At 70.2% G+C, this 56,387-nt stretch carries 49 protein-coding genes and 2 pseudogenes (1 of these 51 running past the window's edge); 19 read left to right on the forward strand and 32 right to left on the reverse strand.

Translation table 11 applies throughout. The annotated features are described in order from the left end of the window. Positions 1-1,010: maltotransferase domain-containing protein (locus tag ACIREE_RS03100; protein WP_404145359.1), on the reverse strand; the 1,010-nt coding region annotated here is incomplete at its 3' end. Between the two features lie 36 nt (positions 1,011-1,046). Then, positions 1,047-1,265 (reverse strand): DUF5133 domain-containing protein, encoded by a 219-nt coding sequence (locus tag ACIREE_RS03105; RefSeq protein ID WP_404145363.1) that lies wholly within the window; start codon positions 1,263-1,265, stop codon positions 1,047-1,049. A gap of 288 nt (positions 1,266-1,553) precedes the next feature. On the opposite strand from ACIREE_RS03105, the gene ACIREE_RS03110 reads away from it, so the two are divergent. The 3 genes from ACIREE_RS03110 (at position 1,554) to ACIREE_RS03120 (ending at position 6,623) form a co-directional block, all read left to right on the forward strand. Next, positions 1,554-2,057, forward strand: coding sequence for a pep a2 (locus ACIREE_RS03110; protein WP_404145366.1), 504 nt, complete (start codon positions 1,554-1,556; stop codon positions 2,055-2,057). Continuing rightward, the gene (gene glgX, locus ACIREE_RS03115; protein WP_404145369.1) at positions 2,054-4,150 is read left to right on the forward strand and encodes a glycogen debranching protein GlgX; all 2,097 of its coding nucleotides are present in this window, start codon (positions 2,054-2,056) and stop codon (positions 4,148-4,150) included. Before ACIREE_RS03110 ends, glgX begins: the two co-directional genes overlap by 4 nt. A 112-nt stretch (positions 4,151-4,262) precedes the next feature. Then, positions 4,263-6,623 carry a GH92 family glycosyl hydrolase gene (locus ACIREE_RS03120; RefSeq protein ID WP_404145372.1) on the forward strand — a complete coding sequence of 787 codons (2,361 nt, stop codon included), beginning with the start codon at positions 4,263-4,265 and terminating at the stop codon, positions 6,621-6,623. Positions 6,624-6,667: 44 nt separating this feature from the next. Here the strand turns inward: ACIREE_RS03120 and ACIREE_RS03125 are convergent, their stop codons facing one another. Further along, entirely contained in the window at positions 6,668-7,870 is a 1,203-nt protein-coding gene (locus tag ACIREE_RS03125) for a cytochrome P450 (RefSeq protein WP_404145375.1), read from the reverse strand. A gap of 62 nt (positions 7,871-7,932) precedes the next feature. Continuing rightward, positions 7,933-8,772 carry a patatin-like phospholipase family protein gene (locus tag ACIREE_RS03130; RefSeq protein ID WP_404145377.1) on the reverse strand — a complete coding sequence of 280 codons (840 nt, stop codon included), beginning with the start codon at positions 8,770-8,772 and terminating at the stop codon, positions 7,933-7,935. A 115-nt stretch (positions 8,773-8,887) separates the two neighbouring features. Between ACIREE_RS03130 and ACIREE_RS03135 the strand changes: the two genes are divergently transcribed. The 3 genes from ACIREE_RS03135 (at position 8,888) to ACIREE_RS03145 (ending at position 13,119) form a co-directional block, all read left to right on the forward strand. Next, positions 8,888-9,574, forward strand: coding sequence for a TetR/AcrR family transcriptional regulator (locus ACIREE_RS03135; protein WP_404145380.1), 687 nt, complete (start codon positions 8,888-8,890; stop codon positions 9,572-9,574). Positions 9,575-9,725: 151 nt separating this feature from the next. Next, complete coding sequence (locus tag ACIREE_RS03140) at positions 9,726-10,490, forward strand: hypothetical protein (RefSeq protein WP_404145383.1); 765 nt, start codon at positions 9,726-9,728, stop codon at positions 10,488-10,490. Positions 10,491-10,770: 280 nt separating this feature from the next. Continuing rightward, on the forward strand, positions 10,771-13,119 hold the full coding sequence (locus tag ACIREE_RS03145; protein WP_404145389.1) for an AbfB domain-containing protein: 2,349 nt from the start codon (positions 10,771-10,773) through the stop codon (positions 13,117-13,119). A gap of 29 nt (positions 13,120-13,148) precedes the next feature. Here the strand turns inward: ACIREE_RS03145 and ACIREE_RS03150 are convergent, their stop codons facing one another. The 5 genes from ACIREE_RS03150 to ACIREE_RS03170 all read right to left on the reverse strand — a co-directional run bounded on the left by ACIREE_RS03150 (position 13,149) and on the right by ACIREE_RS03170 (position 19,252). Then, complete coding sequence (locus ACIREE_RS03150; RefSeq protein WP_404145392.1) at positions 13,149-14,300, reverse strand: ROK family transcriptional regulator; 1,152 nt, start codon at positions 14,298-14,300, stop codon at positions 13,149-13,151. 105 nt (positions 14,301-14,405) lie between these two features. Further along, a complete protein-coding gene (locus ACIREE_RS03155) occupies positions 14,406-15,905 on the reverse strand; it encodes a glycoside hydrolase family 36 protein (protein WP_404145395.1) in 1,500 nt (499 codons plus the stop codon). A gap of 68 nt (positions 15,906-15,973) precedes the next feature. Further along, entirely contained in the window at positions 15,974-17,323 is a 1,350-nt protein-coding gene (locus tag ACIREE_RS03160) for an ABC transporter substrate-binding protein (protein WP_404145398.1), read from the reverse strand. Between the two features lie 74 nt (positions 17,324-17,397). Further along, complete coding sequence (locus ACIREE_RS03165; RefSeq protein WP_404145401.1) at positions 17,398-18,288, reverse strand: carbohydrate ABC transporter permease; 891 nt, start codon at positions 18,286-18,288, stop codon at positions 17,398-17,400. A gap of 13 nt (positions 18,289-18,301) precedes the next feature. Then, positions 18,302-19,252 carry a carbohydrate ABC transporter permease gene (locus ACIREE_RS03170; RefSeq protein WP_404145404.1) on the reverse strand — a complete coding sequence of 317 codons (951 nt, stop codon included), beginning with the start codon at positions 19,250-19,252 and terminating at the stop codon, positions 18,302-18,304. Positions 19,253-19,440: 188 nt separating this feature from the next. On the opposite strand from ACIREE_RS03170, the gene ACIREE_RS03175 reads away from it, so the two are divergent. The 4 genes from ACIREE_RS03175 (at position 19,441) to ACIREE_RS03190 (ending at position 24,577) form a co-directional block, all read left to right on the forward strand. Continuing rightward, entirely contained in the window at positions 19,441-21,453 is a 2,013-nt protein-coding gene (locus ACIREE_RS03175) for a DUF4832 domain-containing protein (RefSeq protein ID WP_404145407.1), read from the forward strand. 151 nt (positions 21,454-21,604) lie between these two features. Next, complete coding sequence (locus tag ACIREE_RS03180) at positions 21,605-23,095, forward strand: SDR family oxidoreductase (protein ID WP_404146775.1); 1,491 nt, start codon at positions 21,605-21,607, stop codon at positions 23,093-23,095. A gap of 148 nt (positions 23,096-23,243) precedes the next feature. Then, complete coding sequence (locus ACIREE_RS03185) at positions 23,244-23,828, forward strand: sigma-70 family RNA polymerase sigma factor (RefSeq protein ID WP_404146778.1); 585 nt, start codon at positions 23,244-23,246, stop codon at positions 23,826-23,828. Then, positions 23,825-24,577 carry an anti-sigma factor domain-containing protein gene (locus tag ACIREE_RS03190; RefSeq protein WP_404145410.1) on the forward strand — a complete coding sequence of 251 codons (753 nt, stop codon included), beginning with the start codon at positions 23,825-23,827 and terminating at the stop codon, positions 24,575-24,577. Before ACIREE_RS03185 ends, ACIREE_RS03190 begins: the two co-directional genes overlap by 4 nt. Positions 24,578-24,608: 31 nt before the next feature. Here the strand turns inward: ACIREE_RS03190 and ACIREE_RS03195 are convergent, their stop codons facing one another. From ACIREE_RS03195 to ACIREE_RS03215, 5 genes are read right to left on the reverse strand one after another with little or no spacing between them, the layout of a single operon-like run. Then, positions 24,609-25,421, reverse strand: coding sequence for a DUF1295 domain-containing protein (locus tag ACIREE_RS03195; RefSeq protein ID WP_404145413.1), 813 nt, complete (start codon positions 25,419-25,421; stop codon positions 24,609-24,611). Continuing rightward, positions 25,418-26,686: a class I SAM-dependent methyltransferase gene (locus ACIREE_RS03200; RefSeq protein ID WP_404145416.1), complete on the reverse strand. Its 1,269-nt coding sequence runs from the start codon at positions 26,684-26,686 to the stop codon at positions 25,418-25,420. The genes ACIREE_RS03195 and ACIREE_RS03200 overlap by 4 nt, the downstream gene beginning before the upstream one ends. Beyond that, on the reverse strand, positions 26,683-27,951 hold the full coding sequence (locus ACIREE_RS03205; protein ID WP_404145419.1) for a class I SAM-dependent methyltransferase: 1,269 nt from the start codon (positions 27,949-27,951) through the stop codon (positions 26,683-26,685). The genes ACIREE_RS03200 and ACIREE_RS03205 overlap by 4 nt, the downstream gene beginning before the upstream one ends. Next, positions 27,948-28,679: a DUF1365 domain-containing protein gene (locus tag ACIREE_RS03210; RefSeq protein ID WP_404146781.1), complete on the reverse strand. Its 732-nt coding sequence runs from the start codon at positions 28,677-28,679 to the stop codon at positions 27,948-27,950. The genes ACIREE_RS03205 and ACIREE_RS03210 overlap by 4 nt, the downstream gene beginning before the upstream one ends. Next, the gene (locus ACIREE_RS03215) at positions 28,679-29,971 is read right to left on the reverse strand and encodes an NAD(P)/FAD-dependent oxidoreductase (RefSeq protein WP_404145422.1); all 1,293 of its coding nucleotides are present in this window, start codon (positions 29,969-29,971) and stop codon (positions 28,679-28,681) included. Before ACIREE_RS03215 ends, ACIREE_RS03210 begins: the two co-directional genes overlap by 1 nt. A gap of 168 nt (positions 29,972-30,139) precedes the next feature. Here ACIREE_RS03215 and ACIREE_RS03220 point away from each other — a divergent pair, with 168 nt between their 5' ends. Both ACIREE_RS03220 and ACIREE_RS03225 read left to right on the forward strand, forming a co-directional pair. Beyond that, the gene (locus ACIREE_RS03220; RefSeq protein ID WP_404145425.1) at positions 30,140-31,735 is read left to right on the forward strand and encodes a molybdopterin-dependent oxidoreductase; all 1,596 of its coding nucleotides are present in this window, start codon (positions 30,140-30,142) and stop codon (positions 31,733-31,735) included. Positions 31,736-31,862: 127 nt separating this feature from the next. Beyond that, positions 31,863-32,513, forward strand: coding sequence for a fasciclin domain-containing protein (locus tag ACIREE_RS03225; protein ID WP_404145428.1), 651 nt, complete (start codon positions 31,863-31,865; stop codon positions 32,511-32,513). A gap of 97 nt (positions 32,514-32,610) precedes the next feature. Here the strand turns inward: ACIREE_RS03225 and ACIREE_RS03230 are convergent, their stop codons facing one another. From ACIREE_RS03230 to ACIREE_RS03240, 3 genes and pseudogenes are all read right to left on the reverse strand, one after another. Next, positions 32,611-32,823, reverse strand: coding sequence for a hypothetical protein (locus ACIREE_RS03230; RefSeq protein WP_404145431.1), 213 nt, complete (start codon positions 32,821-32,823; stop codon positions 32,611-32,613). Between the two features lie 192 nt (positions 32,824-33,015). Further along, positions 33,016-33,963 (reverse strand): annotated as a pseudogene (locus tag ACIREE_RS03235) (DsbA family protein). Positions 33,964-33,989: 26 nt separating this feature from the next. Continuing rightward, positions 33,990-34,180, reverse strand: a pseudogene (locus ACIREE_RS03240) (transcriptional regulator); the annotation flags it as partial. A gap of 135 nt (positions 34,181-34,315) precedes the next feature. On the opposite strand from ACIREE_RS03240, the gene ACIREE_RS03245 reads away from it, so the two are divergent. From ACIREE_RS03245 to ACIREE_RS03255, 3 genes are all read left to right on the forward strand, one after another. Next, positions 34,316-34,822, forward strand: coding sequence for a cupin domain-containing protein (locus ACIREE_RS03245; RefSeq protein WP_404145434.1), 507 nt, complete (start codon positions 34,316-34,318; stop codon positions 34,820-34,822). A gap of 162 nt (positions 34,823-34,984) precedes the next feature. After that, positions 34,985-35,701: an MIP family channel protein gene (locus tag ACIREE_RS03250; RefSeq protein WP_404145438.1), complete on the forward strand. Its 717-nt coding sequence runs from the start codon at positions 34,985-34,987 to the stop codon at positions 35,699-35,701. A gap of 285 nt (positions 35,702-35,986) precedes the next feature. Continuing rightward, the gene (locus ACIREE_RS03255; protein WP_404146783.1) at positions 35,987-37,297 is read left to right on the forward strand and encodes a glycoside hydrolase family 18 protein; all 1,311 of its coding nucleotides are present in this window, start codon (positions 35,987-35,989) and stop codon (positions 37,295-37,297) included. A gap of 11 nt (positions 37,298-37,308) precedes the next feature. Here the strand turns inward: ACIREE_RS03255 and ACIREE_RS03260 are convergent, their stop codons facing one another. Further along, positions 37,309-37,746, reverse strand: a complete 438-nt coding sequence (locus ACIREE_RS03260; RefSeq protein ID WP_404145441.1) for a BON domain-containing protein — start codon at positions 37,744-37,746, stop codon at positions 37,309-37,311. Positions 37,747-38,051: 305 nt separating this feature from the next. Between ACIREE_RS03260 and ACIREE_RS03265 the strand changes: the two genes are divergently transcribed. Next, positions 38,052-38,255 carry a cold-shock protein gene (locus ACIREE_RS03265; RefSeq protein ID WP_363193868.1) on the forward strand — a complete coding sequence of 68 codons (204 nt, stop codon included), beginning with the start codon at positions 38,052-38,054 and terminating at the stop codon, positions 38,253-38,255. Between the two features lie 82 nt (positions 38,256-38,337). Here ACIREE_RS03265 and ACIREE_RS03270 read toward each other — a convergent pair whose 3' ends face one another. The 9 genes from ACIREE_RS03270 to ACIREE_RS03310 all read right to left on the reverse strand — a co-directional run bounded on the left by ACIREE_RS03270 (position 38,338) and on the right by ACIREE_RS03310 (position 47,253). Beyond that, positions 38,338-38,895: a hypothetical protein gene (locus tag ACIREE_RS03270; RefSeq protein WP_404145445.1), complete on the reverse strand. Its 558-nt coding sequence runs from the start codon at positions 38,893-38,895 to the stop codon at positions 38,338-38,340. A gap of 14 nt (positions 38,896-38,909) precedes the next feature. Then, positions 38,910-39,344: a hypothetical protein gene (locus ACIREE_RS03275; protein WP_404145447.1), complete on the reverse strand. Its 435-nt coding sequence runs from the start codon at positions 39,342-39,344 to the stop codon at positions 38,910-38,912. Positions 39,345-39,358: 14 nt separating this feature from the next. Next, complete coding sequence (locus ACIREE_RS03280; RefSeq protein WP_404145449.1) at positions 39,359-40,201, reverse strand: hypothetical protein; 843 nt, start codon at positions 40,199-40,201, stop codon at positions 39,359-39,361. A 54-nt stretch (positions 40,202-40,255) separates the two neighbouring features. Next, on the reverse strand, positions 40,256-40,690 hold the full coding sequence (locus tag ACIREE_RS03285; RefSeq protein ID WP_404145451.1) for a hypothetical protein: 435 nt from the start codon (positions 40,688-40,690) through the stop codon (positions 40,256-40,258). Positions 40,691-40,755: 65 nt separating this feature from the next. Continuing rightward, on the reverse strand, positions 40,756-42,306 hold the full coding sequence (locus ACIREE_RS03290) for a hypothetical protein (RefSeq protein ID WP_404145454.1): 1,551 nt from the start codon (positions 42,304-42,306) through the stop codon (positions 40,756-40,758). Next, a complete protein-coding gene (locus ACIREE_RS03295; protein WP_404145457.1) occupies positions 42,303-43,751 on the reverse strand; it encodes a pyridoxal phosphate-dependent decarboxylase family protein in 1,449 nt (482 codons plus the stop codon). The genes ACIREE_RS03290 and ACIREE_RS03295 overlap by 4 nt, the downstream gene beginning before the upstream one ends. Before the next feature lie 543 nt (positions 43,752-44,294). Continuing rightward, entirely contained in the window at positions 44,295-44,915 is a 621-nt protein-coding gene (locus ACIREE_RS03300) for a cysteine hydrolase family protein (RefSeq protein ID WP_404145459.1), read from the reverse strand. A 103-nt stretch (positions 44,916-45,018) separates the two neighbouring features. After that, positions 45,019-45,756 (reverse strand): gamma-glutamyl-gamma-aminobutyrate hydrolase family protein, encoded by a 738-nt coding sequence (locus ACIREE_RS03305; RefSeq protein ID WP_404145461.1) that lies wholly within the window; start codon positions 45,754-45,756, stop codon positions 45,019-45,021. 36 nt (positions 45,757-45,792) lie between these two features. Continuing rightward, positions 45,793-47,253, reverse strand: coding sequence for an APC family permease (locus ACIREE_RS03310; protein ID WP_404145464.1), 1,461 nt, complete (start codon positions 47,251-47,253; stop codon positions 45,793-45,795). Between the two features lie 232 nt (positions 47,254-47,485). Between ACIREE_RS03310 and ACIREE_RS03315 the strand changes: the two genes are divergently transcribed. From ACIREE_RS03315 to ACIREE_RS03325, 3 genes are all read left to right on the forward strand, one after another. Beyond that, positions 47,486-48,865, forward strand: a complete 1,380-nt coding sequence (locus ACIREE_RS03315) for a glutamine synthetase family protein (RefSeq protein WP_404145467.1) — start codon at positions 47,486-47,488, stop codon at positions 48,863-48,865. Positions 48,866-48,898: 33 nt separating this feature from the next. Beyond that, complete coding sequence (locus ACIREE_RS03320; RefSeq protein ID WP_404145469.1) at positions 48,899-50,173, forward strand: cytochrome P450; 1,275 nt, start codon at positions 48,899-48,901, stop codon at positions 50,171-50,173. A gap of 98 nt (positions 50,174-50,271) precedes the next feature. Beyond that, positions 50,272-50,844: a MarR family winged helix-turn-helix transcriptional regulator gene (locus tag ACIREE_RS03325; protein WP_404145472.1), complete on the forward strand. Its 573-nt coding sequence runs from the start codon at positions 50,272-50,274 to the stop codon at positions 50,842-50,844. 40 nt (positions 50,845-50,884) lie between these two features. Here the strand turns inward: ACIREE_RS03325 and ACIREE_RS03330 are convergent, their stop codons facing one another. The 5 genes in view from ACIREE_RS03330 to ACIREE_RS03350 are tightly spaced (at most 56 nt apart) and all read right to left on the reverse strand, a layout consistent with a single transcriptional unit that may run on beyond the window. Then, entirely contained in the window at positions 50,885-51,610 is a 726-nt protein-coding gene (locus tag ACIREE_RS03330; protein WP_404145474.1) for a gamma-glutamyl-gamma-aminobutyrate hydrolase family protein, read from the reverse strand. Next, positions 51,607-53,109, reverse strand: a complete 1,503-nt coding sequence (locus ACIREE_RS03335) for an aldehyde dehydrogenase (RefSeq protein WP_404145477.1) — start codon at positions 53,107-53,109, stop codon at positions 51,607-51,609. Before ACIREE_RS03335 ends, ACIREE_RS03330 begins: the two co-directional genes overlap by 4 nt. A gap of 56 nt (positions 53,110-53,165) precedes the next feature. Beyond that, positions 53,166-54,011, reverse strand: coding sequence for a fumarylacetoacetate hydrolase family protein (locus ACIREE_RS03340; protein ID WP_404145479.1), 846 nt, complete (start codon positions 54,009-54,011; stop codon positions 53,166-53,168). Between the two features lie 12 nt (positions 54,012-54,023). Continuing rightward, complete coding sequence (locus ACIREE_RS03345) at positions 54,024-54,959, reverse strand: 3,4-dihydroxyphenylacetate 2,3-dioxygenase (RefSeq protein ID WP_404145482.1); 936 nt, start codon at positions 54,957-54,959, stop codon at positions 54,024-54,026. After that, positions 54,952-56,387: the 3' portion of an aldehyde dehydrogenase gene (locus tag ACIREE_RS03350; protein ID WP_404145485.1), read on the reverse strand. 28 nt of this gene lie beyond the right edge of the window; only the last 1,436 of its 1,464 coding nucleotides appear in the window; its start codon lies off the right edge, out of view; its stop codon occupies positions 54,952-54,954. The genes ACIREE_RS03345 and ACIREE_RS03350 overlap by 8 nt, the downstream gene beginning before the upstream one ends.

Here is a 56,387-nt window from a genome sequence, read left to right on the forward strand (position 1 = left end):
GGACGGTGCTGGAACCACTCCGGATGCTTCTCCACCCACGGATGATCCGGCGAACACTGCAACGCGAAGTCCAGCGCCACCTCCAGACCCTCCGCCCGGGCCCGCGCCACGAACGCGTCGAAGTCCTCCAGCGTGCCCAGATCCGGATGGACCGCCTCGTGCCCGCCCTCCGCCGAACCGATCGCCCAGGGCACCCCCACATCATCCGGAGTCGGCGACAGACTGTTGTCCGGGCCCTTGCGGTACGTCGTCCCGATCGGATGGATGGGCGGCAGATACACCACGTCGAAGCCCATCGCGGCAATCGCCGGCAACCGCCGGGCCGCGGTCGCGAACGTACCGCTCACCGGCGCCGCACCCGCCTCGACCACCGCACCCTCCGACCGCGGAAAGAACTCGTACCACGCCCCGTACAACGCCCGCTCCCGCTCCACAAGCAGCGGCAGGGAACCGCTCTCGGTCAGCCGGTCGAGCAGGGGGTGAGCCTCCAGCACCTCACGGACCTCCGCAGACGTTGCCGCCGCCAGCCGCTCCATGTCACCGCGCGCACCGTCCGTCAGGACGCGGATGGCTTCGAACAGCGTGCGCCTTGCCGCCTCGTCGGTCACCCGTCCCAGAGCCCGCTCCAGGTGTACGGCGCCTTCTTCGAGGGTGATGTCACTGTCCACGCCCGCCGGCACCTTGATCGCGGCGTCCCGCCGCCAGGCGGCCACCGTGTCGCACCACGCCTGCACGCAGTAGCTCCAGCGGCCGGGGGCAGCCGGGGTCACGACGGCGCTCCACCGGTCGCTTCCCGGGGTCTGTTCGCGCATCGCGACGCACTGGACCGTACGGCCGTCGGGGTCACGCAGCACGGCGTGCGGCCGCACGATGCCGGATCCCTCGACGAACACCAGGGCTGTGACCGGGAAAGCCTCACCGACCACGGCTTTCGCCATGCCGCGGCCACCGTGGACGCGGGGACGTACGTCCTCGATCTGTACAGGGACCGGCTGCGCCGTACCTGTCATCACTCTCACCTCCAGTGCTGTGCGCGGCAGTTGGGGTCACACGGTCGGCTTCGCCGCCGTGCGCGTCCGGCGCTCGGCCGTGCTGGCCGCCTCGCGTCCGCAGCGCTCGCCCGTCGCGGCGCACAGCGCCTCGACGGTCCGCTCGAAGCGCGCGCGTACCCGCGCATCCGCGGGAGAGGCGAGGAAGCGGCGCTGCCACCACCGGTAGCGCGTCAGCGTCCGGCCGATCTCCTCGCCGACCTGGCTTGCGTCCATGGCCTCCGTCGACCTCCTGGGTCCCGTGTTCTCCGCTTTCACGGCTCGCCCTCTGTGCACGGGGTGAGAGCGCGCCGTCACACTCGGCTGCCGTCCCACCATGGTGCGGGGTGATCGGCGATCCGGCCTGTTGAGCCGAGCGTCACCGCCCGATCACTCTCGTGTTGCACGAATGGAGTACGGGGCAGAGGCTGGTCAATGACTCTCGGGTGGCCCCTGCTCACGTTCCGTTCGCCTCGACAGATCGATGCGACGGCGGCGCGAGACTCGCGGTGAGGAGCACGAACCATGAACCGGACAGCGTCCCGCTACTACCACGTCGAGGTGGAGTCCTCGCTGGAGCGCGTCGGACCGATGCAGCGCATCGTCGCCGCGCACCTGCGGTACTGGGGGCTGGTGAAGCTGGTGCCGTCGGCGACGCAGGGCGTCGGACTCCTGCTGGAAGCAGCGGTCGCGGCCGGTCCGTTCGAGCGCGTGGAGATCGAGACCTGGTGGACCGGTCAGCACCTGATCACCGCGGTGTCGCACCCCGACGCCTCCGAAGGCGGTCAACTCAAGGGCACGCACTCGCACTTCGAGCAGATCGCGACGTTGAGCGACGGCTGGGGCAGCTGCACCACGAACAACCGGAAGATCGTCTGGTTCGCCCTGCGCAAGTCCGACAACGACCGCGAGGTGCTCGCCACCAAGCAGCCGGAGCCGTGGTCCAGCGAGTCGCTGAGCGTGCCGCAGACTCCGGCCACGCACGGGAGCGCCGCTCGCGAGCCCGCGATCGCCGGGCCCGCGTCGTGACGGCACGTCCGACGGACGACGGGAGCGGGGGCGTCCAGGCCGGACGCCCCTACCCCCTCGGCGCCACCTACGACGGGCACGGCACGAACTTCGCGCTCTTCAGTGGCGTGGCCGATCAGGTCGACCTGATCCTGGTGGAGCCCGACGGAACCGAACGGGTGGTGACGCTGCCCGAGGTGGACGGCTGCGTGTGGCACGGCTACCTCGCGGACGTCGGGCCGCGTCAGCGGTACGGCTACCGCGTCCACGGCCCCTGGGAGCCGACATCCGGGCACCGCTGCGACGCCTCGGCGTTCCTCCTGGACCCCTATGCCCTCGCGGTCTGCGAACAGCGCCTGCCGGGGCAGGACTCGGGGCACGGCCTGTGCGGAGTCGTCGTCGACCCCGCCTTCGACTGGGGCACGGACACGCCGCCCGCGTACTCCTACACCGACTCGGTCATCTACGAGGCGCATGTACGGGGGCTCTCCCGCACCCATCCGGACGTACCCGAGGAACTGCGCGGCACGTACGCCGGCCTGGCCAGTCCGCCCGTGATCGAGCACCTCAAGTCCCTGAACGTGACCGCGGTCGAGCTCATGCCCGTCCACCAGTTCATCCAGGACGGGTTCCTCCTCGACCAGGGGCTCTCCAACTACTGGGGCTACAACACGATCGGTTTCTTCGCGCCCCATCACGCCTACGCCGCGAACGGAGCGCTCGGCGAACAGGTCACCGAGTTCAAGAACATGGTCAAGGACCTGCACGCCGCGGGCCTCGAAGTGATCCTCGACGTGGTCTACAACCACACGGCCGAAGGCAACGAGAAGGGGCCGACGATCTCCTTCCGCGGGATCGACAACGCGTCCTACTACCGGCTCTCCGACGAGGACTTCAGCCGCTACTACGACACCACGGGGACCGGCAACAGTCTGCTGATGCGCCACCCCAACGTCCTTCAGCTCATCATGGACTCCCTCCGTTACTGGGTGACCGAGTGCCACGTCGACGGCTTTAGGTTCGACCTCGCGGCCACCCTGGCCCGCCAGTTCCACGAGGTGGACCGGCTCTCCGCCTTCTTCGACGTCATCCAGCAGGATCCGGTGATCAGCCGCGTCAAGCTGATCGCCGAGCCGTGGGATCTCGGGGACGGCGGCTACCAGATCGGCAACTTCCCTCCCCAGTGGTCCGAGTGGAACGGCAAGTACCGCGACAGTGTCCGGGACTTCTGGCGCGCCGACGACCACTCCCTGCCCGAGTTCGCGTCCCGCCTGACGGGCTCCGCCGACCTCTACGAACACGACCGGCGCAGGCCCCGCGCAAGCGTCAACTTCGTCACCGCGCACGACGGTTTCACCCTCCGCGACCTGGTCTCGTACAACGACAAGCACAACGAGGCCAACGGCGAGGACAACCGGGACGGCGAGTCGCACAACAGCTCCTGGAACTGCGGTGCCGAGGGTCCCACCGACGATCCGTCGGTGCGGGAACTCCGCGGCCGGCAGCAGCGCAACTTCCTGACGACGCTGATGCTGTCGCAGGGCATCCCGATGCTGAGCCACGGCGACGAGCTCGGCCGCACCCAGGGCGGCAACAACAACGCGTACTGCCAGGACAACGAAGTGAGCTGGATCGACTGGGATCTCGACGAGGACCAACGCGACCTGCTGCGGTTCACCCGTGAGCTCGTCGCCCTGCGCATGGCCCACCCCGTCCTGCGCCGACGCCACTTCTTCGAGGGCGGTACCCCGCAGGAGGGGCGGGAGTTGCCGGACCTGGTCTGGCTGCGGCCGGACGCCGCTGAGATGACCGCCAAGGACTGGCGGCGGCCCGACGCACACGCGATCGGTGTGTTCCTGAACGGCGACGACCTCTCGGCGCCCGCCCTGCGCGGGAACCCGGTCGCGGACGACTCGTTCCTGGTGCTGTTCAACTGCTTCTGGGAGCCGATGGAGTTCGTGCTGCCCGACGTCGCCTACGGCTCCCGCTGGACCAAGCTGATCGACACGTCCGAACCGACCGGCGCGTCCGACGAGACGGAGTACAAGGCGGAGACCTCGCTGCTCATGGAGGCACGCAGCCTCGTCGTGCTGTCCCGGCCGCCGGGCGAGTAGCCACTCCCCCGTCGATGCACCGGCCGCGACCGCCGGTGCATTGACGGAACGGCACGGAGGCACAAAGATCAACGGGCACGAATATGACAACGTTGTCGTACGAAGGGTCGCGATGAGAGCGCACAAACGCCTGTTCACCGCCTTGTTGATCGTCACCACCGTAGCCGCGGGTTCCGTCACCTCCGGCGCCGCGTCCGCCAAGGAGCGGGGCCCGCAGTTCCCTGATGACCCCACCACGCTGGTCGACACGTCGATCGGCAACAACGGCGACGGCACCACGTTCCCGGGTGCCGCCGCCCCGTTCGGCATGGTTCAGCTGAGCCCTGACACGCAGCTGAACAAGTACGCGTCCTACGACTACGCGCAGGACACCATCCTCGGCTTCAGCCACACGCACCTCTCGGGCGTCGGCTGTCAGACGATGGGCAACATCCGGTTCATGCCGACCACCGGCGCGGTGACGTCGTCCGACCCGGCCCAGTACGCCGCGAAGTTCAGCCATGACAACGAGACCCGCGCGCCGGGCTACTACGGCGTGAAGTTCGACAACGGCATCCGGACCGAACTCAGCGCGACGGAGCGGACCGGCCAGCACCGTTACACCTACCCCGCCGGGTCGGGCACGGAGAACGTGCTCATCGAGGCCGGCGAGAGCAACGGCAGCACCTACGCCGGCGACATCAAGGTGGTCGGCAACGACACCGTCGAAGGCTGGGTACAGGGCGGCAACTTCTGCGGGGAGACCGGCAAGGAGCGCTACCGGGTCTACTTCAGCGCCAAGTTCGACCGTACGTTCTCGAAGTTCGGCACCTGGACCGACGGCACACTCACCCCGAACCAGCGCGAAGCGTCGCGCGGCAGCAAGCGCGCGGGTGCCTGGCTGACGTTCGACCAGGCCAAGGGCGACCAGGTCGGCTCCTCGGTGGGTCTGTCCTACACCTCGGTCGACGGCGCGCGCCTCAACCGCAGGGCCGAGCAGCCCACGTCGTTCGACAAGGCCCGGGCCGGCGCGCACGACGCCTGGCAGGACGAGCTGAACCGGATGCGCGTGGCCGGTGGCAGCACCGCCGACCAGCGTACGTATTACAGCGCGCTCTACCACTCGCTGCTGCACCCCTCGATCGGCTCCGACGTCGACAAGCGCTACCGCGGCTTCGACGACAAGGTGCACCGTTCGGATTCGACGTACTACCAAATGTTCTCGCTGTGGGACACCTACCGCTCGCAGAACCAGCTCGTGGCCCTATTGAACCCGGACAAGGCCACCGACATGGCCAAGTCCGTGCTGCACATCTACCAGGACGGTGGCTGGCTGCCGCGCTGGGGCCTCGGCGGCGGCGAGACCAACGTGATGAGCGGCGACCCCGTCACTCCGTGGGTCGTCGACATATACAACCGCGGTCTGCTCGACAACCGCACCTCGCGGCAGCTCTTCGACGCCCTGTGGAAGAACGCCAACGACGTTCCCGCGGACCAGTCGATCTTCCGTGGCCGTGACGGCAATCCGACCTACGTCAAGAACGGCTTCGTCGGCTACCAGAACCTGCCCGGTTACCTGTACGGCGACAGCCGTCAGGCGGGCTCGGCCACGCTCGAGTACGCGCTCGGCGACTGCGCGCTGTCCACCATGGCCGGCGGCCTCGGCTACCGGGACAAGGCCTCGACGCTCGCCTCACGCTGCGACAACTTCACCAAGCTGTGGGACTCCGGCGTCACGTCGCAGGGCTTCTCCGGGTTCCCGGTCACCAGGAACGCCGACGGCTCCGTCGCGGGCGACCCCGACCCGACCCAGTCCGGCGCCTTCCACGAGGGCACCGCGTGGCAGTACCAGTGGCTCGGCCAGCAGGACCCGGAGACCCTCTTCGGTCTCATGGGCGGGCAGGCGGCCGCCGAGCAGCGCCTCGACAAGTTCTTCGACATGCCGACCGTGCTCACCGATCCGGCGAAGGCCGCTTCGGAGTCGTGGGTGACCGGCGCGTACGACTACCACAACAACTTCGCCTTCAACCCCAACAACGAGCCCGACTTCCACGCGCCGTGGATGTACGCGTGGACCGGCGCGCCGTGGAAGACCTCGGCCGTGCTGCGCGCGATGCGCACCCTGTTCACCGACAACGCCTACGGCATGCCCGGCAACGACGACCTCGGCGCCACCTCGTCGATGCTCGTCTTCGCCATGGCCGGTGTCTTCGAGGCCCAGCCCGGCTCCGCGAACTACGTGATCAGCGCGCCCATGTTCGACAAGGTCGAGATCCGGCCCGAGCACGGACGCAAGATCAGCATCGAGGCGCCGGGCGCCGACGCGGCCAAGCTCCAGTACGTCTCCTCCGTGACCACGGGCAAGGGCAAGCTGCGCCAGAGCTGGATCTCCCACAAGGACCTGCTCCGCTCCGGCACCGTCAAGGTCAAGCTCTCGGACAGGCCCACGAGTTGGGGCGTGAACTCCGCCCCGCCCGCCGTGGCCCGGGACTGACGGCATGAGGTGCGGCCCCTCCCGCGAGGGGCCGCACCTCGACCTCAACCACGCGCACGCGGGCCCAGTCGTACGGGCAGTGTGTCGAGTCCCCGTAGAAGCGTGCTCGTACGCCAGGTCAGGAGCGCCGGATCCGTGGCGAACGCGAGGGCAGGACAGCGGGTCAGGAGGTGGCGCAGGGCGATCGTGGACTCCGCACGGGCCAGTGGGGCACCGAGGCAGTGATGCAGACCGTGGCCGAACCCGAGGTGGCCCGGCCCTCGGCGCCGGATGTCGAAGCGGTCGGGTTCCGCGAAGTGGAGCGGGTCGCGGGAGGCCGCGGCGAGGGAGACCAGGACGCTGTCGCCTGCCGCGATCGGGGTTCCGGCCAGGTCCAGCGGTTCGGCCGCGAAGCGGAACGCGGTCGCGTGCACGGGGGTGTTGTAGCGCAGCGACTCCTCGACGGCGGAGCCGACGAGTGTGAAGTCGGCTCGTATCAAGCCGAGTTGGTCAGGTTGCATGAGCAGGCTGTGCAGGGTGGCGGAGATCAGGTTGACCGTCGTCTCGTGACCGGCGACGAGCAGCAGGAACACCATTCCCAGGAGTTCCTCGTGCGCGAGCTCGCCCTGACCGCCCGCCGTCGCGAGGTCGCTGAGAAGTGTGTCGTCCGGGGTCGCGGCCTTGTGGGCGAGCAACTCGGTGAGGCAGCCGGCCAGTTCGGTGGAGGCCGTCGCCGTCGCCTCCGGCGAGGTCGGCAGGACCAGCTCGTTCGACCAGGTGTGGAAGATGTCGCGGTCCGCCTCGGGAACGCCCAGGACCTCGCAGATCACGGTGACGGGCAGCGGCAGCGCGTACCGGCTCACGAGGTCGACGCTCCCCTGCTCGGGCAGGGCGGTCAGCAGGCTGTCGGCGAGGGCTTCGATCCGCGCGTGCAGAGCGGTGATCCGCCGGGGTGAGAAGTGTCCCGCGACCAGTCGACGGAGCCGGGTGTGCTGTGGGGGATCGCTCTGCAGCATGTTGCGGCCGATGGCGTGGCCGCCGTCGGTCCGCCAGGACGAGGAGTGCCGGATGTCGTTGCGCAGCCGGGGGTCGGTCAGGGCCGCTCGCGCCGCTTCCTGTGTGACGACGAACCAGCACGCACCGCTCTCCGGGACGAGGACGCGGTGGACGGGGCCTTTGTCGCGCAGCGCCGCGTACACGGGGTACGGGTCGGCTGCCAGGTCGTGGCCGCTGGGGGCCAGTTCTTCCAGGGTGGGCGCCTGGGACACAGGTTTCTCCGATCGTGTTCGTGGTGCGTTCGCCGTCATTGCGGCGCTCGGTCGCTCGGAGTTCAGCCCCGCAGAAGATCGGCCACGGTGTCGGCGACGGCCGCGGCCTGGCCGTGCCCGGCACGGGCGGCGGCCGGCCGGCGGTGGTCCGCGGTCATGTTCCGGCCCATGGCGCGGCGGGCGGCCGCGTCCGGTGTCAGGAGCACGACGGAGGTTCCCCCGGCGGTCAGCTCGGCGGCCTGTTGCCGCGCGTGCGGGTGCGGGCCGACGGCGGCGGGGATCGGGACGATCGCGAGTACGCGTCGATGGCCGCGGGCCAGTTCGAGCGGCGCGGTCGAGCGGCTGCCGCCGTCCATCCACCGGCGCCCGTCCGCGGTGACCGGCGGCCAGACGATGGGGACCGCGCAGCTGGCGGCGACCGCCTCGACGAAGGTGGGTCGCGTGTGCCGGTCGAAGGCCTCCAGTTCGCCGGTCAGCGCGTCCACGACCGCGATACGAAGGGGACGTTCGGGCCACTCCCGCACCCCGCCGAGCAGCATGCGGACGGTGTCGAACACCTCCGTCTGCGGTCCGGTGCGTGCGGCGAGGGCGGCCCGGCCCAGGCGGCGGACGGAGCGCTCGGGGTCCTTGGAACTCAGTGCCGCCCACAGGAAGCGCAGGGTCTGCGCCGCGCTCACTTTCAGGTCCACGCGGTTGTCACCGGCGAGTTGACCCTCGTACAACGCCCTCGGTGACTCCCCCGCGGCGAGCCGCGCGCCGAAGATCGCGCCCGCCGAGGCGCCGAGGATCACGTCGGGCCTGTCGAGGTCGACGCCCGCGTCCGCCAGTCCGGCGAGCATGCCCACCAGCCAGGCGCCGCCGACCGCTCCCCCACCGCCGAGCACCAGTGCCGTTCCGTCCATGCCGTCCCTCCTCGGAGCAAAGCGGGGAGTGCTCCCCATTTCCGCGTCGGACGATAGCATCCGTACCGGGGAGTGCTCCCCGGTACGGCGCCACGGGACCCGACGGAGGACGACGATGAACGGCGGCACAGGCTCCGGGACGGCCCCGCGCCGTCGCGACGCGCGACGCAACCGGGAACTCCTGGTCGAGGCGGCCCATGACGTGTTCCGCGAGCAGGGGCTGGAAGCGCCGCTCGACGTCATCGCCCGCAGGGCCGGCGTGGGCAACGCGACGCTCTACCGCCACTTCCCCACCCGCGTCGCGCTCGTCGACGCGGTCTTCCGCGACCCGCTGAGCGACACCATGACCGCCGGCGAGGAGGCCCGCGGAGCCCCGGACGCCTGGGCGGGGCTGACCGGCTACCTCGAAGCCGTCTTCACCGTGCTCGCCACCGACCGGGGCACCAACGACCTCATGACCACTCACCTGCGCGGCATCGAGGCCCTGGACGCCGTGCACGCGCACAATCGGCGGACGCTGGAACTGCTCCTCGACCGCGGCCGGACCGAGGGCACCGTCCGCCCCGACGTCACCGCCGAGGACATCCTGTTCGCGCTCGCCGCCCTGGGCCGCGCCGTCCCGGCGCTGACCACGGCGGCCGCCTCCGACGCATGGCGCCGCCCCCTCGCCCTGTTCCTGGACAGCCTGCGCACCGCGCCCGCCCCTTCACCGCTCCCCTCCCCCGCTCTCACCTCCAGCCAACTTGTCTCCGTGCTCGGCGAATTGGGCCCCCACCGCGGTTCCGGCGGCCCCGCGGTCTGACCCCTCCAGCGGATCAGCGAATCGACATTCGATCGAAACGCTCAATTTGAACAGTCCAATTGAGCGCTTGGATCGAACGTGCTAGAAACTGCGCGTGTCGCACCGCACGGTCAACTCCCCTTCCGTACGCGTCCTTTCGCCTGGAGGCACCATGAGCGCACACGCCCGTACACGCCGAGGAGTCCGCGTCTCCGCTTCGACCGCCCCCGTGGCGGCAGCCGCCGCAGCCGCCCTGCTGCTGATCAACACCGGAACGGCGCAGGCCGCCGCCGTGTGGGACGGTGACGCCACGCACGGCACCGGCGTCTTCGGCAGCGTCGAATGCGACTCCCCGGGCAGCCTGGTCACCGCCGCACAGACCGATGGCCACGGCACGGTCTTCCGCTACACGAAAGCGGTGGGCGTCTACCGCTGCGAGTCCCGCGGCATCGACGTGGGTGGCTCCCGGTATACGTTCGCGAACGACCACACCTACTGGCTCGGCTGGGAGCAGAAGTTCTCCGTGGTGCCGGGCAGCGGCTCCGACTTCGTGCCGTGGCAGTGGAAGTCGTACCCCAACTCCTCGCAGAACTACCCGTTGTTGATGACCGTGGGCAGCGGCGTGCTGAAGCTCGTGTACGTCGCGCCCGGCGCGTCGTGGAAGACGATCTGGTCCACCCCTGTCACCGCCTTCGACTGGAATCAGGTCGCCCTCGGCATCCACACCTCGGACTCGGCGTCCGACGGCTGGGTCGAGCTCTACTACAACGGCGTGCAGCAGAAGTTCACCGACGGCACCACCCGCGCGGAGGGCCGCACCTGGGACTCGGCCAACGAGCCCAAGTGGGGCGCGTACGACCGGGACAACACCACCACCGAGATCGTCAACCGCGTGGACAGCCTGAAGGTCGGTACCGCCTACGGCGACGTGGACTGACCGGAAACGGCCAACCGCGGCCCCGCACGGCAACTTCCCGCGTCCCAGGCGTTGACGCGCCGTCAGGCAGTGCGTAGAAACTCCTCTTACAACGATGTAAGGGCGTGGCGTCGCGCGGCGGAGAAGGAAGCGCGAGAGCCGACACCAGAGCGAAGACCTGGGCCAGGACCCGAGAGCCAGGACCCGAACGAAGACCAGAGCGAACACGAGCAAGAACACGCACCTCCGTACCGCTGTCCAGCGGCCCGACCGGCCGCGCCCTGCGACACGAGGAGCTCCGATGCGCCATCAACTCGCCACCACCCGTCTCAGATCGGCGCGCCGCGCGCTCGGCGTCCTGCTGAGCACGCTCGCGCTGCTCCTGGGCGGCGCCACCGCCCTGGCCCCCACCGCGCAGGCCGCGCCCACCGCCTGGACGCCCAAACCCGCGCCGATGACGACGCCGTGGACCAGCCAGGTCTCCCGGGACAACCCGCTCCCGGAGTATCCGCGGCCGCAGCTGACCCGGACCGACTGGAGCAATCTCAACGGCATCTGGGATTTCGCCGTCACTTCGGCGAACGCCGGGCAGCCGGCCTCGTTCACCGAGCAGATCCGGGTCCCGTTCGTCGCGGAGTCCGCGCTCTCCGGCATCCAGCGCAAGATCACCCAGAACGACAAGCTCTGGTACAAGCGCACGTTCACCGTGCCGTCCAGCTGGAACGGACGCCGTGTCCAGCTCAACTCCGGTGCCAGTGACTGGCGTACGACGGTGTGGGTGAACGGGCAGCAGGCGGGCGCCGTCCACAGCGGCGGCTACGACGCATTCGGCTACGACATCACGCCCCTGCTCAACGGCGGCACCAACACCATCGTCGTCTCGGTGTTCGACCCGACCCAGACCGGCGGCCAAGCGGTCGGCAAGCAGCGCATCAACGACGTGACGCCGCACCCGGGCGGCGGCATCTTCTACACCGCGGCCTCCGGCATCTGGCAGACCGTGTGGCTGGAGCCCACCGCCCCGGCCCACATCACCCGCCTCGACATGGTGCCGAACCTGTCCGACTCGTCCCTGCGCGTCACCGTCCGCGGCGACGGGATCAGCGGGCAGAGCGCGCGCGTCACCGTCAGCTCCGGCGGCACCACGGTGGGCACGGCGACCGGCGCGGCCGGCTCGCAGCTGACCGTCCGCATCACCGACCCGCACCTCTGGTCGCCGGATGATCCGTTCCTGTACGACGTGCAGGCCGAGTTGGTTTCGGGGTCCACGGTGTCCGACTCCGTCGGCAGTTACGCGGGCATGCGGTCGATCTCGCGCGGGACGGTCGACGGCAAGCAACGCCTGTTGCTGAACGGCAAGTTCGTGTTCCAGACCGGCACCCTCGACCAGGGGTACTGGCCGGACGGCATCTACACCGCGCCCACCGACGACGCCCTCAAGTACGACCTGCAGAAGCACAAGGACCTCGGTTTCAACATGGTCCGCAAGCACATCAAGGTCGAACCGCAGCGCTGGTTCTACTGGGCCGACCGGCTCGGGCTCCTGGTGTGGCAGGACATGCCCGCGATGGACACCCGCACCCCTGACACGGCCGCCCGCACCCAGTGGGAGGCGGAGTTCGACCAGATCATCGACGAGCACCGCAGCTCGCCTTCGCTGGTGATGTGGGTCGACGAGAACGAGGGCTGGGGCCAGTACGACCAGGCGCGCATCGCCGACAAGGTGAAGGCGGCCGACCCCTCACGTCTGGTCGACAACATGAGCGGCATCAACTGCTGCGGCGCGGTCGACGGCGGCAACGGTGACGTGATCGACCACCACAACTACGTGGGCCCGGGGGTGACGAGCCCGTCGTCGACACGGGCCGCCGTCCTCGGCGAATTCGGCGGACTCGGGCTCAGGGTGTCCGGCCATGAGTGGTCGCCCGGCAACGGTTTCTCCTATGAGGACCAGGCCGACGCCGCGCACCTGAACAACCGCTTCGTCGGCCTCATCGACGCGCTGCGCCTCCAGCAGCTGCCCGCGGGCCTCTCCGCGTCGGTCTACACCGAGATCACCGACGTCGAGAACGAGGTCAACGGCCTGGTGACGTACGACCGTCAGGTGACGAAGGTCGACCAGGCACGGGTCAAGGCGGCGAACCAGGCCCTGATCAACGCGTCGAAGAGTCCGCCTGCGCCGGTCACCCTGCCCACCGGTTACAAGTCGCTGCGCGTCACCACGCCCGGATACACCGACCGCTACATCCGGCACCAGGACGCCCTCGCGTACACGGAGGTCGTCAACAGCGGCAGCAGCGCCCTGTTGAAGAGCGACGCCACCTGGCGCATCGTGCCGGGCCTGGCCGACAGCTCCTGCTACTCCTTCGAGTCCCGCAACTATCCCGGCGAGTACCTGCGTCACCGTGACTTCCGGGTCCACCGGGAGGCCGGTGACGGCTCGGCCCTGTTCCGCGCGGACGCCACGTTCTGCGCGGTCCAGGGGCAGGGCGGGGTACGGCTGACGGCGCAGAACTTCCCGGGCCAGTACCTGCGGCACTACAACGCCGAGGTGTATCTGGCGGTGCCCGGCGGATCGCGGGCCTCGGACAACCCGGGCTCCTTCGTCGAGGACACGACGTGGGCCGTGGAGGCACCCTGGGCGCCCTGATCCCAGGCTCGGTTCTCCGGCCGGGCCGCTCAGCCGCGCGGCGCGGCCGGAGCCGCGAGTCCGTCGCTCAGCAGGCGGCTGTCGATCTCGTCGAGGGCCAGGCGCAGCGCCCCGAGGGCCACGCTCTCGTCGCCGAGCGTGGAGGTGCGCAGTTCCGGCAGGCGCAGGCAGTGTTTGGTCAGTTCGCGCCGCAGCGGTTCGAGGACCACGTCGGCGGACCGGGAGAACCCGCCGCCGTAGACGACGACCTGAGGGTCGAGGGCGAGCACCAGGGCGGCGACGCCGATCGCCAGGTCGCGGGCGTAGCGCCGGACGGCGGTCTTCGCGTCCCGGTCGCCTTCCCTGGCGGCCTGGAACACCCAGGCCGCCGCCTCGCCCGCCGTCGCCGGCACGCCGGGGCAGGACTCCAGGTGGTCGGGGGCGGTGAGCCACCGGACGGCCTTGAGCGCGCCGATCTCGCCCGCCGCCCCGCCGTGCCCGCGGCGCAGGGAGCCGTCGAGGATGAGCCCGGCGCCCGTGCGCAGCCCCGCGAGGAGGAAGACGATGTCGTCGGCGTCCTGCGCGACCCCCTTCCAGCGCTCCGCGACGGCGGCGAGTTTGCAGTCGTTCTCGACCTGGATCGGGCAGGTGAAACGGGCCGCCAGGTGCGCTGCCGGGTCCGTGGCGTGCCAGCCGGGCAGCGGCGTGAACAAAGTGGTGCGGCCGCTGGCGTCGACCGGCCCCGTCACCCCGACCGTGACGGCCCAGATGTCGGCCGGCGTCAGACCGGCGCCCGCCAGGACCTCGTCGATGACCTGGTCGACCGCGGCGAGCCGCGCCTCGGGCGCCGCCTCGGGATCGACCGGGCGCCGCTCGGCCCGGACGATGTCGCCCTCCAGGTCGCTCACCATGACGAGGATCTTGTGGACGCCGATGTCGATGCCGAGCGCGTGACCGGCGCCCGCCCGGAACCGGAAGCGGCGGGCGGGACGACCGACCACGCTGCTGGCCCCCGGCTCCTCCACCTCCGCCCACCCGTCGGTGACGAGAGCCTGGACCAGTACGTCCACGGCGGGCCGGGACAGCCCGGCCCGGCCCGCGAGCTCGGTGACCGTGGAGGGCGGATTGCCCCGCAGCGCCCACACGATCGACAGCTGGTTCATCTCGCGCATCCGGGACATGTCTGTTCCGGTCGTCGCCATGCTGGTGCTCCCTGGAGGGGTTGCCGTGCCCGCTACTGAATATTGCTGAGTAGTTTACTAATTAGCGGAGGCGGCGGTGCGCAAGTGGGGTGCCCGGTCGCCGACTCAGGCAATCGGATAGCGCTGTTCCGCCTCCGGAGTGACAGCGGGTGCGAAGTCCACCTCCCGTTCGTCAAGGGCGAAGCGGTAGCGTCCGAGCCTGCGGATCTCGGGGCGGTGGGCCAAGTACCCGGTCATGGCCTGCAGTTCGTCGGGGTGCAGCCAGCCGGGCGGATCGGAGACCGCCCGGAATCCGCAGATGTCGGCGAGGTCGCGCAGCCAGCCCTGCTGCTGTTCCGTCAGCAGGTTCAGCCGGCTCCGGAAGTAGACGACGTCCGGGTCGACTTCGAGCAAGGGAGCCTGCCAGAGCCGGTGCAGGGTGTTGACGACGGCATTGCGGGCCAGGGCGTCGGACGGGTCCTTGGTCGCGTAGTGCTCCCACAGCGGCGCGACGTCGGGTCCGCTGCGGATGCCGTCGATCAGCCCGAGCGAGGGCAGCAGGGGCGCGCCGCTGCCGAGGAGGTAGGCGTCCTTGCCCGCCTCCTCACGGATGATCCGCAGCCCTAGCCGGTAGGCCTCTTCGCGGCCGACGTCGGCGGAGCGTACGCCCGGCGCCGCGCCGGCGCCGATGAAGTCGAGCTTGAGATAGGTGAACCCCCATTCGTGGGCGACCCGTCGGATCGTCTCGCGCAGATGGTCCTGCGCCGCTGGCAGCGTGAGATCGAGGGTCCAGTAACCGGTGCCCCAGTTGTGACCGGCGACCACAGGTTCGCCGCGCCCGTCCCGGAGCAACAGCTCGGGACGGTCGAGTGCGGTGCGTGATGCGGGAAGCACGATGAACGGGGCGATCCACAGGCCCGGCCGCAGGCCCGCGTCCGTGATCCGATCGGCCAGCGCCCGCATTCCGGAGGGGAATTTGGCGTTGGGCTGCCAGTCCCCCACCATCCGCTCCCAGCCGTCGTCGACCTGGACGACGTCGAAGGGCAGACCGCGCAGGGCTGCGATGTCCTTGGTGAGCTGGGCCTCGGTGATGTTCTCGTAGTACGCGTACCAGCTGCACCACACGTTGCCGGCCCGCTTGTCACTGTGGCCGAGGCGGGCGGCGAGTTGCCGGGCGTAGGCGGCAAAGACCTCTTCCTCGTCGCCGTACGCCAGGAACCAGGCCGCGTCGCCGCGCTCGCACCACCCCGCGAGCGTGTCCCGGTCCGCGGCGAGGCGCGGGATGTCGAGGCCGAGCGCGCCGAGCAGCAGCACCCGTCCGTCGGCTCCCTGGAGGGCGGCGACCGCGGAGGAGTGATGGCGGGCGGGGTCGTCCCACACCGTGTCGTCGGCGGTGAGACGTCGTTCGGCGCCCTCGATGCGCAGCGGGGCGTTGGAGAGCGGGCTCCAGCCGCAGGGGCTCCAGGAGTTGTGTCCGTGCCGGTAGAACTGCGCGTCGCCAAGGCCGTGCAGCAGGGCCACCCGGCCGGGCGGCAACAGCAGGCCGCCGTCGACGGGCCGGGGCGGGGCGCCGCCTTCGAGTTCGGCGGCGACCGTGTGCCCGCCGAGGTCAATGAGCTGGGCCATGGATCTCCTTGCGTCAGGGTGACGGATGTACGTAACTGCGCTTGCAGGCAGGCGCGGGCTTGCGGCGGCTACTTGAAGAGGCCGTTGACCTTGTCATTGGCCGACTTGAGAGCGGACTGCGGCTTCACCCTGCCGAGGATCGCCGACTGGATGGCCTCCTGGACGATCGGGCCGATCTCGGTGCCGTGTTCGGTGACGGGCAACTGGAACGTGCTGTTCTTGTCCGCCACGGCGTCCGTGAAGACGTGCACGTCATCGCCCTTGGCCTGGTGCGCTGCGAGCGCCTTCTGCGTGGCGGACTTCAGCGCCGGGAAGACGACGGCGCGCTTGGCGACCAGGTTCTGACAGTCCGGCGAGGCGAGGAATTTGACCCATTTCCAGGCCTGGTCCTTGTGCTCGGTGCCGGCCCAGATGGCGTCGGACAGACCGTTGATGGCGCTCTTGCGGCCCGCGGGGCCGGTCGGCAGCGGTGCGAAAGCGAGCTTCTGCTTCAGCTTGGGATCGGTGAAGGTAGGAATCGTCCAGGAGCCGGCGACCATGATGGCGCCCTTGCCCGCGGTGAGCAGTTCGGAGTTGGCGACGGACGACTGCTTGTCGAAGCGGGGCGCGTAGCCCTGGTCGATGAGGTGCTTGAACCAGGCGATGGTCTCGGCGAGCTTGGGATCGTCGTACTTGTACTTCGTCCCCCACGGGTTCTTGTTCAGGTACTGGAAGCCGTTGGCGGCGGCGAGGTCACCCCAGCCGTTCTGGCCCTGGGCCCCGTCGGCCCACTCGGGCAGAAACCCGTACGTCTTCACCTGGTTCTTGTCGAAGGCGGGGTCGAGACCGTCGCGGCCCTTCTTGTCGACGGTCGCCTTGGCGATCGCCTGCTCCAGGGTGCCGCCGTCATCGGGGTTCCAGGTCAGGTCGTTCACCTGCTCGGCGTCCACACCCTGCTTCTTCAGCATGCCGGTGTTGTAGACGAGGGCCATGGTGTCCCAGTCCTTCGGCAGCCCGTAGCGCTTGCCGTCCTTGACCCAGGTCTCGGCGAGACCGGACTGGTAGGCGGACAGGTCGAGCTTGTCCTGGTCCACGTAGGGCTGCAGATCCAGCAGTTGGTTGCTGGTCGCGAACTGCGGATAGTAGGAGGCCTGGTTCGTCCAGACGTCCGGGGCGTCACCGGAGGTCAACTGTGTGGTGAGGTTCTGCCAGTACTGGACCCAGGCGGTCTGGGTGATCTTGATGGTGATGTCGGGGTTGGCCTTCTGGAAGGCTGTCGCGCAGTCCTGGTAGGCGGGCAGCTGCTTGTCGTCCCACAGCCAGTAGTTGATGGTCGTCCTGCCTCCGGCCGTGTCGGCGGAGCCACCACAGGAGACGAGGGTGGAGGTGGCGGCCAGACACAGCAGGGCCGCGCCGGTGCGCAGGTGCTTGGAACTCATCGCGAGGGACCTCTCGGGCTCGTACGAGGATGGGAGTCGTGCGGTGGGGTGGGCGAACTACCGTGTGCGAGCGACTATTTGATGCCGGTGAAGTTGAGGGACTCGACCAGTCGGCGGCCGAGCACGATCAGCAGCACGAGTACGGGCAGGACCGACAGCGCGGAGCCCGCCATGAGGCCGGTCCAGTCGGGCTGGGTGTTGGGCGACTGCTGCTGGAAGATGCCGAGCGCGACGGTCAGTACGCGGGTCTGCTCGTCGCGGCCGGTCAGCAGCGGCCACAGGTAGTCCTTCCAGGCCCACACGGTGGTGGTGAGCCCGATGGTGATGAGCGGGCCGCGGCTCATGGGCATCACGATCTTCCAGAAGATGCCCCAGGCCCCGACCCCGTCGAGCACGGCCGCCTCCTCCACGTCGCGGGGGATGGACAGGAAGAACTGGCGCAGGAAGAAGACCGCGAACGGCGTCATGAGCACGCTGGGCGCGACCATCCCGGCGAAGGTGTTCAGCCAGTCGAGGTTCTTCACCAGGACGAAATTGGGCAGCACGGTGAAGATGGGCGGGACCATCAGTGCGGCGATCAGTACGCCGAAGACCGCGTCCCTGCCGGGGAAGCGCAGACGGGCGAAGGCGTACCCGGCCATGGCACAGAACAGCGTCTGCAGAACGGCGATCAGGCCGCTGTAGACAACGGAGTTGAGCAGATAGCGCAGGAAGTCGACGTGCGCGCCCGACCCACCGGCGGCCCGCGCCTCCTCCTCGCTGGTCAGTCCGAGGACGCGCAGGAAGTTGATCATCGTGGGGTGGTGCGGGACGAGGCCGGTGGCGTCGGAGTAGATGTCGGCCGCGGGCGTCAGGGCGGTGCGGATCATCCAGTAGAACGGGAAGACGGTCACGAGCAGGGCGATGGTGAGCGCCGTCCATGCGGCGATCCGGCCGGGCGAGACCTTCGTGCGGATACGGGTCATGGTCTGCCCCCTTCTAGGCCAGGTCCGAGCGGGAAGCACGCAGCAGGCGCATCTGTACGGCGGTCAGCACGCCGAGGATCACGGCCAGGACGACTGCCACGGCGGAGGCGTAACCCATGTGGAAGTTCGTGAAGGCCTGTTCGTAGATGTAGAAGTAGATGACCCTTGTGGCGCTGACCGGGCCGCCCTTGGTGGTGACCGCGATGGTGTCGAAGATCTGGAACGAGCCGATCAGCGACACCACCAGGACCAGGGCGAGGACCGGCCGCAACAGGGGCAGCGTGATCTTGGTGAACATCCGCCACTCGCCCGCCCCGTCCAACGAGGCGCTTTCGTACAGGTGGTGCGGGACCTGCAGCATTCCGGCGTACAGGAGCAGCGCCGTATAGCCGGTGTACGCCCAGGTGTTGACCGCGGCGACGGTCGGCATCGCCCAGTTCGGAGAGGTGAAGAAGCCGGTGGTGCCGAACCCCAGGGCGTCCAGGATGTGGTTGACGAAGCCGAGGTTGGCGTCCAGCATCCACATCCACAGCAGGCCGACGGTGACGTTCGGTACCAGCCAGGGCACCAGCAGCATCGCGCGCAGCGCGACCGATCGGGTCAGGCGGTGCATGAGAGTCGCCAGGAACAGGCCCAGCACGGTCTGCGATCCGATGTTGAGAACCACGTAGTAGCCGGTGACCTTGAGCGCGTTCCAGAACTGGTCGTCGCCGATCAACTGGCTGTAGTTGTCCCCGCCGGTGAAGGCCGGCGGGTTGAGCAGGTTGTAGTCGGTGAGCGAGTAGTAGACACCGCGGATGGTCGGATACGCGTAGAAGAGCGCGAAGCCCACCAGTGCGGGCGCCAGGAACAGCCAGGCCGCTTTGCGATCGTCGCGGCGTCGACGTGGGCCCGCTCCGCGGGCCCTTCCCGGGGCGGGTCCCGCACTCTCCTTCGGTGGCGCAACTGCCGTCTTCGCGCCCATGGTTCCCCTCCGAACGGATCTGCGCCGCACCTCTTGTCAGTGGGGCACCGTGGACACATATTGATGAGCAGCAGCGAAACTTTGTCAATGCTGCCCCATAAAAATCCGGTGTCCGGTCCGCACGGGACCGAGCCGTCGGACGCTGCCGAATCGCACCAACTCCGCATTAACGCAAGGAGGTTGACCCAATGCGCACCTTCGCTCGACGACGCGGCAGAAAACTGCTGGCCGCGCTCGGTTCCGCGGCCGTTGCCCTCACCCTGGCCGGTCTGCCGCTCACCGCGCAGGCCGACCCGGCTCCCGGCCCCGCCATTGCCACCCCGGCCGCCGCCGCGGCTCAGGGCCCACCTACGCGGCCGGCTCCCGGCGCCGCCCCTGACCCCTCGCTCCCGGTCCACGCGCTCGCCCGCGCCGACGCGCCCCTCGACAATCCGCTCAAGGGGTTCGCCCGCTTCTACCAGCCCGGAGGCGACCAGAACACGGGCTATCCGCACTCGCTGACCTGGAGCTACTTCGGCCTGTCCGAGGTCATGAACGACCCGTCGGACTGCGGGCACTTCGACTGGGACGTGCTGGACAACGCCCTCGCCGAGACCGCCTCGTACGGCAACCAGGCCGCCATCCGCTTCTACATCGAGTATCCCGGCGGCAGCGGCAGCCATCCCGGCAACGCGATCCCGCCGTGCTTCGCGGGCCACGTCGACAACCGCACCAACTCCTACTGGAACACCACCAGCCCCGACTACGACAGCCCGTATCTGCTGGACGCGCTCAAGGACTTCATCGCGGCGTACGGCGCGCGGTACGACGGCGACCCGCGCATCGGCTTCATCCACATGGGCCTGGTCGGGCTCTGGGGCGAGTGGCACACCTGGCCGTACGACACCGACTCCTCGGGTGACTCGTACCCGAACTACATGCCCACCGATGCCCATGGCGCCGAGATCATCCGGGCCTACAACAGCGCCTTCACGCATACGAAGATCGAGGTCAGATACGCCGAGTCGGCCGGCGGCGCCGCCGACAGCCTGCCCGCGGTCGGCTACCACGACGACTCCTTCTGCTACCGCGAGGGCAGCCCCCTCGCCGGAGTCACCCTGCCGACGTCGATGGGCGGAGCCCCGTACGCGCAACTGCAGAAAGCCCTCGACCACGGCGTGGAGAACCGTTGGATCACCGCCTCCATGGGCGGCGAGGTGCGACCCGAGATCCAGTCCACCGCCTTCGACAACTGGCCCGGCGGTTCCGGCGCCGTGGACGACATGAAGGCCTGTCTGGAACTGGAACACACCACCTGGAAGATCAACGAAGGCAGTGCCGACTACTCCCCCACCGACGCCGGTGTGGGCGCCGCGGTCCGGCTGATGGGCTACGACCTCGGCGTCGACCGCGCCTACTTCCACGACACCGCACAGGGCAGCACCACCGTCGGCGTACGCATCGACAACACCGGCGTCGCGCCGTTCTACTACCCCTGGAAGGTCAGCCTCGGGCTCAAGAACGCCTCCGGTGACGTCGTCAAGACCTGGGCCACGCCCTGGGACCTGCGCAAGGTCATGCCGGAGAAGATCCGGGCCTTCCCCGACTGGGGTGTGGGCTCCGATCCCACGTACCGCGACTACGGCTACGCCCAGTACTTCGATGCCACCGTCGACCTCTCCGGTGTCGCCTCCGGCGGCTACCAACTCGTCATGAAGGCCAAGAACCCCCTGGAGGACGTCAGCTCCAACGCCAAGAAGCTCCGTTTCGCCAACTCCGGTCAGAACGCCGATGGTTGGCTCGACCTCGGCGCCATGACCGTCGGTTCGGGCGGCACCACCGAGCCCGTCGGCTACGAAGCCGAGACCGGCGGCAACACCCTCACCGGCACCGCCGTGGTCGCCGCCTGCGCGGCCTGCTCCGGCGGTGCCAAGGTCGGCTACCTCGGCAACGGCGCCACGCTCACCTTCAATGGCGTCGACGGCGGCAGTGGCGGCGCCAGGACCGTGACCATCCACTACGCGACGGCGGCGACCCGCTCGGCGACCGTCCAGGCCAACGGAGGCAGCGTCCGCACCGTCGACTTCGCACCCACCGTCGACTGGTCGACACCCGGCACCACCACCGTCGGCGTCGACATGAAGGCAGGTACGGGCAACAGCATCACCCTCGCCAACCCCTCGGGGTGGGCGCCCGACATTGATCGGATCACGGTGAGCTGACCTGTGGCGTCGGAGCATGCCGGGTCCGGAAAGCTCCCGGTCCCGGCATTCTCCGACGCGCCGGTCCACTGGCGGGCCGTCCCGGGGCTGCACAGTGGGTGGGGGGGTACGTACCGACCTGAGGAGTGGCGTGGACGCGGCCGATGACGCAATGCAGTGCCTGGTGACCGGGGCGAGTGGCTACATCGGCGGTCGGTTGGTGCCCGAACTGCTCGCCGCGGGGCACCGGGTGCGCTGTCTGGCGCGATCCCCCGGCAAACTGCGCGACCACCCGTGGGCCAAGGACACGGAGATCGTGCGCGGTGACGTCATGGACGCGGACTCGGTCGCCGAGGCGATGGCCGGCGTGGACGTCGCCTATTACCTGGTGCACTCCCTGGGCACGGGCGACGACTTCGAGCGGACGGACCGGGAGGCCGCCCGCATCTTCGGTGAGCAGGCCCGCCGGGCCGGTGTGCGGCGCATCGTTTATCTCGGCGGGCTCACACCGCAGGGAGTTCCGGAGCGAGAGCTCTCGCCTCACCTGCGCTCGCGCGCCGAGGTGGGTCACCTCCTGCTCGCCTCCGGAGTGCCGACGACGGTGCTGCGCGCGGCCGTGATCATCGGTTCCGGTTCGGCGTCGTTCGAGATGCTGCGCTATCTGACCGAGCGGCTGCCCGTGATGGTGACGCCGAGCTGGGTGCACACCCGGATCCAGCCGATCGCGGTGCGCGACGTGCTGCGCACGCTCGTCGGCAGCGCGACGATGCCGGAGCACGTCTCCCGCGCCTTCGACCTCGGCGGGCCCGACGTGCTCACCTACCGCGACATGATGGTCCGGTACGCGGCCGAGGCGCGGCTGCCCCGGCGGCTCCTGCTCCCGGTGCCCATGCTCACCCCCGGCCTGTCGAGCCACTGGGTCGGCCTGGTGACACCGGTGCCCGCGTCCATCGCCCGGCCGCTGTGCGAGTCGCTGCGCCACGAGGTCGTCTGCCACGAGCACGACATCGCCGAGTGGGTGCCGGACCCGCCGGGGGCGCCGATCGGCTTCGACGAGGCGGTGGCGCTCGCGCTGCGCAGGATCCAGGAAGCACAGGTCGCCACGCGCTGGTCCTCGGCCGCGCTGCCGGGCGCGCCGAGCGATCCGCTGCCCACGGACCCGGACTGGGCGGGCGGCAGCCTGTACACGGACGAGCGGGAGCGCCTGGTCGACGCGTCACCGCAGCGGCTGTGGGACGTGGTGGAAGGGATCGGCGGCGAGAACGGCTGGTACTCCTTCCCCCTGGCCTGGGCGGTGCGCGGCTGGCTCGACCGGGCCATGGGCGGCGTGGGGCTGCGACGCGGGCGGCGTGACGCGGCCCGGCTCCGGGTCGGCGACTCGCTGGACTTCTGGCGCGTCGAGGAGATCGAGCCGGGCCGGCTGCTGCGGCTGCGGGCCGAGATGCGGTTGCCGGGGCTCGCCTGGCTGGAGCTGACCGTGGAGCAGGTGGACGGCGACCGGTCCCGCTACCGTCAGCGGGCGCTGTTCCACCCCCGGGGCCTGGCAGGTCAGGCCTACTGGTGGAGCGTGGCGCCCTTCCACTCCGTGGTCTTCGGCGGCATGGCCCGCAACATCGCCTCCGCAGCGGAGCGCGGGCCCGCGCGCGGTCTCGTACGGCCCTGACCGCAGGGCACACCCGGCTGCCCGCACGCACGGTGTGCCCCCTGCGAAAGTTGTCCGCGTCCCGACCCATCCGCTCGCCCCGCGGCTCCGTATTACCAATGCACCCGTGATGACATGTGTGCGCAGCCAGAGCTCGGAGGTCTCGAACGTGAAGGAAGCCGTCCACATCGGGCCCGCGCCAGGAACCGGGCCCAGCCTGGAGGAGCTCATGGCCGATGTGGCGATGGGAGACAAGGACGCCTTCTCGTCGGTGTACGACGCCGTGGCGGGTTCGGTCCTCGGCGTGGTGCGCGCCGTCCTGCGGGACCGGGCGCAGTCCGAGGAGGTCGCCCAGGAGGTGCTCGTCGAGGTGTGGGGCAACGCGGCCCGCTACCGCACCGACCGCGGAACGGCGATCAACTGGGTGCTGACGCTGGCCCATCGCCGGGCCATCGACCGGGTCCGCTCCGTGGAGTCGGCCGCCGCCCGGGACCACCGGGCGGCGCTGCTGGCGCAGACTCCCGAGTTCGACGAGGTGACCGAAGAGGTGGAGACGCGGCTCGAACGGGAACAGCTGCGGCGCTGTCTGCGGACGCTGACCGAACTCCAGAAGCAGTCCGTGTCGTTGGCCTACTACCGCGGCCTCACCTACAGTCAGGTCGCCGAACTGCTGGCGGTTCCGCTCGGCACGATCAAGACGCGGCTGCGGGACGGTCTGATCCGGCTGCGCGACTGCCTGGGGGTGAACGCATGACCACCGCCGATCTGCACACACTGACCGGGGCCTACGCCCTGCACGCTCTCGACCCGGCCGAGCAGGCCGAGTTCGAGCGGCACCTCGACGCGTGCCCGGCGTGCGCCCAGGAAGTACGGGAGCTGTCCGCCACGGCGGCCCGGCTCGGGCTCGCCGTCAGCCTCGTACCGCCCGAGGGTTTCAAGGAGTCGGTCCTGCACCGGATCGACAGCGTGCGCCAGGAGCCGCCGCGGACCTCCGCGGGCACGAGCGTCACCGGGGCGCCCCGGCGCGGCCGGCAGGTCTCGCGCTGGACGCTGGCCGCCTGCCTCGCCGCGGTGGCCGCGCTCGGCGGGACCACGGTGTGGCAGCACATGGAGGCCCGGGACGCCCGGCAGGAGGCCCGGCAGGCGCAGCAGGCCACGGACCAGGTGGCCGACGTCCTCGCGGCGCCCGACGCCAAGGCGCGCACGGCGCGTCTGACGGGCGGCGCGAGCGGCACGGTCGTCGTCTCCAAGGAACGCGACAAGGCGGTGTTCGTGGCCGCGTCCATGGCGCAGCCGCCGAGCGGCAAGGTGTACCAGTTGTGGTTCGACGACGACGGCACGATGCGCTCCGCCGGACTGATGGACCCTGGGCGCACGGCGCAGACCGTCCTCATGGACGGTGCGGTGGCCGGGGCGTCCGGTATGGGCATCACGGTCGAGCCGGCGGGCGGATCGCCGCACCCGACGTCGCAGCCGGTGGCTTTGATGCAGCTGCCTGCCTGACGCGGTTGCCCGCGTGGCCGAGCCGTCCGGTTCAGTCACGCGGGCGCCGGGGCGGGCGCGGGAAGAAGCCGCTGGTGCGCGCGGCGTACGCGGCATACCCCGGGCGGTCCGCCATGTGCCGCTCCAAAAGGGGCTTCCCGCTCCCGTTGAGGAGGAGGAAACTCATGGTCAGTGGCGAGGCGAGTGCGATGACGGCCGGCCACGGCCCGGCCTCGCAGGCCAGGAGGAACAGACCCCACCACACACAGAAGTCCCCGAAGTAGTTCGGGTGCCTGGTCCAGCTCCACAGACCCCGGTCCATGATCTTTCCGCGGTGCGCGGGGTCGGCCTTGAAGCGGGCCAGTTGATGGTCCCCGACGGCTTCGAAGCACAGGCCGACGGCCCACACGACGGCGCCGGCGATCGTGATCGGGGACAGGCCCGCGGGGGCGAATGAGGCGATCTGGACCGGGAGCGACACCAGCAGGATCAGCGCGCCCTGGAGGAGATACACCATGCGCAGGGCGTAGAGGACGCGGTTGCCCGGTGCCTTGGCCAGCAACCGGTCGTAGCGCGGGTCCTCGCCGTGGCCGCGGGAGCGCCACGCGATGTGCAGGGCGAGCCGCAGACCCCAGACCGCGGTGAGGAGCAGCACGAGGACGCGGCGGGCGCCGTCGCCTTCGCCCGCCGAGAGTCCGTACGTCGTGGCGGCCACCGCGGCGAACCCGACGCCCCAGGCCACATCGACGCCCCGGTGCCGACCTGTGCGGACGCCGACGGCGAAGGCGGCCAGCACCACGATCAGGACCGAGGCCGCGGATGCGCCGATGTTCAGGGCGAAGGCCGCCCAGGGGAAGCCGTTCATGAGCCCGCCCCCGCCGGGAATTCGGGGCGTACGGCCAGCATCTGGTCGACGCCCATCCGGCCTTGCTCGAAGGCGAGTCCGCCGCCGACGAGATACAGGCGCCACACCCGGGCCCCCTCCTCACCGATCAGCCGCACGGCCTCGTCCCAACCCTCTTCCAGGGTCCGCAGCCACGCGGCGACGGTATGGACGTAGTGCTCGCGCATCGCCTCCACACCCACCACCTCGAGACCCGCTCCTTCGATGAGCGTCACCGTCTCCCCCAGTGGCCTCATGTGCATGTCGGGTGCGATGAAGGCCTCGATGAACGCGCCGCCGCCGGGCGCCTGCCGGCCGCGCGACATCTGCTGGAGCAGGATCCGCCCGCCGGGCCTGGTCCGGTCGTGCAGCAGTCGGGCGAAGGCGGGGTACTCCGCGTCGCCGACGTGCTCACCCATCTCGATACTCACGACCGCGTCGTACCCGACGCCCGCGGGCTCCCGGTAGTCCTGGCAGCGCACCTCCACCCGGTTCTCCAGACCGCGTGCGCGAGCCTGCTCCTCGACATACGTGGCCTGTTCCGCGGCAAGCGTGACCGCGGCGACCTGGACGTCGTGGTGCTCGGCGGCGTACAGCGTGAGCGCGCCCCAGCCGCAGCCGATGTCGAGGAGCCGGTCGCCCGGACTCAACTGAAGCTTCTGGCAGATGAGTTCGAGCTTGGCCCGCTGGGCGTGCGCCAGCTCCGCATCGGACGCCGGCTCGGGCCAGAACGCGCACGAGTAGGCCATCGTGTCGTCCAGCAGGAACCCGTAGAAGGCGTTCGACAGGTCGTAGTGGTGGCTGATCGCGGCACGGTCGCGGGCCCTGCTGTGCAGGGCGCCGCGCAGCCGGGACTGGGTGACCGGCGGGGCGGGCGGCGGGCCGAGCGCGCCGAGGCGGATCAGCGTGCGCACCGCGCGGGCACGGTCGGCCAGGGAGACCCGTGGCCGGTGCACCGCCTGTTCCCGGGCCGCCCGCCACATGGTGCGCAGGGCCTCGCCGAGGTCGCCGTCGACATCGATCTCGCCGGTGACGTACGCCTGGGCGAGCCCCAGTTCGCCCGGGTGCCACAGCAGGCGGCGCAGCGCGCGGCGGTGGCGGACGACGACCGTCGACGTGCCCGTCGGGCCCGCTTCGCTGCCGTCCCAGGTCCGCAGGGCCAGCGGCAGGGGCCCGCCGAACGCGTCATCGGCGAGCGCGGCGAGGCGCGCGGCGGCGCCCTTGTGGGCAGTGGCGGGATTGCTCATCGGCGGGTGGGCTCCTTCGTGAACAGGTACTGCTGGACGTCGAGGTAGCCGGAGCGGAACCCGGCCTCGGAGTAGGCGAGGTAGAACGTCCACATGCGGCGGAACGTCTCGTCGAAGCCGAGGGCATCGACCGCGTCGGCGCGCTCGGTGAAGCGCTCGCGCCACAGCCGCAGCGTCTCGGCGTAGTGCGGGGCGAGGCCTTCCCTGCGGGCTGTGCGCAGCCCCGTGTGTTCGCGGGTGATTCGGTCGATGACGTCGACGGACGGCAGCAGCCCGCCGGGGAAGATGTACTTGTGGATCCAGGTGTACGTGTGGCGGCTGGCCAGCATCCGGTCGTGCGGCATGGTGATCGCCTGGACGACGGCCCGGCCACCGTCGGCGAGCCGCTCGTCGAGGGTGCGGAAGTATCCGGTCCAGTACTCCTCACCGACCGCCTCGATCATCTCGACGCTGATCACGGCGTCGTACGTGCCCGTGCTCGCCCGGTAGTCACACAGCTCGATGGCGACCCGGTCCGCGTGTCCCGCGTCCCGCACCCGGGCCGTGGCGAGGTCGCGTTGTTCGGCCGAGAGGGTCAGCGACGTGACGTGGGCGCCGCGCGCCGCGGCCCGCAGAGCGAGTTCGCCCCAGCCGGTACCGATCTCCAGGACCCTGGTCCCCTCCCCGACGGCGGCCAGGTCGAGCAGCCGGTCGATCTTGCGCTGCTGGGCGGCCGCCAGCACGGATCGGTGCGCGGGGAAACTGCGGAACAGCGCGGAGGAATAGGTGAGCGTGTCGTCGAGGAAGAGGGCGAACAGCTCGTTGGACAGGTCGTAGTGGTGGCTGATGTTCGCCCGTGATCCGGCCAGGGTGTTGCGCTGCGACGCGGGCCGGCGTGGGGCCCACAGCTCCCGCAGGCGCTGGAGCGGGCCCGGGACCAGGGTGGCCGCGTGCTCGGCGAGGACGGTGAGCACGCCGACCAGGTCATCGGCCTCCCACTCCCCGGCCAGGTACGACTCGCCGAAGCCGATGAGGCCTTGGGCGCCGATGCGGCGGTGGAAGGCCGCCGGATCACGCACCGCGAGCAGGGGGCCGCCCAGGCCGACGGTGTCCTGGCCGGCGTACCGCACCCGAAGGGGCAGCCGGTTCAGGGCGGAGCGGACGACCGCGCGCGCGACGGCCGTGCGGGCGCCGGAGGCACGGGGCAGCGCCGCGACATCGGGCCAGCGTGCCGCGTCCGCTCCGGTGCGGGGCAGGGCCGGGGCCCCGGTGGAGATGAGGGTCATCGCATGCCTTTCTGGACCTGGTGGCGCGGGCGCGGCCGAGGGCGCAGACCGCGCAGCAGGAGACGTATGCCGTGCATCCGGATCGCGGCGGACACCGCGTAGGTGGCCAGCGGGTGCCGCAGGACGGTGCGCGTGACAGCGAGCGGAGTCGCGGGGCGTCGCTCGCCGCGGACCGTCGCGGTGAACGGCGGCGCGCCGGGGTTGTCCAGCCGCACCGTCAGCCGCAGTTGCGCGCCCGGCGTCGGCAGCCGCATGCGGTAGCGGCCCTCGACGGCGTTGAACGGTGACACGTAGAACTCCTTGTCCACCTCTGCCTCGCCCTGGTGGTCGGGGTGCAGTACGTAGCAGTGGCGTTCGCCGTACGTGTTGTGGACTTCGGCGACGACGCAGCGGGGGGTTCCGTCGGACGCGCGGCACCAGTAGAGGGTGAGCGGGTTGAAGACGTGGCCGAGCACGCGCGCGTGGGCCAGCATGGCCACGCGGTCCGTGGCGGCCAGGTCGATGCCCCGCGCCGCGAGGAAGGCGCCGAGCCGTTCGCGCAGGGTGGTGCCGTCGCCGCCGAGATGGTCACGGGCGTCGAAGTGGGCGAACCAGCGCAGAGGGTACGCGAGGCGGGGTGGGCGGTCGATGTCGACGAGCCACATGTAGGTGCGGTGGCGCAGGGTGTGGCGGACCGGGCCCGTGCGGACGTGCGCGACGGTGCAGGGGTAGAGCGCGGGGGTGCGGATCACCAGGGCACCCCCAGCGCGGCGGCGGCCTCGACGCCCGAGCGGCAGCCGTCCTCATGGAAGCCCCAGCCGCCGTAGGCACCGGCGAACGCCGTGACAGGTCCGTTCAGTTCGTGCAGCCGGCGTTGCGCGGCGACCGACTCGGGCGTGAACACCGGGTGTTCGTACACCATGCTCGCCAGGACCCGGCACGGATCCACGCGATCCGCGCCGTTGAGGGTCACGAGGAACCGCTCCGGGGCCTGAAGGCGCTGCAGCCGGTTCATGTCGTAGCTGACCCGTACCGCCGCCGCGTCCGTGTCGCACGACGGCATCAGGTAGTTCCAGGAGGCTCTGGCTCCCGTGCTGCGCGGCAGGACAGTGGTGTCGGTGTGCAGGAGCGTCGGGTTGCGGGAGTAGCGGAAGGCGCCCAGGACGTCGCGTTCCCGCCCGTCGGCGTCGGAGAGCAGGCGCAGCGCCTGGTCGGGGTGGACCGCGAGGACCACGGCGTCGTACGTCACCGTCCCGAGCCGGTCGGTGCTGATGTCGACGCCTGCCGCGTGCCGACTCACCGCGCGCACGGGGGTGGCCGCGTGCACGGCGCCGAGGTTCTTGGCGACGCGCTCCACGTAGGTGCGCGAGCCTCCCGTCACGGTGCGCCATACCGGTGATCCGCTCACCGCGAGCATCCCGTGGTGGTCGAGGAACCGGAAGAGGTGGGCTGCCGGGTACGCGTGCGCCGTACGGGCGTCGCAGGACCAGACGGCGGAGACCAGCGGCGTAAGGAAGTGGGCGACAAAGTAGGGAGAGAAGCGCTCGGCGGCAATGAACTCACGCAGTGTGTCCGGGGCTGGTGAGTCCTCGCCGGCCTGCGAGAACGACGACTCCAGGGCGCGGCGGGCCGCCCGGTAGAAGCGCGGCACCTCGGCCAGCATCCGCAGATACGGTGCCCGGAGCGCGTTGCCCGGTCGGGCGAACAGGCCGCGCGCGCCGCGTGCTCCGGCGTACTCCAGGCCGCAGCCCTCGCACCGGACGGACATGCTCATCTCCGACTCCTGTGTGGCGACGCCGAGTTCGGAGAAGAGCCGCAGCAGGTTCGGGTACGTACGGCGGTTGTGCACGATGAACCCGGAGTCGACGCGGTGCACCCGGCCGTCGGCCGAGGCCACGTCGTGGGTGTGCGCGTGCCCGCCGAGCCGGTCGTCGGCCTCGTACAGACTCACCTGGTGGGAGCGGCTGAGAATGTGCGCCGCCGTCAGCCCGGCCACTCCGCTGCCGACGACCGCTGTGCGCCGTCCCGTCCCGTCGGGCATCGTGCTCCTTTCGCCCGGCCCCCGTCGGGGGCTCTCACCTGTGATCCGGAGCGGACGCCGCCGTGGATTGCCCCGGAACGGTCACCTTCTCTTCGGACGATCGCGGCGGCGTTGGCCCTAAGGCGTGAACGACCAATCCGAGCGGGCCGCGGGGACGGATTCCCGGACATGGACGACGCAACTCACCAGCCGCTCCGCGGCATCTCCCGCCTGTCGCTGGGCGCACTGAGCGGCCTGCTCGCCGGATACGCGGCGATCGCTGTCGCCGAACTGGTCGCCGCCGCCGTACGGCCCGAAGCGGGGCCGGTCATCGCGGTCGGCGGCGCGGCGATCGATCGCACCCCGCCCCCGGTCAAGGACTGGGCGATCCGCCAGTTCGGCACGGACGACAAACTCGTGCTGCAGCTCGGCATCCTCGCCGTGCTGACCCTGCTGGCGCTCGCCCTGGGCATGCTGGCCACCCGGTGGCGGCTGACCGGCTCGGCCGGGGTCCTCGCGTTCGGTGTCGTCGGCGGTCTTGCCGCGGTCAACCGGCCCGACTCGACGAGCTTCACCGATGCCCTGCCGTCCGGCGCGGGTGCCGTGGTCGGCGCCGCCCTGCTGTACTGGCTGGTCGGACGCCTCGCACCGGTCGAGGGGACCCACGATCAGGGCGCCGCCACCGGGGAGCCGGGCTGGGACCGGCGGGGCTTCCTCATCGCCGCCACCGCGGCTGCCGCCGCCTCCACCGGCGCGGGCCTCGCCGGCCGGGCGCTCAGCGGCTCCCAGGGCCGGGACGCGGCCGCCTCACGCGACGACGTCGTACTGCCCGCTCCCGCGTCGAAGGCCGCGCCCGTGCCCCGCGGCGCCGCACTGCGGATCGGCGGCATCAGCCCGTTCATGACCCCGAACGGCGACTTCTACCGCGTCGACACCGCCCTGACCGTGCCGAAGGTCGACGCCACCACCTGGAAGCTCCGCATCCACGGCAAGGGCGTCGCACGCGAACTGACCGTCTCCTTCGCCGACTTGCTGAAAATGCCCCTGCTCGAACGCGACATCACCCTGACCTGCGTATCCAACGAAGTCGGCGGCCCCTACGTCGGCAACGCCCGCTGGATCGGCGTCCGCCTGACCGACCTGCTCGAGCGGTGCGGGGTACGTCCGCCGTCCGCGGGCGGCCCCGCCGACCAGCTCGTGGCCCGCTCCGTCGACGGCATGACCATCGGCAGCCCCGTCGAGGACGTGATGGACGGCCGTGACGCCCTGCTCGCCGTCGGCATGAACGGGCAGCCGCTGCCGTTCGCGCACGGCTTTCCCGTCCGCATGGTGGTGCCCGGCCTCTACGGCTATGTCTCCGCCTGCAAATGGATCCAGGACATCGAGCTGACCACTTTCGACTCCTACGACTCCTACTGGGTCAAGCGGGACTGGGCCAGGCAGGCCCCCATCAAGACCGAGTCGCGGATCGACACGCCCAAGCCGTTCGCCCGCCCGAAGACCGGCACCGTCATGGTCGCGGGGGTCGCCTGGGCCCAGCACCGCGGCATCGACAAGGTCGAGGTCCGCGTCGACGACGGGCCCTGGGAAGAGGCCCGCCTCGCCGCCGAGGACACCCGCGACACCTGGCGCCAGTGGTCCTACCCCTGGCAGGCCACCAAGGGCGGCCACACGCTGACCGTACGGGCCACCGACCGCACCGGTGTGACCCAGACCGACAAGCGCGCCCCGACCATTCCCGATGGTGCCTCCGGATGGCATTCCGTGGTCGTCACCGTCGACTGATCGGCGCGGCTCCCGCACACCGGATTTCACTCATCCGGGCGAGACACCAATCCGCGTGGCCATCAGGTCCGGATTCCCCGCGACGAAGGCAGATCGCCTTTGTGAACCACCTCGTTGAGGAGTTGCCATGCGCACTCGAATCCGTCGTATCGCCGTTGCGGTCACCGTCAGCGCCGTCCTGCCCCTGGCCCTGACCGCCTGCTCCGACAGCGACTCCAAGGACAAGGCGTCCGACGGCGCCTCGGCCGGCTCCTCCAAGGCATCGGACATGGCCAGCCCTTCCGGCGACACGGCCACCATGAGCGAGCCGTTCGGTCCGGGCTGTTCCTCGGTGCCCAAGAACGGCTCCGGCTCCTTCGACGGCATGGCCAAGGACCCCGTCGCCACGGCCGCCTCCAACAACCCCGCGCTCTCCACCCTGGTGACGGCCGTGAAGAAGGCCGGCCTCGTCGACACCCTCAACAACGCGAAGAACATCACGGTGTTCGCCCCCACCAACGACGCCTTCGCCAAGATCCCGAAGGCGGACCTGGACAAGGTTCTCAACGACAAGGCCATGCTCACCAAGATCCTCACGTACCACGTGGTGGGCCGGCAGCTGGCACCCAAGGACCTGGAGAAGGGCTCGTTCGAGACGCTGGAGAAGTCCAAGCTCACCACGTCGGGTTCCGGTGAGTCCTACAAGGTCAACGACTCGGCCAACGTGGTCTGCGGCAACGTGAAGACCGCCAACGCCAACGTCTACATCATCGACTCGGTGCTCATGCCCAAGAGCTGACGCGAGCGCACCTGCCCTGCGGAACCCGGCCGGACGTCACCCACGACGTCCGGCCTTCCGCGCGTCTGAGTCGGAATTCAGGCAGCGTCAGCCAGTGTCAGTCGGCGTGCTTGCCCATCGCGCCGTGGACCGCCTGGCGGGCTTCGTAGAAGTCGGCGTCCGAGACGTCCGGGTCGTCCTCCACCTCGCTCAGCCAGTCCTCCATCTCCTCCGGCTGCCACAGATCGAAACCCTGGGGGATGTCGAGCGTCGTGGTGCTCGCACGGAGCTGCTCCACCGCAGCGGCCTCCTGGACACTGCGAGTGCTCACCTCGGTCACCGCGCCACGTCCTTCCGGTCTTCATAGGGGAACGGTCCGGCGACCCTGCCAGACACACCCCGAGTGTGTCCAAACCGGCCTGTCCCCCAGCCGGTCACGATCCCGTCCGCCCGCGCGAACCACGTTCCGAGAAACGTGACGACCTCGGCCGCCACCGAGCGGTACTGCTGGTCGATCAGCTCGTCAGGGAGCGTCGGGTGCGCCCTGCGCGTAGCGGGGGCGGCTCCGGGCATCTCCGGGCTGCAGCCACAGCGGGCCGCCCGCGGTGTCGGCGCGCACCGCGCCCGGCGGCGGCCAGTGGCCGGTCGTCAGCGCCCGGCTCTCGGGCCCGGTGAGGCTGAGGTGGTGCCGGAGCGCCTGCGCCGCGGGCAGCGTCGGCGCGGCCTTCGGCAGCAGGCCGGGGCTCAGCTCCTCGACCGCCGCGGCGTACTCCTCGTAGGGGCGCCAGCCGGGCACGACTCGGCGGTCATCGGCGGTCATCGGCGGTCATCGGCGGTCATCGGCGGTGCGGAACAGCAATGTCGGCAAGGCGTACCGGAGTTGACCGTCCGCGGTCTCCTCAGCCGCGCCGGGGTGCGGCGAGTCGGAGTCGACACGGAGCACCTCGGGGACCGGTCGGCGTGCCTCCGCGCGGTCGGCCCGCACGCGCTCCCGTACGGCGTCGGAGGCCGCGTCGGCCCGCAGTCGCTCCGGATCCAGATCCGGCACTCCCTGTACGGCGAACAGAGCGGAGTGGGGCCTGTCGGCGGGACGGCCCGTCACGAACATGGTCTCGCGCAGTCGCCGCAGCACCCGGTCCGCGACACAACTCCCCTGCAGCTCCGCCGCCTTGGCGGTCAGGGACGCGGGCCAGGAACTCGCGGCGACCCGGAACAGCAGTGCCGCGCGGGGCGCTTTCGTGTGGCGGCAGATCTCCTCGACGTAGCGGGCGTACCGGACCGTCCTTGCCACCGGGTCGGGTGGCGGCGGGTCATCGTCGTCGGCGGCGGCGGCGGCGAACAGGATGCAGTACGCCCTGCGCCAGCGGACCCGTCCGTCGAGAGCCGCCCGCAGGCGCCGGAACGTGGGCTCGGAGCCCCAGGCCGAGGGGCACAACGGGTCGGTGTACTCGACGACTTCGAGCTCCGTCACGCGGCGCTCCTGTGACCCTGCGCCCGCGGTTCGCCGCGCAAGGTGATCAACCCGCCGTCGACAGCCCGCGCGACATCGATGCGGGTGACCACCTCGGCGCGGACGCCCAGCCAGTAACCGCCCTCGCCGACTGCGCACCAGCCAGCGGACGATCGAGTTTTCGGGCGAGCTCGAGGAGTGCCCGTGTCGCGTAGTCCGCCTTCGCGGAGATATGCATGCACACATCATGCCCGAACCCCCTGCTGCGGCAAGGCCTTCTCCCTGGCCCGTTCGGTTGCGGGAACATTGCCGCAGGTGAGAGCCGATGGACACCGCTTGACATCCTTTTCGGGCGCGCTCTAGCGTCCCGGCCATGAGTGATGCGCTGACCACCCCTGGCGAAGGTTTCCACCCGCATCTCCACGACGCCCCGGAGCTTCCGGCCACCCCGCCGCAGAGCCGCCTGCACCACATCCGCGCGGACTCCCTGGACGGCGACACCGCCCAGACGGGCGGCATGCGCCGTTTCGCCGCCGTCAGCGGCAGCGCCGTGGGCTCGGAGAAGCTCTGGATGGGCCAGACCCATGTCGCCCCCGCGACGTCCTCCTCCGACCACCATCACGGCGAGTCGGAGACCGCCATCTACGTGGTCAGCGGACACCCGGAGTTCGTCTTCCTGGAGGACGCGGGCGACGGCGAGAAGGAGATCCGCCTGCGCACCGCGCCGGGCGACTACATCTTCGTACCCCCGTATGTGCCGCACCGCGAGGAGAACCCGGACCCTACCGACGAGGCCGTGGTCGTCATCGCGCGCAGCACGCAGGAGGCGATCGTGGTGAATCTGCCGAAGCTGCACGCGTTGCCCGCCCAGGACAGCTGAAAACCGATCCGCTCCAGCCGATCGCGGAATTCACCCGTTCGGCCCCGCATCGCCACTCCCGGCAGGCGCTCCGACCCACCGGGCTCAACGCTCTACATACGGCTGATCCCAACTGATCTCATCGCTCGGCGCGTGAGGTCTCGAGGTATGCGGGTGGTGGCGATGCGCACGAGAGCGTTGGCGTCGGAGTTCATCGGAACTCTGCTCCTGGTCTTCTTCGCCGTGGGCTCCGCGGTCCTGGGGGTCGAATTCATCGGCACCCTCGGCATCGCGCTGGCCTTCGGCTTCACGCTGCTGGCCCTGGCCTACGCGCTCGGACCGATCTCCGGGTGCCACATCAACCCGGCGGTGACGCTGGGCATGCTGTGCGCGCGCCGCATCGACGTGCGCACAGCGATCGGCTACTGGGTCGCCCAGTTCGTCGGCGGCATCGCCGGAGCGGCGCTCCTCTTCCTGCTGGCCAAGCAGGTGCCCGGCTTCCACGCCAAGGGCGCCTTCGGCAGCAACGGCTACGGAGCGCGGTCCGCGGTGCACATCAACACCGGAGGCGCGTTCCTCGCCGAGGTCGTCCTCACCTTCCTCCTCGTGTTCGTCGTGCTCGCCGTGACGCACCGGGTCGCCGTCACCGGCTTCGACGGCCTGCCGATCGGTATCGCCCTCGCCGTGATCCACCTGGTCGGCATTCCGCTGACCGGCACGTCGGTCAACCCGGCGCGCAGCCTCGGCCCGGCCCTGTTCGCCGGTGGTCCTGCTCTTTCGCAGCTGTGGCTGTTCATCGTCGCGCCCCTGGTCGGTGGCCTGATCGCCGCGCTCGCGCACCGGGTGACCCACCCGGTGGGCGAGGACCGCACGATCGCCGACGAGGTGTCGGCGGCCTGACAACCTGCCTCTGAGCCCCCGTCGTCCGGGGGCACCTCCCGCCCGAGTCGGCCGAAGCCGGTTCGGGCGGGAGCGCGTGTGCTCGACGTGCGCGCCGGGCGTCGGGGCCCTGGCGACCTCGGGTGAAGCTCCGGCTCTCCGGCCCGGGTGGGCGGCGCGGCAGTACGGGACATGACTCTTGACCTTGGTGGTCCAGACCAATAACTTCAGCTGCGTGCACGCCAGTTGTCCTGTACCGCGCCCTGTCGCCACCTCACAGGAATGAGCCCGTCCATGCACGCACGCATGCGCCGAAGACTTCTCACCCGGGCGGCCGTCGCCGTCAGTTCCCTCTCGCTCCTCGCGGCCTTCGCGCCCGCCGCGGCCGCCCACGACGGCCACCGGGACTCGCTCCGGCGCGTCGGCTACTTCACTCAATGGGGCGTCTACGGACGGGACTTCCAGGTCCAGGACCTCAAGAAGAGCGGCGCGGCCGCCCGTCTCACCCACCTCAACTACGCTTTCGGCAACGCGAGTCCGGACGGCACGTGCCTGATGGGCAACGTGCCGGGCGAGTCCGATCCCTGGGCCGACTACGAGCGCCCGCTCGACGCGGAGAACTCCGTCGACGGCGTCGCCGACACCGACACCCAGGCCCTGGCGGGCAACTTCAACCAGTTGCGCGAGCTGAAGGCCGAGAACCGGGGCCTCAAGGCGATGATCTCCCTCGGCGGCTGGTCCTGGTCCACGCACTTCTCGGACGCGGCCCGCACCCCCGCCTCCCGCAAGGCCTTCGTCGCGTCCTGCATCGACCTGTACATCAAGGGCAACCTCCCCCAGGACGGCGCCCGCGGTGGCCAGGGGGCGGCGGCCGGCGTCTTCGACGGCATCGACATCGACTGGGAGTGGCCGGGCTCCGAGGGCGACACGGACACCGTGTACCGGCCCGAGGACAAGCGGAACTACACCGCTCTGGTGGCCGAGTTCCGCAAGCAGCTCGACGCGTACGGCCGCACGCGGCACAAGCACTACGAGCTCTCCGCGTTCGTCCCGACGGCTCCCGCGAAGATCGACGCGGGCTTCGAGGTCCGCAAGATCATGAAGGACTTCGACTTCGTCAACCTACAAGGTTACGACTTCCACGTCAGCGGCGAGAAGACGACCGCCCAGCAGTCGGCCCTGTACGCCCGCGACGACTTCAGCGTCGACGGCACGGTCGAGGCCTGGCTGCGCCGCGGCGCACCCGCCCGCAAACTCGTCGTCGGTATGCCCTTCTACGGGCAGGGCTGGACCGGCGTCACGGGCGGCGGCGACGGCCTGGGCCAACCCGCCGCCGCACCGGCACCCGCCCAGTGGGCCGCCGGCTACGCCGACTACAAAGAGCTGAAGGGCTGGGCGAGTTCGGGTATGTACACGGTGTACAGGGATCGCCGCGCCGGCCACGCCTGGCTCTTCGACGGCACGACCCTGTGGACCTATGACGACCCGCAGGTCCTGCGCCGGAAGTCGGCCTACGTTCGCGCCAAGGGGCTGGGCGGCGCGATGTTCTGGTCCCTGGACGGTGACACGCCGGACGGGGAGCTGGTCCGCACGGTGGACCGGGCGCTCGGTAGCTGACCGGCCGTGCGCTACGCGGGGGCGCGCAGGACCAGGCCGGGGTAGAGGTCACCCTCGCCGGTCAGGAGGGGACGGTTGGCGGTCAGGAGCCGCTTTCCGGCATGGGGGTCGTCATAGGCCCGCAGGACCACGTCGCCGAAGGTCTCGCCGTCCCGGACGGTGAAAAAGCGCGGGACAATCCCCTCCTGGCCGGCCGACACCCGGTCCTCGACCTCCGTGACCCCCGCCACGTTGCCCAGAGCCAGCAGGATCTTCTCCTTCTGCTCCTGCATGGCGGCGTCCCCGGCGACGACGACCCTGGACCCCTCGACGCTGACCTGGAAGTGGTCGTGCGTCAGCCCCAACCCTTCGAGGCGACCCTTGAGCTGGGCCGCCGCCTTGTCCGGCTCCTCCGACAGCGGAACCTCGAGCCGGTGGCCCGCTTCCGGGGTGAACGTGTACTTCGCCATGTGCTCTCCGTGTGTCGCGAGGCGGCGCCGACCGCCTCTCCGTTCAGCCGTCACCACGTGCATCGCGCGCGTGCGGGGACAGGACGCTCCCTCATTATCGTGCGCATGCCCCACCCGCACAGGGCGGAACCCGGCTGATCAACGTCCACACATCCGAAACCACAGCATTACGGACTTCTCGTCAAGCTGGTGTGACGGCGTTCGAACAGGGGTAGGACGGTGCAGGGCCTGCTCAGGATCATGGGCAGACCCACACCATCCCAGCCCGTCTCCGAGCCGGGCGACAGAAGATGAAGGACAGCAGTATGGCCAGCGGCACCGTGAAGTGGTTCAACTCCGAAAAAGGCTTTGGCTTCATCGAGCAGAGCGGCGGCGGACCTGACGTGTTCGCCCACTACAGCAACATCTCCGGCAATGGCTACCGTGAACTCGTCGAGGGCGAGACGGTGACCTTCGACATCACCCAGGGCCAGAAGGGCCCCCAGGCCGAGAACATCGTCCGCGGCTGAACCATCACGGCACCACTGACACAGCGGGGCGGCCCCGACCATCCGGTCACCGCCCCGCTGCGTCGGGTTCAGAGCATTCGGCTCACACCGCGAGGACGCGGATCGACGGGTGCTGACCGGTGTTCAGGTACAGCTTGTCCCTGGTGTTCTCCTGCTCCAGCTCCAGCACGAGGCGGTACCGGTACAGGCCGGGCTTGGCGGTGCTCAGGATGGTGCCCGCCCAGTAGTAGTAGACCGGGGTGAACTTGTCGCGCATCCGGTCAGGCGCCCCGTAGATCTTCAGCTCCGTGAAGATCTTCCGCTCCGCCACGTCCTCCTCGTCGCCGGACTCCGTGTCGAGGAAGACAATGCTGTTGATCTTCGGCATGGGCGGCCAGGTGTTGTCGAGCCGCTTCTCCATGTCGATGGGCCGCACGATCCAGTTCAGCACCTGTCCCTGCTTGCAGACCGTCTGCAGGTGGTGGGTGCCCTGACCGTCGCCGCCGATGCTGTTGTCCATCATGTACATCGACTCGTCGAGCGAGCCGGTCGCCGCCGCCCGTTCCATGTCGATCAGAGTGACGATGTTGAGCTGGACCGAGTTCAGCTGGCCGGGGTTCTGCTTCTGCTCCACGGCCCTGCCGATGGTGCTGGTACTCATCGCTCCTCCTGGAACTAGCCGACGAGGCTCGGGGACAGCGTGCTGGTGGTGATCGCCTCGTCCCGCGAACCGACCTTGAACTTGACCTGGTAGGCGATCTCCCCGACGGCGTCCTTCTTCACCGTCCCGATCCAGTACGCGACATCGGTACCGGGGTACACCTTGCGCTCCGGCTCGACCAGGTCGTGGTCGATGTCGATGCCGTCGATCGCCAGATACGCCTCGCACTCCAGGGCGAGGACGCCCCACAGCAGTTGGTCACCGGCCTTGACCCGGGTGCGCAGCTGCTCGGTGCCGAACCCGGTGGAGCCGCCGGCCTTGTTGGTGTCGTAGAAGTACAGGTTGCCCTGCAGGGTGCCGGTGGCGAGAGCACCCACGCAGTCCACGACGGCGGTGATCGAGATGGGCCGCCTGTCGATGCCGTTCTCCGCCCTCTTCTTGGTGGTCATCTACCGCTCCTCGTCTACGCGGTGGCTTCTTGCGGACCGGACCCCTGCGCGAAACCGGATCCCCTGGACGACGACTCGATGGGCAGCTGACCGAGGCCCGCGCCGGTGAAGCCGTTGCGCTTGGGCTCGGTGGTGACCTTGAGCTTGGACTCGCAGGTCATGTTCACCGGCTCCCAGAGCGTCTCACTGCCCCGCTGCACCAGCTTGTGGAGCTGAATGCGCATCGTGTACGCGTACGTGCCGGGCCGGGAGGAGTCGACGGTGGCGGACCAGTACCAGCCGTCGGTGACCAGGTCGGGGGAGCCGTACTCCGCCGGGTACATGATCTTCTCGTCGACGGCCTGGCCGTAGATGTCGGTGATCACGGGCCCCGGGTAGCTGAACGCGCCCGCGGTGGCGTCGGTGACGACCTCACCGGTGACGTCGAGGAGCTTCTGTCCCGAAAGCCGGCCCTTGGTACGCCGGGTGGTCTTCACCCGGGTGCCGACCGCCTTGCGGATCTTCTTCAGGTCGGCCGCGGGGTCGGCGCCGGTGTCGCCGGGCTTGGCGGTGAGGGCGTCCAGCTCCGCGAGGGCCTGGGAGTCGCTCTGCCGGGCCCGGTCCGCCTCGTAACCGCGCGGCACGGTCGGCGGTATGGAACCCAGGCTGTAGGGCAGCCAGTTGAGCACCTGTTCCGTGGCCTGCGACCCGTCGCGCCAGTAGGCGCCATGGATGGAGGTCACCAGGTCACCGGTGCCCTGCCCCTCCGAACCGTGCAGTTTCATGTTGTCGAACAGGTAGGTGTTGTCCTGCAGAGAGTTGGCCTTCAGCGCGTTGCCGATGTCCACGAGCACGATGATCGCCAGCTGTTGAGCCATGCTTCCACCTCGTCGTTGCGTGTTGTCGCCTGTCGGTCCGAGCCGATCGTCCGCTCACGCGCCCATCAGTGCCGGTGAGTCGACGTGGAGCACGCTGCGCGCGCCCTCGTACATCTGGAGTTCCAGGCGGTACTTGTGGGGCGTGCCCGGCGTCAGGGACAGCGGGACCGTGCCCGCCCAGTGCGCCAGGTCGAGCTTGTCGCCGTCCCCGTTGCCCGAGAGGCGCTCGGTGGGCGTCGCCTCGCCGTCCGGGCCGAGGAAGGTGATGTTCCTGATCTCGACGGGCGTCTGCAGGTCGACGGCGAGGACGGTCCACTGGACGACCTGGCCGGGGCGGACGACGGTGCACAGGTGGGGCGTTCCCTGCCCCCTGCTGTCGTGGTCGCCGTTGTCCATCATGCAGAGATTTCCGTTGAGCAGGGTTCCTCCGGAGAGGGCGCCGATGACGTCGACCACGGCGACTATGTTGACCTGCGGTTTGTAAGCCACTCTTTCCTCCTGCGTGCTGTCCGGGGGTGACGCGGCGGTCGGGTGTCTCCTTCCTGGTCGCCGGATCAGGCGTGGTCACGGACGAGCGGCACCTTGCCGACCGCCGTGCGCTCGATGTCCGGTGAGTGGCGGGGCACGAACCTGACGTGCAGGCTGTAGCCCGTCTTCGCGATCGACGAGGGGTTGGCCTCACCGTCGTTGAACAGGGAGAGCGACCGCGGCAGGGCGTTGACGAACACCTGATGCAGTCCCTGCGGGCCGAGCATGGAGTCGACGCGGTAGGTCAGGCCGAGCACGTCGTCCACGGCCGCGTACAGGGTGATGGTCCGGTTCTCGCGGTGGTTGGCGAACTGGATCTCGTGGGCCGCCCGGTCCAGGTCCACCACACCGGCGGACTTCAGTTCGTCGCGCAGCGCGCCGTACGCGCGGGCCGCCGAGTACTGACTGTCGTTGAGGTGCAGGATGTCGCCGGTGCGGCCGGCGAACTCGAACTGCTGGGCGTTCGGCCCCGGGCCCTCCAGGCGGGGCCTGCGGATCATCCGGTCGCCCAGCTTCAACCGCAGCAGCGGCGCCTCGTGGGCGTGCAGCCGGGTGACGACCAGCTCCCCCTCCTCGCCCTCGGGGACCCAGAACCCGTCCTCGTCGACGATCTCGATGAGGTGCAGTCCGGGTACGGCGGTCAGTACGGGGCTCGACTCGTCCAGTTGCAGTCCGATGGTCTCCGCCTGGGTGGCGGCGAAGTAGCTGAGGATCTCCAGGTTGGGGTAGAGCGCCTTCAGTTCGGCCCGGTTGCGCTGCGACAGCACCCCGCTGCCGTAGAGGGCGACCCGGAAGCTCTCCCGGGCCTGCAGGCTCATCCCCGCACCGAGTTCGGCGAGGATGGCGATGCCCGCCGAGATGCCCATCAGCGCCTTCGGGCCCCGGTAGGAGAAGAGGTGTTCCAGGACGGGGGCCGTGACGGGTCCGGCTCCGATGTAGTTGACGCCCGGCACTTTCTGGAGCACACCGCCGACCATCGTGCCGCTGCTCCACATCTGGTAGTCGGCGAGTGTGGTGAGCAGCCACTTCGGGTCGCCACCGGCGAGGCGGTCGCCGAGCTGGTAGGCGCCGAGGAACCGGCCGGCCACCTCGTAGGTGTCGCGCAGTTCACGCAGGGAGTACACGGTCTCCAGGGGGCTGCCGGTGCTGGTGCCGCCGCTCGCGACCACCTCGAACCCGCCCCGGTCGTGCGCGACGACCAGGCCGTCACGGGAGCCCATGAAGAGGTCGCGCTGGGTCTCCTTGTCGGACAGCGGTACGTGTTGCCAGGCTTCGTAGCTGTCGGGGGCCTTGGCCGCGCCCGCGGCTTCCAGGCGGGCGCGCCAGACCGGGTTGAGCTGGATGGTGTGGATCATCTGCTGCAGCCTGCGCAGCACGAGGGCGTCCTGGATCTCGTGGGAGAGCTCGCTGTACGGCTGCCGGCAGATCCGTTCGCATGCGCGCATCTTCTCGGCGAACGGCGGCAGTAGCGTCACCGCCTCGGGGGTCTCGGGAGCCAGTTCCCCGTCCGGGATGAGCCGGTTGACCATGGAGTGGACGTCGGCGGGTGGTGCCATCGCACCATGCGAGTCGGTCACTGTGCCTTTCCTGCCTTCCGTATCTCTTCGAGAAGCATTTGAAAGTGCTCGGTCGTGATCTGGTGGTTCATCATGACCACGCGAAGGGCGGCCACTCCGTCCACGTCGACTTTCGATATGAAGAATTGCCCGTGCTGTTTGATCCGGTTCCTGATATCCACCTGGAACGCGGCCACCCCGTCCTCGTCAATCCATTCCGGCCGATAGCGAAAGCAGATGATATTCGCCTCCGGGTAGTGCAGTGTCTCGAAATCCGACTGCTCTTCGAGTAGGGCGTGGGCGTACCGCGTCAACCGGCACAGATACTCGATCTTCTCGGCGAAGAGCGCCCTTCCGTACATCGCCCAGGTCACCCAGAGACTCATGATCATAGGGCGCTTCGTGCATTCGAAGTTCTTGTCCCCGCTGTCGAGTTCCGTGTAGGTGCTTGGCTGTTCGTCGAATACGTAGCTCGCGGTCTGCCGAAATGCGCCGCGGCTGCGTTCCCGGTCGCGGTAGAAGAGCAGTGTGCACGGGGCCGGCACGAACATCATCTTGTGCGCGTCCCAGGCCAGGGAGTCCACCTGATCGATTCCGCGTAATTTGTGGCGCAGTTCGTCGGAGACCAGCAGGCTCGCGCCGTGGGCGCCGTCCACGTGCAGCCAGAGATCGCGTTCGCGCGCGACGGCGGCCAACTCGTCGAGCGGGTCGAACGCGCCCACCGCTGTCGTGCCCGCCGACGCGACCAGGCAGAACACGTCGAGGCCCTGCCGGGCCGCCTCGTCGAGGGCGGGGCGGACCCGCGCGACGTCGATGCGCCGCTCGGCGTCGAGCGGGAGACGGACGATGCGCTCCTCGCCGATGCCGAGGATGCCCGCGGCCCGCGCGACGCTGTAATGGACGTCGGCGCCGACCGCGACAGCGGGCCTCGCCGGACCGTCGAGCGCCGAGCTGCCCTGGGCCCACACGCCGGGAAAAGCCCTGTTGCGAGCCGTGAGCAGAGCGGTCAGGTTGGCCAGCGAACCGCCGGAGGTGGTCACCATGGCGAAAGTGCCGGGCTCGAACCCGATGAACCTGTTGAGCTCGTCGGCCATGATCCGTTCGGCGACGCTGGGCAGCTGGCCCGCCTCGTAGAACGACGAGGGCTGGTTGACCACGGCGCTGACGAAGTCGACGACCCCGGAGAGCGGGACGACGCTGGAGAACTGCCGGCCCATATAGCCGGGCGACTGGACCTGGATGCCGGTCCTGACGTAGAGATCGACGATCTCCGCGAGCCTCCCCTCGTCGAAGGCGGCGGGCCGCTCCCGCTCCGTGGTCATGAGCTCCCTGGCCGCCCGGGTCAGCTGCGCGGGGTCGACGAGTTCCAGGCCGCGGATCGAGAGATCGGCCAAGTGCTTCTCCAGCTTGGCGAGGACCGATTCGGCGCTGTCCCGGAACAGTTGTACATCGAATGCCTCGAGCAACAACCCACTCTGCAGCGATTCCGTCACAGGGGTCCCCCTCCGCACATTCCTTACCGGCTACCGGATGATTTAGAGCGCAACGAAACTACGACGACTAAGGAGTGGTGGAACTGCACCACCGTAGATCCCCGCGGCACGGAAACATACAATTCCCCTTCTGCCGTTTTGAATTTGGCCCGATCGCCTCACCGGAGAACCATGGCCCTGTCATGCACGTGTCCGTACAGGGCGGAAAGAGCAGGGGCCCCGTGCGCTGGATTCGGGCAGGGGAGAATTGCCGATTCCGCTGCATATGGCGCTGGAACCCGCAGGCGGCCGCCGCACGACACCCGCGCGCCGCGCCTCGGGACAGAGCCGTTTCCTGCCAGGCCGCCGGCCCCCGACCACCGGCGCCGACGCTGTTCCTCCCGATCCTGAAGCGTCTTTCCCGGCACGCTTTTCCGGCCAGGGACTATCAACGCCTAGGACATGTATTCGAAATTCAAGCGCTTCACATACCGAAGGGCCCCGGCGTGGCTCGCCGGGGCCCTGACGGAAGAGGAATCAGCCGTCGGTTTTTATTTGCCCCGCATCGGTAGCGGCCGCAAAGTCTGGGCGGCCGAGCGGGGTCTTGGTGCGAAGAGCGCCGATCCATTCGGTGGTGGTGGCCACGTAGGCGAAGAAGGTCTGCATGACGACCAGCACGGCACGGTGGATCTCCGCGGCGGTCAGCGTCCCCGCCCGGTTGGAGAGAGCGACCGTGCCGGTCGCGTCGGAGAGCATCTCGACCCGGTAGCCGCGGTGGACGGCGTCGCGCGTGGTGGACTCGTCGCAGGTTTGTGTCATGTAGCCGACGATGGTGAGCGTGTCGATGCCTTCGCGCCGCAGCCATGCGTCGAGGTCGGTGCCGACGAAGGAGGAGGGCAGGGTCTTCTCCACGAGGTGGCTGTACGGGCGGGAGGCCACCACGTCGTGCAGCTCGAAACCGTGCGTGCCCCGGGCGAAGACCGGCGAACCGGCGGGGGCGGCGTGCTGGACGACCACGACCGGGACGCCTTCCTGGGCGGCGGTGTCGATGGCGGCGGCGATGTTGGCCAGGCTTTCGGCCGGGGGCGGGTAGGAGATCGGCATGGCGCCCGTCACGTACTCGTTCTGGACGTCGATGACCACGAGGGCACGTTTCATGTGAGTCTTCCCCTCCATTGGGGCAGCGGGTGAACGGTGCGGGGCGGCATCGGAAGTGATGTCCGCGCGGGATGCAGAGACTGGCTCTGGAAGTCGAAGAGTGTCATCGGGCCGCCCCTGTGGCACGGACGAAGGCTTCGAACAGGGCCTGTTGGGCCGGGTCGTGGGGGGCGGTGTGTTCGGGATGCCACTGCACACCGGCGAACCAGGCGCGCCGGTGCGGGAGTTCGAGTGCTTCGCGGGTGCCGTCGGCCGCCTGCGCGGTGACCTTCAGTCCGGCCCCCACCCTGTCCACCCGTCGGTGGTGGACGCAGGAGGCCGTCACCACCTGGGTGCCCATGCTCAGTTCGAGCAGCGTGGCGGGCTCGACGTCGACCTGGTGGACGAGATTGTGGTGCTCGCGTCGCCAGCCGGCCAGGTGCTCCTGCAAAGTGCCGCCGAGCGCCACGTTGACGGCCTGGAGGCCGCGGCAGATCGCCAGCAGCGGCAGTTCGGTGCGCAACACGTGGTGGACCACGGCCAGGTCGAAGCCGTCCTGCTCGGCGTCGGCGTCGTACTTGGTGCCGTACGTCCGCGCGTTTCCGTAGCGGCCCGGAGCCAGTTCGCCGCCACCCGGTAGCAGGACGCCGTCGAAGCGGGTCAGCCGGTCCGCGACGAGCGCCGGGTCACAACTCCCGCCAGGGGCGTACGGATGAAGGGCCACCGGCTCGCCGCCCGCCCGCCAGACGGCTTCGACCAGAGCGCGGGCGACGACCTCGGCCGCGTGGCGCAGCGCCGAGGTCGAGACGGCGAAGCGCGCGGGAATGGCGATGAGAGGACGGGGGGGACGGTTCACGAGCATTCCTCGGGGGGGGAGTTCGGTGCACGGAGGTTCAGGTCACAGGGGGTCCTTCTGAAGGGCGGGGCGCGCGGTGGTGGCCGCCCCGGGGCGGACGAGGTGGGCGGCGGCGCCCAGGAGCCAGACGGCGGGCACGGTCAGGGCGAGCCAGGTGGCAGTGGTGCGGTCACCGCCGATGAGGGTGGTCAGGTTGGCCAGGACGAGCCAGATCGCCCCGGCGATGCCGAGGGCGCCCAGGATGGGGGCGACGGCGGTGTTCCAGAGCCGCCGGTCCAGGCGTGCGCGACGGAAGAAGACGACCACGGAAACGGACGTGAGGAAGTACAGAAGCATGATCGCGAGGACGGCGACGCCGCTGAACCAGGAGAACAGCGTCACGACCGGGTCCCTGCCCGTCAGCGCGAAAGGCACGACCAGCAGCACCGCGATCGCCGTCTGGACGCAGCCCGCGGCCCATGGGGCGCCGCGCCGGTTCAGGGCGCACAGGGCGTGCGGGAGGCGGCGCTCGCGGCCCAGCGCGAACAGATAGCGGTTGGCCGAGTTGTGGAACGCCAGGATGCCGGCGAAGAGGGACGTGGCGAGCAGGGCGGGCAGCAGGTCCCCCGCCCAGCCGCCGAACAGGTCGGCGATGGGCCGGAAGACGAATGCGGAGGAGTCCCCGCCCGCCAGCGCCCGGCCGGCGGCGGCGCCGGCATGCGAGGCGCCGTGGGCGGAGATCACCATCCAGGAGGTGAGGGCGAAGAACGCGGTGATCAGCGTGATGGACAGATAGGTCGCGCGGGGCACGGTCCGATGCGGGGCACGGGCCTCCTCGCCGTAGATGGCGGTGGCCTCGAAGCCGAACATGGACGCGACGGCGAACATCATGGCCACCCCGGGCGCGCCGTTCAGGGCGGCGTGCGGAGAGAAGCTGTCGGTGATGCCGAGCCCCTCGGGGCCTCCGCCGCGCACCAGGGTGACCAGGGCGAACGCCAGCAGGACACCGGTCTCGGCGATCACGAACAGGGCGAGCACCCGGGCGCCCATGTCGATGCCCGCCACCCCGAGGAGCTGCACCAGCGCCATGGTGAGCAGAGCCCACACCCACCACGCCAGGTCGATGCCCGTGTGCTCCCGCAGCAGGTGGGCGACGGTCGCCCCGTACAGGCCGTACATCGCTGCCTGGATGGTGCAGTACGCGAAGAGGGCGACGGCGGCGCTGCCCGTGCCCGTGGTCCGGCCGAGGCCCTTGCCGATGTACGTGTAGAACGCGCCGGGGTCGACGACGTAGCGGCTCATCGCGACGAAGCCGACGGAGAACAGCAGGACGACCGCGCCCGCGGCGACGTAGGCGGCCGGCACGCCGGGGCCGTTGCCGAGCGCGACGGACAGTGGCACGGCGCCGGCGATGCCGGTCAGCGGGGCCTGCGCGGACAGGACGAGGAAGAGGACGCCGAGGACGCCCAGGGCGTTGGGCCTGAGCCGCTCGGTGACGGGGCGTCGGGGGGTGTCGGCCGTCATCCCAGCTCCTCGGAAACGCTCGGGCTCACCCTATTCGTTTGGCATCAAACAACATAAATGAGCGGTCCTGCGCGGTCAATCCCCTTTGTTTCGCGGTGAGTTGATACGGCGGGCTTGCGGTGGGGCGGCGGGCGTCCCTACGGTCGACATACCGTTTGGCATCAAACAAGTGGCGGGCGGCGGCGCCCGGACCACGGCGCGACCCCGTTCCCATCTGCCCGAGGAGGCAGCGGTGAGCGCACACGACCCCGCACAGCTCCGCCGGCACACCGAACGACTCGTCGAGGCGGGCATCGATGTGGTCCGGGTGGTCTATCCCGATCTGCTCGGCACGGACCGGGCCCGTGACGTGCTGCTCGACCATCTGCCGACGGCCTGTACACACGGGCTCGCCTTCTGCCGCGCCGTCTACCACACCACCCCGCGAGGCGATGTGGTGCCGGTGGCCGGGGGTCTCGACGCGGGACTGCCCGACATGGTGGTCAGGCCCGACCTCAGCACCCTCACCCCCCTGCCCTGGGAGCCGGGGGTGGCCTCCTGCCTGGGCGACGTCACCGACGCAAGGACCGGGGTGCCCGCCCCCGAGTCGCCCCGCGACCTGCTGCGCACGGTGCTCGCGCGGTGTGCGGAGCACGGCCTGCACCCGGTGGCAGGACCCGAACTCGAGTACTTCCTCTGCGACCCGGACCCGCTCGCGCCGGGCGGCTGGCGCCGCTACAACACGACCACCGGCGCCGTGTACACCGCGGGCCTGCGCGCCGACCCGGACAACCATCTGTTGCGCACCCTGCGCCCACTGCGTGATCTGGGCATCGGCATCACCACGGGCAACCACGAGTTCGACGGGGCGCAGTTCGAGATCAATCTCCGCCACTCCGAGGCGCTCGACGCGGCCGACCGGGCGTTCCGCCTCAAGTCAGCCGTCAAGGAACTCGCGCGCAGGGAGGGCCGGTTGGCCACCTTCATGGCCAAACCCTTCAATGACGCGGGCGGTTCCGGCTTCCACCTCCACCTGTCCTGCACCGACAGCGAGAGCGCAGGCTCAGGCGCAGACGAGGGCCGCAACGTCTTCGACGATCCGGCGGGCGCGTACGGCCTGTCCGACACCGCCCGGCACGCGGTGGCCGGGCTGCTCGCGCACGCCCCGGCGCTCGCCGCGCTGCTCAACCCGACGGTCAACTCCTACAAGCGGTTCGGCCCCGACACCCTCGCCCCCTGGCTGATCGACTGGGGCCTGGACAACCGCAGCGCCATGGTCCGCGTCCCGCCCGAGCGCGGTGCGGGCGCCCGGCTCGAACTGCGGCTCGGGGACGCCGCCGCCAACCCGTACCTGCTGGTCGCCGCCGCCTGCGCGGCAGCCCTGCTCGGTGTGCTCGACGCGGACCAGCCGCCCGCCCCGTTGGAGGGGTACGGGTACGACACCGCCAGGGCGGCGCTGCTGCCCATGAGCCTGCCCGCCGCGCTCGACGCGCTGGAGGCGGACACCGGCCTCACCCATCTCCTCGGCAAGGACTTCGTCACCGCCTACCTCACCTACAAGCGCGACGAGGTCGGCCGCTTCCACCGCCACGTCACCGACTGGGAGTTCACCGAATACGCCGACCACCTGTGATCCGGCCCGCCCCCAGGAGTCAAGGAGCCCGCGATGACGGCATCCGCCCCGGTCGAACCCGTACCCCTCGACGACGTCGACCTCACCGACCTCGACCGCTTCACCGACGGCGCGCAGCCGTGGCGCATGTTCCACACCCTGCGGCACCAGGACCCGGTGCACTGGCAGCCCGAGGCCGCGCCCAACTCCGGGTTCTGGGCGCTGACCCGGCACCGCGACATCGTCGCCGTCGACCGGGATCCGGAGACCTTCACCTCGACCCGGTTCGTCAACCTGGAAGAGGTCGACGACGACCAGATCGCCAAGCGCGCCTCGATCCTGGAGCTCGACGGCACCCGGCACCGCGCGCTGCGCACCCTGCTGCAACGGCAGTTCGGGCACAGTGTCATCAGCCGGTACACCGACTTTCTGCGCGGCCTGACCGCCCGCACCCTGGACGCGGCGCTGCCCCTCGGCACCTTCGACTTCGTCACCCATGTCGCGGCCGACTTCCCCATCAACGTCCTCGCCCGCCTCCTCGACGTACCGCCCGAGGACAACCGGCAGCTCATCGACTGGGGCAACCGGCTCATCGGCAACACCGACCCGGACTACGCGGACGTACTCCTCGACGACCCGGACAGCGAGCGCTACCGCGACCTGCCCTTCCGCTCCCCCGCCGCCACCGAAGTCTTCGCCTACGGACGTGATTTGGCGCGGCGGCGCCGAGGTGGCGCCGCCGACGACCTGGTCAGCCGTCTCGTCAACGGGACCCCGCGCGACGGCGTGCCGCTCTCCGCGCAGGACTTCGACAACTACTTCCTGCTCCTGGTCGTCGCCGGGAACGAGACGACCCGCCACGCCATCAGCCACACCATGCTGGCCCTCACCGAACACCCCGAACAGCTCGACCGGCTCCGCAGGGACCCCGGCCTCATCCCGGGCGCCGTCGAGGAGTTCCTGCGCTGGGCCTCCCCCGTCTACCACTTCCGGCGTACCGCGACCCGCGACACCGACCTCGGCGGCAAGCACATCCGGCGGGGCGAGAAGGTCGTCATGTGGTACGCCTCCGGCAACCGCGACGAGGGCGTCTTCCCCGACCCGTACGCCTTCGACGTGACGCGCGCCCCCAACGACCACATCACCTTCGGCAAGACGAGCCCGCACCTGTGCCTGGGCAACCTGCTCGCCCGTACCGAGATCCGCATCATGTTCGAGGAGCTGATCCCGCGCCTCGCGGACATCCGCCTCGACGGTCCTGTCCGCCGGGTGCGCTCCAACTTCGTCAACGGGATCAAGGAGCTGCCCGTGACGGTCACGCTCGACTGACCGCGAGCCGCGCGGACGTGCCCCCGTATGATTCGGTCCCGAACGACCGTGGGTCCCGCGGTGTCCACGGGACCCGTGACGATTGCGGAGGAGCGCCCGTGCCCAGCCAGCGGTCCATCAGCCAGGCGGAGCGACTCGCCGAGGCGAAACTCGGCGGCATCCCCATCCGGCGTGAACAGATGGCGGCGGTCGCCAACATCTACCGTGCGGCGTCGGCCGTGCGCCAGCACCTGGAGAACTCCGTGCTGCGCGGATCGGACCTGACCTGGACCGGCTTCGTGGTGCTGTGGGTGGTGTGGGTCTGGGGCGAGTCCGAGACCCGGCACGTCGCCGAGGAGGCCGGCATCTCCAAGGGCACCCTGACAGGTGTGGCCCGCACGCTGGAGTCGCGCGGTCTGCTGCGGCGCACCGGCCATCCCAGCGACGGCAGACTCGTGCTGCTCGGTCTCACCGAGGACGGCGAGGAGTTCATGCGCGAGGTGTTCCCGGCGTTCAACGAGGAGGAGGCCTTCGTCACCTCGCGGCTGAGCGACACCGAGTGCCGTGACCTCGCCGCCGGGCTGCGGCGCGTGGTGCTCCAGGTCGAGGAGGAGGGCGAGGGCAGGCGGCGGACGCTGCTGAACGGCGCGGCGCCGACACCGCGCCGTAGCGGACGCCGGGCCCGGGACTGAGCGCCTGTCCTTCAAAAGACAGGCCTGCAAAGACAGGCTCTCAGCCGCTCCGGTGCGCCGCGCGGACGAGCGCGCCGAAGAGGCGCTGCTGGACCGGGTCTTCGTGCGCTGTGTCCTCCGGATGCCATTGCACGGCCAGGAACCAGCCGCCGTCCCGGGTGCGTTCGACGGCCTCGACGGTGCCGTCGGCGGCGCGGGCGGTGACGCGCAGCCCCTCCCCCGGCCGGTCCACGTGCTGATGGTGGTAGCAGGACGCCTCGGCCTTGTCGGTCCTGGTGATACGGGACAGCGCGGAACCGGGGGCGAAGGAGACGGCCTGCCGGACGTGCCGGTGGCCCTGCTCGGAGCCGTCCATGTCCTGGTGGAGCGTGCCGCCCAGGGCCGTGTTGACCACTTGGAGACCGCGGCAGATCGCCAGCAGCGGCACTCCGCCCGCGAGGGCCTGCCGGGCGGTTTCCAGGTCGAACGCGTCCTGTTCGTCGTCCACGTCGTACACGGTCCGGTGGGTGTGCCCCACGCCGTAACGGTGCGGGGCGATGTCGCCGCCACCGGGGAGCAGCACCGCGTCGAAGCGGGCGAGGCGTGCGCGGACGTCGTCGGGACCGGCCGTGCCTCCAGGGGCGTGGGGATGGACGGTGGCGGGCTCGCCGCCCGCCCGCCACACGGCCTCGATCAGGGCGCGGGCGTTGACCTCCGCCGCGTCGGGCAGGCCGGAGGTGACGGCGGAGAAACGGGCGGGGATCGCGATCAGCGGGCGGCGGCTCACAGCCGGATCCAGGTCGTCTTGAGTTCGGTGTACTTCTCCAGCGCGTGGGCGGACTTGTCGCGTCCCGAGCCGGACTGTTTCATGCCGCCGAAGGGCACGGTCAGGTCGCCCTCCTCGTAGCAGTTGACCCATACCGTGCCGGCCCTGAGGGCGCGGGAGACCGTGAGGGCGGTGGTCAGGTCGGACGTCCACACCCCGGCGGCCAGCCCGTACTCGGTGGCGTTGGCGAGGGCCACGGCCTGGTCGAGGGTGTCGAAGGGGAGCACGGCGAGCACGGGTCCGAAGACTTCCTCGCGCGCCAGGCGGCTGTCCGGCGCGACCCGGTCGAAGACGGTCGGTTCGAGGTAGGCGCCGCCGGTCCCTGTCAGGGTGCGCGCGCCGCCGGTGCGCAGCTGGGCGCCGTCCTCGACCGCGTTGCGGACGTGGTCGAGGACCCGGGCGAGATGGCTCTCGCCGACCAGGGCGCCCATCTCCGTCGCCGGGTCGAGGGGGTCCCCCACCCGCAGTGTGCGGGCCCGCGCCACGACGGCCTCGGTGACCTGTTCGGCGACGGAGGAGTGGACCAGGAGGCGGGAGGGCGCGGTGCACATCTCGCCCTGATTGAAGAAGATGCCCCAGGCGGCGGTGGCCGCGGCCGTCGCCAGGTCGGGGGCGTCGGGAAGCACGATGTTGGGTGACTTGCCGCCCAGCTCCAGCCAGACGCGCTTGAGGTTGGAGTCGGCCGCGTGGCGCAGAAAGTGCCGGCCGACGGCGGTGGACCCGGTGAAGGCCAGGACGTCCACGTCGGGGTGCAGGCCAAGCGCCCGGCCCGCCACCGGGCCCACGCCGTTGACGACGTTGAGGACGCCGGGCGGCAGCCCTGCCTCCAGGCCGATACGTCCCAACAGGGCGGCCGACAGCGGGGAATGCTCCGAGGGCTTCAGCACGACCGTGCAGCCGACAGCGAGCGCCGGGGCGACCTTCCAGCCGGCGAGCGTCAGCGGGAAGTTCCAGGGGACGACCGCGCCGACGACGCCGGCGGGCTCCCGGGTGACGAGGGCGAGGGTGTCCGGCGCGGTGTGCGGTACCTCGTCGGTGAGTTTGCCGGCGAGCTGGCCGTACCAGCGGAACGTGTCGCTGACGGCCCGGAGTTCGATGTCGTGGGCCTCGGTGACGGGCTTGCCCATCTCCAGGCTGACGGTGAGCGCCAGCTCGGCCCGGCGTTCCGCCAGCAGGTCGGCGAGGCGGATCAGGACGCGGCCGCGGTCGGCGGGGGCCAGGCGTGGCCAGGGGCCGTCGTCGAACGCGCGGCGCGCGGCGGCGACGGCCGCGTCGACCTCGGCCGGGCCCCCGTCGGCGACCTCGGCCAGGGTCCGGCCGTCGCGGGGCGAGAGCGCCGGGTAGGTGCTGCCGCCGCCCGGTTCGTCGGCGCCGTCGATCAGATGGGTGCCGATCGGTTCGAGCGTCGTGGCGCGGCGGGTCCATTCCTCGTGCGTGACGACGTGCGTGACGACAGTCATGCGGTCCTCCGGACCACGTCGGTGAAGCCCGATGAACGGGGGGCGGAGACTGGCTCTCAGCGCTTCGGCGGCCTGATGCCGCGGAGCTCCCAGTCGCCGCCGAGCGCGGTGGAGAGCACCTCCTCGGACTCGGTGGGCTGGGCACCGACGTCGGTCCTGATGGCGGTGGGCCCCGCGACGATGTGGTTGACGAGCCGGCCGATCCCCTCGACCTCGACCTCGACGACGTCGCCGGGGCGCACGGGCCGGGAGCCCGCCGGGGTGCCGGACAGCAGTACGTCGCCGGGGTAGAGGGTGATGGTGCGGGCGATGTCGGCGACGAGGTAGTGCATGTCCCAGGTCATCTCGTCGGTGGAACCCTGCTGGACGACCCGGCCGTTGACGTAGGTCCGCAAGCCCTTGCCGTGGAAGTCCCAGTCGGTGACCAGTCCCGGGCCCAGCGGGCACAGGGTGTCCGAGCCCTTGACGCGGAGCATGGAGCCCGCGTCGGTGTCCCGGAAGTCGTGCAGACCGAAGTCGTCGGCCACGGTGTAGCCGGCGATGTACTCCCCCGCCTCGGCCGGGGAGACGTTGCGCGCGGTCCTGCCGATGACGAGGGCGACCTCCCCTTCGTAGTTGAGCCACTTGCAGCCGTCGGGGCGTACGACGGCGCCCTTGTGGGAGTTGAGTGCCGAGGTCGGCTTGTGGAAGTAGGTGGGTGCGGCGGGCAGGCGGACCCCGAACTCGTCGACGCGGCTGCGGTGGTTGAGGTGGACGGCGATCACCTTGGAGGGGACCACCGGCGGCAGGTGCGTCGCGTCCTCCGTCTTGACGCGGCGTCCGTCCCCGGCGATCAGTTCGTCGCCGTGGCGGACGGTCTCCACGGCTGCCCCGTCGAGAAGGATGCGGCGGTGCTCGGACATGTCGGAACCTCCCTAGGTGCGGCTGTGCGGGGTTCGGGGGGCGGCGAGCGCGGGCGGTCCTGTGCCGGTCCAGCCGTGCGCCGGCCGGTCGAACCACAGATGGACCTGACCGGTGCCGATGGAGTTCTCGTAGGCGCCGTACTGGCGGGCCTTCGCGACGCACGCCTGCTCGCCGAGCGCCCCGGCCATCATCAGGTAGTGGGAGAATTTCGCCTCGGGCCGGTGCTTTCCGAACTCGTCCATACCGTCCAGGACCTTGTCGTGGCGGCCCTCCTTGAACCAGGCGATGCGCTCGCGGTCGGCCGCGCGTGCCTCGGGGGTGAAGATGTGCACCGGGTCGCCCGCCTCGTGGGCGCGCAGCTCGCGCAGCGGCCAGAAGGTGTGCGAGAGGGCGCCGGAGGCGATCAGGAGCACTCTGCGTCCGGGGGTCGCGGCGATGCCGTCGGCCAGCGCGCGGCCGAGCCGCAGATGGTCCTCCATGTCGCCGGTCTGGCAGACGCCGATGGTCACCCACCGCTTGTCGGGCAGGCCCTCGCCGAGGAACTTCCACAGGTTGGTCGTGGCGTAGTAGATCGGCAGGTACGGGTCGTCGATCGCGGTGATCCAGGTGTCGCGCCGGTCGGCGAACGAGCAGATGTTCAGGGCGAGTTCGGGGTCGCCGGCGAAGTCGTAGGGCATCCGGCACATGCCGCGCGGCAGTTCCTCGGAGGTGAACAGGCCGGCCCGGCGGGGCTGCGCGGTGACCACGAATTCGACGGTGGTGGCCCAGTGGGAGTCCAGGACGACCACGGTGTCGTAGGCGTCGCTCTCGAAGACGTCGTCGCGCAGCTGCCGCAGGCCGGTGACGAGGGTGCTCTCCTTGCCCTCGTTGAGTTCGAGGCGGTCGGCCTCGGGCAGCACGATGGTGGGGACGTGGGCGAGCAGGCCCGCCCCGACGGTCTCACCCATGGTCCTGCCATCCCTTCGGCGCGGTGACGGTGGTCTTCAGGTCGCAGTAGAAGTCGAAGCTCCAGGTGCCGCCCTCGCGGCCGATGCCGGAGTGGCGGGACCCCCCGAAGGGGGCGCGGAGGTCGCGGACGTAGAAGCAGTTGACCCAGACGGTGCCCGCCACCAGCTGCGCGGTGACGCGCCGGGCTCGCTCGGGGTCCCCGGTAGCGAGGGTGGCGGCCAGACCGAAGCGGGTGTCGTTCGCCAGGCGCACCGCCTCGGGCTCGTCCGCGAACGTCTGCAGGGTCAGCACCGGGCCGAAGACCTCCTCCTGGACGATCTCGGAGTCCTGGGCGACATCGGTGAGGAGGGTGGGGGCGTAGTACCGGTCGCCGTGGCGGTGACCGCCGACGGCCGCTCGGGCGCCGGTCGCGAGGGCGCGCCGCACGAAGCCGTCGATCCGGGCCAGTTGGCGGGGGTGGATGGTGGGGCCGATGTCGGTGGTCGCGTCCCGCGGGTCGCCCTGCCGTAGCCGCGCCGCCTTCTCGGTCAGGCGGCGGGTGAACTCCTCGGCGACCGTCTCCTCGACCAGGATGCGGGTGGCGGCGAGGCAGACCTGCCCGGCGTTGTCGTACTGCTCCACGGCCAGCTCGGCGGCGAGGCCCAGGTCGGCGTCGGCGAAGACCAACAGGGGTGATTTTCCCCCGAGTTCGAGGCTGAGCGGAGTGAGGTGGGCGGCGGCCGAGACAGCGACCTGCCTGCCGGTCCGCACCGAGCCGGTGAAGCTGATCCGGCGTACGTCCGGATGCCCGGTGAGGGCGTCGCCGATCTCGGCCCCGTGGCCCTGGACGACGTTGAGGACGCCGGGCGGCAGGCCGGCCTCCGCGGTGATGTCGGCGAGCAGCGACGCGGTGAGGGGGGTCCATTCGGCCGGCTTCAGCACCACTGTGTCGCCTGCCGCGAGAGCCGGGGCGACCTTCCATGTGGCCAGCAGCAGCGGCGCGTTCCATGGGGTGATCAGTACGCAGGGGCCGGCCGGGTCCCAGCTGACATGGTGGGTGTGGCCGCGCGTCTCGAAGTCCTCGTGCTCAAGGTGCAGCAGCCGGTCGGCGAAGAAGCGGAAGTTGTGGGCGACCCTGGGCATGACGCCCCGGCGGTGGGAGCGCAGCAGGGCTCCGTTGTCGGTGGTCTCCACCAGGGACAGTTCCTCCGCGCGCTTGTCCACGCCGTCGGCGATGGCGCGCAGGATGCGGGCGCGTTCGGTGCGTGGGGTGGCGGCCCAGCCGGGAAAGGCCTCCTTGGCGGCGGCGACGGCCGCCGCGGCCTCCACGGGGGTGCCGCGGGCCATCTCGCCGAGGGCGGCGCCGTCGATGGGTGAGACGTCGGTGAAGGTCCGGGCGGAGGCGATCCGTCGGCCGCCGATCCAGTGCCTGGTGTCGACGGCGACTC

The sequence above is a fragment of the Streptomyces sp. NPDC102467 genome (assembly GCF_044765445.1).
Lineage (GTDB): Bacteria > Actinomycetota > Actinomycetes > Streptomycetales > Streptomycetaceae > Streptomyces.

Excerpts from the sequence above, each read along its gene's own strand:
- ACIREE_RS03105 (WP_404145363.1), bottom strand. The coding sequence starts at position 1,265 with ATGGACGCAAGCCAGGTCGGCGAGGAGATCGGCCGGACGCTGACGCGC.
- ACIREE_RS03110 (WP_404145366.1), top strand. The coding sequence starts at position 1,554 with ATGAACCGGACAGCGTCCCGCTACTACCACGTCGAGGTGGAGTCCTCG.
- ACIREE_RS03120 (WP_404145372.1), top strand. The coding sequence starts at position 4,263 with ATGAGAGCGCACAAACGCCTGTTCACCGCCTTGTTGATCGTCACCACC.
- ACIREE_RS03130 (WP_404145377.1), bottom strand. The coding sequence starts at position 8,772 with ATGGACGGAACGGCACTGGTGCTCGGCGGTGGGGGAGCGGTCGGCGGC.
- ACIREE_RS03135 (WP_404145380.1), top strand. The coding sequence starts at position 8,888 with ATGAACGGCGGCACAGGCTCCGGGACGGCCCCGCGCCGTCGCGACGCG.
- ACIREE_RS03140 (WP_404145383.1), top strand. The coding sequence starts at position 9,726 with ATGAGCGCACACGCCCGTACACGCCGAGGAGTCCGCGTCTCCGCTTCG.
- ACIREE_RS03145 (WP_404145389.1), top strand. The coding sequence starts at position 10,771 with ATGCGCCATCAACTCGCCACCACCCGTCTCAGATCGGCGCGCCGCGCG.
- ACIREE_RS03150 (WP_404145392.1), bottom strand. The coding sequence starts at position 14,300 with ATGGCGACGACCGGAACAGACATGTCCCGGATGCGCGAGATGAACCAG.
- ACIREE_RS03155 (WP_404145395.1), bottom strand. The coding sequence starts at position 15,905 with ATGGCCCAGCTCATTGACCTCGGCGGGCACACGGTCGCCGCCGAACTC.
- ACIREE_RS03160 (WP_404145398.1), bottom strand. The coding sequence starts at position 17,323 with ATGAGTTCCAAGCACCTGCGCACCGGCGCGGCCCTGCTGTGTCTGGCC.
- ACIREE_RS03165 (WP_404145401.1), bottom strand. The coding sequence starts at position 18,288 with ATGACCCGTATCCGCACGAAGGTCTCGCCCGGCCGGATCGCCGCATGG.
- ACIREE_RS03170 (WP_404145404.1), bottom strand. The coding sequence starts at position 19,252 with ATGGGCGCGAAGACGGCAGTTGCGCCACCGAAGGAGAGTGCGGGACCC.
- ACIREE_RS03175 (WP_404145407.1), top strand. The coding sequence starts at position 19,441 with ATGCGCACCTTCGCTCGACGACGCGGCAGAAAACTGCTGGCCGCGCTC.
- ACIREE_RS03180 (WP_404146775.1), top strand. The coding sequence starts at position 21,605 with ATGCAGTGCCTGGTGACCGGGGCGAGTGGCTACATCGGCGGTCGGTTG.
- ACIREE_RS03190 (WP_404145410.1), top strand. The coding sequence starts at position 23,825 with ATGACCACCGCCGATCTGCACACACTGACCGGGGCCTACGCCCTGCAC.
- ACIREE_RS03195 (WP_404145413.1), bottom strand. The coding sequence starts at position 25,421 with ATGAACGGCTTCCCCTGGGCGGCCTTCGCCCTGAACATCGGCGCATCC.
- ACIREE_RS03200 (WP_404145416.1), bottom strand. The coding sequence starts at position 26,686 with ATGAGCAATCCCGCCACTGCCCACAAGGGCGCCGCCGCGCGCCTCGCC.
- ACIREE_RS03205 (WP_404145419.1), bottom strand. The coding sequence starts at position 27,951 with ATGACCCTCATCTCCACCGGGGCCCCGGCCCTGCCCCGCACCGGAGCG.
- ACIREE_RS03215 (WP_404145422.1), bottom strand. The coding sequence starts at position 29,971 with ATGCCCGACGGGACGGGACGGCGCACAGCGGTCGTCGGCAGCGGAGTG.
- ACIREE_RS03220 (WP_404145425.1), top strand. The coding sequence starts at position 30,140 with ATGGACGACGCAACTCACCAGCCGCTCCGCGGCATCTCCCGCCTGTCG.
- ACIREE_RS03225 (WP_404145428.1), top strand. The coding sequence starts at position 31,863 with ATGCGCACTCGAATCCGTCGTATCGCCGTTGCGGTCACCGTCAGCGCC.
- ACIREE_RS03245 (WP_404145434.1), top strand. The coding sequence starts at position 34,316 with ATGAGTGATGCGCTGACCACCCCTGGCGAAGGTTTCCACCCGCATCTC.
- ACIREE_RS03250 (WP_404145438.1), top strand. The coding sequence starts at position 34,985 with ATGCGCACGAGAGCGTTGGCGTCGGAGTTCATCGGAACTCTGCTCCTG.
- ACIREE_RS03255 (WP_404146783.1), top strand. The coding sequence starts at position 35,987 with ATGCGCCGAAGACTTCTCACCCGGGCGGCCGTCGCCGTCAGTTCCCTC.
- ACIREE_RS03260 (WP_404145441.1), bottom strand. The coding sequence starts at position 37,746 with ATGGCGAAGTACACGTTCACCCCGGAAGCGGGCCACCGGCTCGAGGTT.
- ACIREE_RS03265 (WP_363193868.1), top strand. The coding sequence starts at position 38,052 with ATGGCCAGCGGCACCGTGAAGTGGTTCAACTCCGAAAAAGGCTTTGGC.
- ACIREE_RS03270 (WP_404145445.1), bottom strand. The coding sequence starts at position 38,895 with ATGAGTACCAGCACCATCGGCAGGGCCGTGGAGCAGAAGCAGAACCCC.
- ACIREE_RS03275 (WP_404145447.1), bottom strand. The coding sequence starts at position 39,344 with ATGACCACCAAGAAGAGGGCGGAGAACGGCATCGACAGGCGGCCCATC.
- ACIREE_RS03280 (WP_404145449.1), bottom strand. The coding sequence starts at position 40,201 with ATGGCTCAACAGCTGGCGATCATCGTGCTCGTGGACATCGGCAACGCG.
- ACIREE_RS03300 (WP_404145459.1), bottom strand. The coding sequence starts at position 44,915 with ATGAAACGTGCCCTCGTGGTCATCGACGTCCAGAACGAGTACGTGACG.
- ACIREE_RS03305 (WP_404145461.1), bottom strand. The coding sequence starts at position 45,756 with ATGCTCGTGAACCGTCCCCCCCGTCCTCTCATCGCCATTCCCGCGCGC.
- ACIREE_RS03310 (WP_404145464.1), bottom strand. The coding sequence starts at position 47,253 with ATGACGGCCGACACCCCCCGACGCCCCGTCACCGAGCGGCTCAGGCCC.
- ACIREE_RS03320 (WP_404145469.1), top strand. The coding sequence starts at position 48,899 with ATGACGGCATCCGCCCCGGTCGAACCCGTACCCCTCGACGACGTCGAC.
- ACIREE_RS03335 (WP_404145477.1), bottom strand. The coding sequence starts at position 53,109 with ATGACTGTCGTCACGCACGTCGTCACGCACGAGGAATGGACCCGCCGC.
- ACIREE_RS03340 (WP_404145479.1), bottom strand. The coding sequence starts at position 54,011 with ATGTCCGAGCACCGCCGCATCCTTCTCGACGGGGCAGCCGTGGAGACC.
- ACIREE_RS03345 (WP_404145482.1), bottom strand. The coding sequence starts at position 54,959 with ATGGGTGAGACCGTCGGGGCGGGCCTGCTCGCCCACGTCCCCACCATC.